Raw genomic sequence first — 50,118 nt, 5'->3', positions numbered from 1 at the left:
GCCGTGATGACCGCCAGCAGCGCCACCGGCGCGGCCGACCTGCTGCACAGCTCGCAGCCCACCGTCAGCCGCGAGCTGGCGCGGCTGGAGTCGCTGCTGGGCTATGCGCTGTTTGAACGTGTGCAAGGCCGCCTGCGCCCCAACGCCCGCGCGCTGGCGCTGTGGGACGAGGTGCAACGCTCCTGGCAGGGGCTGGAGCGCGTGGTGGACCGCGCGGTGGCGCTGGGCCGGTCGGACGCGGTGCAGTTGTCGGTGTTGTGCCTGCCCGCGCTGGCGCACGCGTTGTTGCCGGGTGCGGCCGCGCGGCTGATGCAGGCCAGCCCCCACGCGCGCCTGTCCGTCACGCCGCAGGAATCACCGCTGCTGGAAGAATGGATGAGCGCCCAGCGTTTTGACCTGGGCCTGTGCGAGCAGGCCACCGCGCCGCCGGGCACGCGCGCCGAGGTGCTGCTGACGCTGGACGAAGTGGCCGTGCTGCCCGCAGGCCACGCACTGGCGCACAAAACCGTGCTGGATCGGGTCGATTTTGCGGATGAATTTTTCATCAGCCTCTCGGCCGAAGACCCCTACCGCCGCCTGATCGACGCCCGGTTTGCCGAAGCGGGCGTGGCCCGCACCCTGCGGGTCGAAACCCACAGCGCCGCCGCCGTGTGCGCGATGGTGGAGCAGAGCCTCGGTGTGGCCATCGTCAACCCCGTGACGGCCCTGGCCGCCGCCAGCGACCGGCTCGTACTGCGGCGCCTGGCGTTTTCGATCCCGTTCAGCGTGACCGCGTTGTTGCCGCTGTACCGCCCGCCCCTGCCCGAGGTGGCACCCATGCTGAACGCGTTGCGCGAACAGGCCGCGCAGGTGAAGCAGCAGCTGGCAGCGGCAGGCGTGCACACGCTGCCGAATGAGCCGCAAGACCCGAAATAACTATCAATTTAATAGCTGCTAATGCTTTACCAATAATCGCTAGAGGCCAATTTGGCTCGCGGATTGCACCTTCAAAGATGCGCCAACGCATTTCGCCCTTGGTTGGTGACAGTGGAGATCGCAGACAGGCCGTGGCGCTTGTTGTTCACCCGCACCACCGGTGTCTGGCCCTTAGGGGCAAAGCCGCGACCGCGCACATCGTCACTGCGCAGGCCGCTTTCGTCTTCCCAATGGATCTCGGCACCTTCGGCCTTGGCCCGTGCCGCAATGATGGGGTAGTCCTCTTCGTGCCACTTCTTGACAGGGCCTTGGAATCAATATCCGGTCAGGAACTGGCCGAGACGGGGGTTTATGACTCTCGTGAAACTCCATCCTTTGCAACGCATAGGGTTGAGTAGTTCATGTGAACATCAACTCTGGAGAGTTGCCTGTCAAAAGCTCATATCGACACCAAGCGAGACCGTCCTGGGTGCGCCATTGACAAGTTGGCCAAAGTTGCTCGTCGAGAAATAGCGCTTGTCAAATAAGTTGGCAACACCGCCCCGAACGGTGATGGCCTTGGCTGCCAGCCCTGATCGATTCAGAGTGGTGCGATACCTAAAACCAAGGTTGACCACCTCAAAGGATGGCGCGAATTCAAATCTGTGCGCGTTGTCCAGCGGGCGATTACCGGTATAGGACCAGTTGGCATTAAACGCCCAGCCCGGTAGCTGGCTAGGCGAGTATTCGGCGGTCAGTGTGTAGCGCCGCTTTGGCACGCTAGTCGGGCGCTTGCCCTCGGTTGTGGCATCGCCGGTACGTTCGAGCGCAGCGTCCAGCAACAGCGCACTGCCGAGCAATGTCCATTCATTAGAAACCCTGCCGGCCAGTGATAACTCCACGCCACGATGAACGCGATTGCCCTCGCGCACGAAGGTCAAGGTGTTGTCGACGAAGTCCGAAGGTCGTTCGATCTGGAATACCGACAACTCGGCGTCCACGCGGGGGCTCAGTGGAGCCTTCACTCCAGCCTCCCACTGTTCGCTGACCAGTACCGGGCGGATGCTGCCCGCATTGGTCACCGGCTGGCTGTTGAAGGTCTGAGGTGCTACACCGCCATTCTCTACACCCTCCGCATAGCTCAGGTAGGTGGTCACATCCGGCATCGGTTTAAACACGATTGCCGCATTGGGCGAGAAGCGGCTCTTCTCGTATCGTGCCGACTCGGCTCCAGCGGCATTGATCGACCGTTGATCAATGTTGGCCTGGCGACCACCCACATGCAGCATCCACGCATCGCTGAACGAGATCACATCTTGCAAGAAAAACCCAGAATCCTTGACGGTAAAACCACTCTGCGAACGGGTGAGCGCCGTAGTTGGCTTTGGATACTGCACTGGGGCATATAAGTTGGTTGGCCCCAATTGCCCAGAGAAGCTGTCACCGTTGCGCGCAGAGGTACTTTGCAGCGCGTACCCAAAAACCAGCTCGTGTGTGAGCCCACCCGTGGCAAAACGACCCTGGACCATCGGCCTGAGGGTCTCAGCCTCACGCTTGGTACCGCTCGCTATGAATGCGGACACGGTGCCCGCACCGTTGTCCTGCAGGTTCACCACCGAAGCTTCGTTGAACGGGTGCAGGGTGCGGTTCCAGTTGCCTTCCACAATGCCAGTCCATGCGTCGTTGAAGCGATGCTCCAGCCTGCCACTGAGCGTGAGGTTGTCTGTGTCGTACACCGCCCAGGACTGGCCGATGAATCGGGTGGGGTCGACGTTTCGCGGAATGGTGCCACTGGCAGTCGGACGGAAGGACGGCTGCAGCACCTGCTTACGCGCTTGGTATTCGGCATCAAAGGTCAGCAAAGTGCGGTTGGTTAAACGCCAGTCGGCAGCCAAGCTTGCGAACTGGCGGTTGCCGGGGGTTTCGTCGATGTAGGAGCGCAGTGTCTCAGCCGCCGCGTTGATGCGCAGCCCTACTCTGCCATCGTCAAAGCGACGGCTGAGGTCGATGTGCGCAAGAGCGTCACCGTACTGGTCAAATGATAAGTTGAGGTCGGTTAGCGGCTCAACTGTCGGTCGTTTAGTGACGAAGTTGATGACCCCGCTTGGGGCTGCAAAGCCTGCTTCAAACGCCGACAATCCTTTGAGGACTTCTACGCGTTGCTTGTTTTCCAGCGGTGTCAGCTGCTGCCGAAGAAACAGCATGCCGTTGTAGCGGTAGTTCTGGCCGTCGGCTACGTCAAAGCCTCGAATTTCAGTGCGTGCATGAAAGCCAGGTTGCTTGTACGAGGCGGTGACGCTGGCGTCCAGCCGCCCAAGCGCATCCAGATCAGTTACCCGCTGATCTTTGATCAGGTCGGCCGAGATCACGCGAATCGAGCGCGGCGTGTCGCGGATCGAACGGTCCGTGAATCCAACCAGCGCGCTATCGTCCACCCGGTAGCCATCAGCGGCGCTGCCTTCACGTGTGGTTCCGACAACTTGCACCGTGGGCAGCGTTGCGCCTCCGCTCGGCTGGACAGGCGACTGGCGCACTACAACCGCAGACCCCTCCGTTGCCGCCATCAACCCGGTACCTGACAGCATTCGGTCAATCGCTTGCTGCGCCGTCAACTGCCCTGACACCGCCCGCGCTTGCTTGCCCGCGACCAGCGCCGCTGGAAACGTCATTTGCAGATTCGCTTGGCGTGCCAGCTCGTTCAGCGCCTGCCCCAGCGGCTGGGCTGGGATGTTGATGGTCATGGTGGCCGTTGCGGCAGCGCCGCTCTGGGCGTAGACCGACGGCACATGGCCAACGGCCAGTGCGATGGCCATAGCGGCGGTCAAGGCCAGGGGTGCCGTGGTGACGCGCTTTTGTAGCGGCATTGATCGCATGGGTGAAAACTCCTCGGACAGTCGGGGATATGCCGGGCCGACGCACCGCGCGTTGACCCTCCTCCCGATGGAGACGCAGCAACCCGAGGCAATCCTCAGTTCGCGAATGAGAATTCTTCAGATATTTTTCTGCGACCGGGTTCGCCTCACTGCGCCACCACTTCTGTGACCTCGCCCCGGCGCACCAAACGCACCGGCAGAACCTCGGGCAGGGTCTTGGCAAAACGCTGCCACTGATTCAGGCTGTAGCTCCCACCCACAGGCAGGGCACCCACGGCAGGGTCGCGCACCACTAGGCCAGTGCGGCCGTACCGCTCAAATTCGGCAATCACTTGGGTCAGCGGTGTCTGGTCAAAGCTCAGTCGCCCGTCGCGCCAGGGGGCGATGGCGTTGGTGGCCATCGTGGACACGGGGCCAATGTGGCCCTGTGCGTTGGCCGCCACGGTCTGGCCGGCGATCAGCTCCACGGCGGCTGGGGCTGGGTTTGCAGCTACCGTGGCAAGGGATTGCCGTGTTTCGTCAGTCCCCGACTTGATGCTCTCGATCCGCACGCGCCCCTCTTGTACCGCCACCACCGTCTGGCCAGCATCCAGTCCGGTGTCGGTGTGCCGTACGGAAAACTGTGTACCTACCACCGTGATTCGCAAGCCACCGGCAACCACGTGGAACGGGCGTTGTGGGTCGCCGTGCACTGAAAACAGCGCCTGGCCGCTGCGCAAATGCACCTCGCGGCGGTCGCGGTAGAGGCGCACATAGGCCTGGGTAGCGGTGTCTAGCTGCAAGATGCTGCCTCCGGTTGCGCCTTGCACGGCGTCATCAGGCAGTGTGGCGTTGAGCTTCTGGCCACGCAGGGTCACAAAGGTCTGCTCAAAGACGGGCTGCCGTTGCCAGTGACTCCACCCCATCCAGCTACCGCCCACCATGGCAAAAGCAATGGCGGCTGCTGCTGCCTGGGATGCCAGCGGACGCAGCACTCCCAGCAAGGCGGACACATCGAAGCCCAGGCCGACCGCTGCGTGCCGGTGTGGAGGCGAATGTCCGCTGCCGGACCGGGTTGTGTGTGCTGAGACATCTCGCTCGGGCAGTCCGGTCTTGAGCTGCGTCGCCTCATCCTGAGACAGTTGCTGCACATCACCAAAGGTGGCATCCATGTCTTCAAAGGCGTGGACATGGCGCGGGTCTGCGTCCAGCCAAGCCTGGAGTTCTACCTCGTCTTCGGCGCTCAACCCGCTTCGCCGGCGCGTGACCCAGGTGGCCGCAGCGATGTCCAATGGGTCTTGGTCTTGTGCAAACGCCTCGAACTCGCGTTCGTCCGCCTCCGGCTCGCCAGCGATGGTGGCCTCTGGCGCCCGATCCTGGCAGGGTGTGGGTCGCTGGTGGCGGCAGTTGGGTGGGGAGTGCGACATGGTGGGTAGTGATGAGTTGCCCTCAACAATGCAGACGCGCGAGTGGGGGTGAAACCTCAGCTTGTTGGTTTCAGTGCGACGCGTTATTCATCACGAAGGCGACGCTCACAGAGTTTGCAGGCCACCATGGCCCGCACGATGTGCTTTTCCACCGCGCTCACCGAGATGCTCATGCGCATCGCCACCTCGGCATGGCTGCATTCGCCAAAAATATGCAGCACAAAGGCTTCGCGGCAGCGCACGGGCAGACCCTCAATGGTTGCGATGTAGGCTCGAATCACCTGTTGCGAAGCAAGTGCTTCTTCGGGCTGCAGGTGTTCAGGGGCGGGCGGCTGCTGACCTTCAGGTATCGCATCGATATCCTCGTGCTGACGGTGGGCCGCCCTACGGTGCTGGTCAATAACAAGGTTACGCGCGGTACGGTAGAGCAGTGCGCGCATATCCAACACGGCTTGGCCTGAGGAAAGCGCGACGAGCACGCGCACAAAACTTTCCTGAGTCAGGTCTGCTGCGGTCTCGCGATCTCGCACCTGACGGTGGAGAAAATTAAGCAGTTCGCGGTGATAGCGCTCCAGCACAAGCAGACCCAGGAAAGATGGAAAATGCCGAGCTCCGTGCGTGGAGACTGGCGGCGGCTGGTCTGCGGAACGCGGCTTAATGTGAATGGTTCTTATTATCTACAAAATTGCAAAGTACCGGCAGCGGACTGGCTAAGGCTGCAGCGCCGACACCAGCTTGATGGTGGTGCAAGTGACCACTCCCGTCATCACTGACGGGCGAACCGCCTCTCCCACTAACTAATCAGGCAATTTTGCTTAAAAATGAAAACTCAAGGCGGCGAGAGACTGCGCACCTTGACGGCCAGCCGCTCTTGCACCGACGGCGACACAAACTTGGTGACCTCGCCGCCCAGCACCGCGATCTCGCGCACAAAGGTGCTGCTGATGAACTGGTACTTGTCGCTGGGGGTGAGGAACACGGTTTCCACCTGCGGCATCAGGCTGCGGTTCATGCCCGCCAGCTGAAACTCGTAGTCAAAGTCGGTCACGGCGCGCAGGCCGCGCACCATGGCCTTGCCGCCGCGCGACACCACAAAGTCCCGCAGCAGGCCCGCAAAACTTTCGACCTGCACCTGGGGGTAGTTCTTGACGGCCTCGCGGACCATGTCGATGCGCTCGTCCAGGCTGAACAGGGTCTTTTTGTGGTGGCCCGCCGCCACGGCCACAATCACGCGCTCGAACAACTGGGTGGCTCTGCGCACCACGTCTTCATGGCCCAGGGTGATGGGGTCAAAGGTTCCGGGGTAAACGGCGAGCACGTTCTGGGCCATGGCTGGTTGTCTCCTGTCTGGCGGAATGGTCGTTGGCCTGGGTTGTCAGAAGGTGCGGTTAACACACCCTGAAGGCCGCCCGGGCCGCGTGCGCGCATTATGCAGTGCACTGCAACATGGCAGGTTCAGTGCCATGGCCTGCAGATCGTATCGGCATCAAAACCACCGCCAGCGCTTACTAATAAAGCGCCGATAGCTATACAAACAATAGCAAATCAGCACCCATTCACAAAGTCGTAGGCTCAGCAGCCGCACCCAACCGCAGCAAATGGGCATGCACCGCACCCGCCTTCAGGTGGCGGTGCACCACCAGCCCCCAGGGGGCCAGTTGCTCGTCGGTCCACAGGGCAGGCGCTTCGAGGTAGATAAACCCACCGGCCGCCACGGCGCGGGCGGCGGACTGCAACGCCGGCTCGTACAGGCCCCCTTCAAAAGGCGGGTCCAGCAAGATCAGATCAAGGCTGGCAGGCGCCGCCTGCTTGAGGGCCGCGATACCGTCGCCGCGCTGCACCCGGACCGCGGTGGCCTTGAGTCGCTGCTGCAGGGTGTGCAACTGCACTACCAGCGCGGGGTCGCTTTCGACCAGTTGCACGGCGGCTGCGCCGCGCGATGCGGCTTCCAGACCCAGCGCGCCGGTGCCCGCAAACGCATCCAGGCAGCGCCAGCCGGTCAGGTCCTGGCCGAGCCAGTTGAACAGGGTTTCGCGCACGCGGTCGGGCGTGGGGCGCAGGCCCGGGCGTTGGGCGACTGGCAGGCGGGTGCGCTTCCATGCCCCGCCGATGATGCGGATTTCGCCCGAGCCTTTGGAGGCAGCGGGGCCCGCTGTTTTCTTGGCAGGCTTGGTGTCTGCCGCGGGTGTCGGCGCAGCCTTGGCAGCGCGGGCCAGACGCCCGCCGGGCAGGGATTCGGGGCGCAGGGTGGAGCGGCTCATGCGGTGACTTTCTTGTTCTGGGGGGTGGTTGTGGCGCCAGCGTAACTGATGCGGATACCGATGCAGCGGCAAGCCACGCTCACGGCTTGCCTCCCACCACCACGGTCACCATGCGCTCGGGCTGCAGCTTTTTGGCCATGGCGGTGCGCACGTCGGCCACGGTCAGCGCTTCGACCTTTTTGGACCATTGGTCCAGGTAGTCCAGCGGCAGGTCGTTCCAGGCGATGTTGGCCACGTTGCCCAGCAATTTCTTGTTGCTGTCGATGCGCAGTGCAAAACCGCCGATCAGGTTGTCCTTGGCGGCGCGCAGCTCGGCTTCGGTGGGGCCGTCGGCCACAAAACGGGCGATCACGTCGCGCGACACCTTCACGGCCTGGGCCGCCTGGTCGGGGCGCGTTTGCAGGCCGACGGTGAATGCGCCTGCGTGCAGACCCGACGCAAAGTAGCTGTAGACGCTGTAGGAGAGGCCGCGCTTTTCGCGCACCTCGTTGGTCAGGCGCGAGACAAATCCGCCGCCGCCCAGGATGTGGTTGCCCACCAGCAGCGCCAGAAAGTCCGGGTCGCGCCGTTGGAAACCAGGCTGACCGATGAGCACATGGGCCTGGGCCGATGCGAACGGAATGTTCTGCTCGGCAGGAGCGGCCAGCGTTGCAATCTCGCCCACGGGCGGCAGCGGTGCGCAGCCCGACGCCGCAGGCAGGCGTGCGAGCAACGTGGCCACCAGCGTCTGCGCCTGTGCGCGCGACACCGCGCCCACGATGCTGACCTTGGCACGGCAAGCGCCGATGTGTTGCGTGTGAAACGCCTGCATGTCGGCCAAGTTGATGCGCTCCAGCGTGTCTGCCGTGGTCTGCACGCCGTAGGGGTGGCTGCCATAGACGGCGGCTTCAAACGCGTGGTTGGCCAGCGTGGACGGGCGGGTGAGCGACTCTTTGATGCTGGCGCTCCAGCGGGCACGGTCGCGGGGCCACACGTCGGCAGGCCAGCTGGGCTCGCCGATCTGGCGGGCGGCCAGGCGGGCGGCTTTGTCGAGCAGCGGCGGGTCGGTCAAGGAACGCAGCGAGTAGTGCAGCGCGTCGTTGTCGGCGCCTGCCTCAAAGCTGGCGCCCAGGTCGGCCCAGGCTTCGCCCAGCGCGTTTTCGTCCAGCGCGGGCTCGTTGCCAATGGCCTTCACGCCTTTGCTGGCCATGGCGGCCACCGCACTGGCCAGGCCCGATTGGCCTGCTGGGTCGCGGCGGCTGCCGGCGTCAAAGTCGATCTGCACGTCCACCATGGGGATGACCGGGCTTTCGACCAAGTAGATCTTGGCGCCGCTGGGCTCTGTCCAGTGCTGGATGGGCAGCAGCGCCCAGGCAGAATTTGTATAAAAAACGGCTCCAGCGCTTATCAGCAAAGCACGAGCAGCTATAGTTTTGAGAGTATTCATGGTTTTATGCCCCGTGCGGCTTCAACGGATGGCGGTGCCCGGGGGCAGCGTGGGGCGGGCGCGTGGGGCGTCCAGGGGCTGGGGCAGCAAGGTGGCCACGGTGAGCTGGTCGTCGCCAAAGTATTTGGCTGCCACGGCCTGCACCTGGGCGGGTGTCACAGTGCGCAGCAGCTCCAGCAGGCGCTCGTTGGCGTCCAGCGGAAAACCCTGCACCCAGTTGCCGCCCAGCTCTTGCGCCTGGCTCATCACCGAGTCGCGCTCGTACACGGTGGAGGCGATCCACTGCGTCTTCACGCGGGTCAATTCGGCCTCGCTCACCCCCTCCTTGGCCACGCGGGTGACCTCGGCGCGCAGTGCGTCTTCGACCTGCTGGGCCGTTTTGCCCGCAGCGGGCACGCCGCTGAGCATGAACAGGCTGGGGCCACGGCCCGTGACCATGGCGCTGCTGCTGGCGCTGTCGGCCACGCGGTCTGCGCCTTGTGTCAGTGCGCGGTCCAGGCGGGCGCCGTCGTAGCCGCTGAACACGGCCGACAGCACCATGAGCGCCAAGGCATCGCGGTCGGTATCGGTCAGGGTGTCCACGCGGTCCAGGCTGGGGGTGCGGAACGCCAGCGCCACATAGGCTTGCTCGGCCGGGGCCTTGACGGCGATGCGGCGCAGGCCCTGTTGTGCGGGCTCGGTGCGGGGCTTGCGCGCGGGCAGGGCGTGGGTGGGCAGGCTGCCGTAATACTTTTCGGCCAGGGCGCGGACCTTGGCCACGTCCACATCACCCGCCACCACCACGGCGGCATTGGTGGGCGTGTACCACAGGCGGTAAAAATCCCGCGCGTCGTTGGGCGTCATGGCGTCCAGGTCGCTCATCCAGCCCACGATGGGGCGGCGGTAGGGCGACGCGGTGAAGGTGGCGGCAAACAGCTGCTCGGCCAGCATGGCGCGGGGCTGGTCTTCGGTGCGCAGGCGGCGTTCTTCCTTGACGACCTCCAGCTCCTTCTTGAATTCTTCGTCCGGCCAGTGGTTGTTGGCAAACCGGTCGGATTCGAGCTTCATCACGTCTTCGAGCCGGTTGGACGGGATCTGCTGGTAGTAGCCGGTGTAGTCGCGGCTGGTGAACGCGTTTTCTCGCCCGCCCAACGCGGCCACACGGCGCGAGAACTCGCCCGGCGGCAGCGTCTTGGTGCCCTTGAACAGCATGTGCTCCAGCACATGGGCGACGCCCGTGGTGCCGTCGACCTCGTCCATGGAACCCACCCGCACCCAGACCATGTGCACCGCGGTGGGCGCACGCCGGTCGGGCTGCACGATGAGCTGCATGCCATTTTTGAGCGTGAACTGCTGCGCGCCCGAGGCCGTGGTCGACGGCGTGGAGGCAGGAGGCGCAGCAGGGGGTTGAGAAGCGGGAGGCGTTGCCGAAAAGGCAGCCCCACACGAGAGGCAGGCCAGCAGGCCCAGTAGGGTGAAAGCACGTTTCATAGAATGGCTGATTCTAAGAACCCTCCAATGTTCAGTTTTTTGTAGAAAATGCCCACCCCCGCGCCCGCCCCTGCCGATGAGCCCCAACCGGCTCCGTCGATAGACACCTCAGCGCCCGCACCAGGGTTCTCGCCCGCGTCCCCACAGCCCGTGATCCCGCAGGAGGTGGCGCCACCGCCGCAGCACCCGCCTGTTCCCGCCCCGGCCCTGCCCGCGGCTGCAGAGCCCGCAGCCCCTACTCCTTCGCCATCGCCATCGCCTGCCCCTGCGCCCGCCGCGTTTGGCTGGCTGCGCAACCCGTTTGCGCCGAAGGCTCCCGAGGTGGTGGTACCGCCTGCGCCGGTGGCCGCGCCGGCGCCCGTCCCTGCAGCCCCTGTGGCAGCGCAGCCCGCGACCCCAGCACCGGCACCGGCTGCCGTGGCAACGCCAGTTGTGGTTCCTGCTGTTGTTGCACCGGTCGCGCCCGTCGCCACCGTGGCGGTCCCGGCGGCGGCTGCACCCGCTCCCGCAGCCGCCGAGCGCAAAGGCTGGCTCGACCGGCTCAAGAACGGTCTGCGCAAAACCGGAACCTCCATCACCACGGTCTTCACCGGCACGCAGATTGACGATGCGCTGTATGAAGAGCTGGAAGAAGCCCTGCTGATGGCCGACACCGGCGTCAAGGCCACCACGCACCTGCTGGCAGACCTCAAACGCCGGGTGAAGGAAAGCAAGACCACCGACCCCGCGGCCGTCAAGGGCCTGCTGGCCGATGCGCTGGCCGACCTGCTGCGCCCTCTCGAAAAAGCCCTGGTCATTGGCGAACACACGCCCACCGTGATCATGGTGGCGGGCGTCAACGGCGCGGGCAAGACCACGTCCATTGGCAAACTCACCAAACACCTGGCCGACGAAGGCGCCGCCGTGCTGCTGGCTGCGGCCGACACCTTTCGCGCAGCGGCGCGCGAGCAGTTGGGCGTTTGGGCCGACCGCAACACGGTCGAAATCGTGAGCCAGGAAGGCGGCGACCCCGCCGCCGTGAGCTTTGACGCCGTGACCGCTGGCAAGGCCCGCGGCAAGGATGTGGTGCTGGTGGACACCGCCGGGCGCCTGCCCACGCAACTGCACCTGATGGAAGAGCTGCGAAAGATCCGCCGCGTGGTGACCAAGGCCGACGCCACCGCCCCGCACGAGGTGCTGCTGGTGATTGACGGCAACACCGGCCAGAACGCGCTGGCGCAGGTGCGGTCGTTTGACGATGCGTTGCAGCTGACCGGGCTGATCGTGACCAAGCTGGATGGCACCGCCAAGGGCGGCGTGCTGGCCGCCATTGCGCAGGAGCGCCCGATTCCGGTGTATTTCATCGGCGTGGGCGAAAAGCTGGAAGACCTGGAAACCTTCAATGCGCGCGAGTTTGCCCAGGCCCTGCTGACCTGAGGCACGCGCCGATTGGCGCTGGCGTCCTTGGCCAGCGTCCCGTTCAAAGCCCCACACAATGGCCCTAGTCCGGGGCCATTTGCGCATTTACGAACTGCAACAATTCCCCCATGATGGGTCTTCCCCCTCCAAAAGGCACGGAAGATCCATGTTCATTGAGCTGGTCAAAGGTGTTGCGCTGTTGCTGGCGCTGTGTTTTTTGCACGGATTCAACATGCGTGCCTGGCGGCAGCGTCCCCTGGTGGGCCAGGCTTTTTCGGGGTTGATTTTTGGCGGCATTTGCCTGGTGGGCATGCTCACCCCGGTGGTGCTGATGCCGGGCGTGATCTTTGATGCGCGCTCGGTGGTGCTCAGCATGGCCGGCTTGTTTGGGGGGCCACTGGTGGCCTGCATTGCGGCGGCGATGGCGGTAGCGGGTCGGCTGTGGCTGGGCGGCGCAGGCGTTGAGGTCGGTCTGATGGTGATTGCGCTGTGTACCACGATGGGTCTGGTCTACCGCGAGGGCCGGGCGCGCGGGCGGCTGGGCGTGGAGCCAATCACGCTGGCGCTGTTCGGCCTGCTGCTGCACACCGCGGTCATCGCGTTGTTCCAGCTGCTGCCCGCCGCAGCGGTGATTCGCATCAACCAAACCTTGACCCTGCCGTTTTTGCTGACGTTCACCCCCGCCACGGTCGTGCTGGGCCTGCTGCTGCGCGATGTGGAAGCACGTCTGGCCACCGAACTGGCGCTCAAAGACACGGCCGCGCGGCTGCATGCCATCACCCGGGCCATCCCCGACGTGCTGCTGGTGCTGGACGCCAACGGCCGCTATGTGGAGGTGCTGTCGCTCAACGACGCCGCACTGGTGAGCAGTGCATCAGATTTGCTAGGCAAACGGCTGCATGACGTGTTGCCCGCCGCGCAGGCGGACCAGTTCATGGACTTGGTCCGCGACACCTTGTTGTCCGGCCAGACGCACACCATCGAGTATGAAATCCAGACCCGGTCGGGCCCGCGCCACTATGAGGGCCGCGCCCAGCCCCTGGGCGTGAAGGTGGGTGGCGAGGCGGCGGTGGTCTTTCTGGCCCGCGACACCACCCACCGCAAGCAGGCCGAGGGTGCGCTGCGCGAATCGGAGCTGCGCTTTCGGTCATTGCTGCGCAACATTCCGTCCATCTCGGTGCAGGGGTATCTGGCAGACGGCACAACCAGTTACTGGAACCAGGCGTCAGAACATCTGTATGGCTACACCGCTGAAGAGGCGCTGGGCAGCAACCTGCTGGACCTGATCATCCCGACCCCCATGCGCGACGCGGTGCGCGCCCATGTGAGCCACATGTTTGCCACGGGCGAGGTGATCCCGGCCGGAGAGCTGCAACTGCGGCGCAAGGACGGCACGCCGGTGGATGTGTTCTCCAGCCACGCCTACATCCAGGTGCCCGGCCACCCGCCGGAGATGTTTTGCATCGACATCGACATTTCGGGCCGCAAAGCGGCTGAGGACGAAGCGCGCTACCTGGCGTTTTATGACGCGCTCACCCAGCTGCCCAACCGCCGCCTGCTGGTAGACCGGCTGCAGCAGGTGCTTGCCAACAGCGCGCGGTCGGGCCTGACCACCGCCGTGTTGTTTGTGGACCTCGACAACTTCAAGACCCTGAACGACACCCGCGGCCACGAGGTGGGCGACCTGCTGCTCAAGGAAGTGGCCCAGCGCCTGCGCGGCTGCGTGCGCGAACAGGACACCGTGGCGCGCCTGGGCGGCGACGAGTTTGTGCTGGTGCTGCAGAACCTGAGCAGCGACGCGCCCGAGGCCGCCGCGCAGACCCGCACCCTGGGCGAACTGATCCTGGCCCAACTGCGCCAGCCCTATGACCTGGCCGGGCACGAGCATCATTTCTCGGCCAGCATCGGGGTCACGCTGCTGCGGGACCACAGCGACACGGTGGACGAAGTGCTCAAACAGGCGGACATGGCCATGTACCGCGCCAAGGACGCGGGACGCAACACCCTGCGCTTTTTTGACCCCGACATGCAGCAGGCCGTAAACCGCCGCGCGCTGCTGGAGGCCGAACTGCACAACGGGCTGCGCCAGTCGCAGTTTTTGCTGCTGTACCAGCCGCAGGTCAACGCCGAAGGGCACGTGACGGGTGCCGAGGCGCTGGTGCGCTGGTTGCACCCCGTGCATGGCATGGTGCCGCCGTCAGAATTCATCCCGCTGGCAGAGGAATCGGGCCTGATCTTGCCGCTGGGCCACTGGGTGATGGAAACCGCCCTGCGCCAGCAAGCCCTGTGGCGGCTGGACCCGGCGCTGGCCCACCTGAGCCTGGCGATCAACGTCAGTGCCCGCCAGTTTTTGCAAGATGACTTTGTGGCGCAGGTGCTGACGCTGCTGGAGCGCACCGGCGCCAACCCGACCCAGATCAAGCTGGAGCTGACCGAAAGCCTGCTGCTGGACAACGTCGACAACGTGATCACCACCATGCACGCGCTCAAACGCCATGGGCTGGGCTTCTCGCTGGACGACTTTGGCACCGGCTATTCGTCACTGAGCTACCTCAAGCGCCTGCCGCTGGACCAGATCAAGATCGACCAGGGTTTTGTGCGCGATGTGCTGCTGGACCCGAGCGACGCCGCCATTGCGCGATCGATCATCGCGCTGGCAGGAAGCCTGGGGCTGGACGTGATTGCCGAAGGGGTGGAAACCGGCGCGCACCTGCAGTTTTTGCTGGAGCATGGCTGCAAGGCCTTTCAGGGGTATCTGTTTGGGCGCCCCTTGCCGCTGCAGGACTTTGAGAAGAGGGCGTTGCAGGCCCCGCATGCGGTGCAGCCCGCCACCGTCTGACAGCCATTACTGCGTTGTCGAGACCTGGGCGCAATCAGTGCTCAAGGCACCACGCGGAGCTGCCGATAACGTGGGGTGGAAACCGGGGAGGTGTCCCATGCGCATTGAATCATCCGCCCTGCAGATGCAGGCACAGCACGCCGCCACGCGCGTGCACACCCAAACCAGCCGACTGGAAATGTGGGTGGGCGAGCGCCCCAACAACGCCGCGCCCCGACCGGGCCCGACAGCCCCAGCCGTGCAGATATCGAGCGCGGCGCGGCTGGCCCAGGCGGCGGCCCAATCCATAGAAGCGCCCCCCGAGCGGAGCCGTGACGAGGGGCTGACACCCCAGCTGGCGATGATTCGCGACCTGATCGAGCGCCTGACCGGCGTGTTGGTGCGCGTCTACACCGGCACCGAAGCCACGGCACCGCCCCCCACCGATCTGCCCCGCCAGCCCGCAGCGGCAAGCCAACCCGACCCATCGCCCCCGCGGGCGGGGTTTGGCCTCGTCTACGAACAGCGAGAGGTGATCGAAGAAACCGAGCGCACCCAGTTTGCTGCGGCAGGCACGGTGCGCACCGCGGACGGCCGCGAGATCGCGTTCACCTTGCAGCTGGACATGCAGCGCTACTACCGGCAAGAGTCATCGGTCAGCCTGCGGCTGGGGGACGCGGTGGCGGTGGACCCGCTGGTCATCAACTTTGACGGCACGGCCGCCCAGTTGCAGAACCTGCGCTTTGCCTTTGACCTGGACGGCGACGGCCAAACCGAAAACGTGCCCCTACTGGCAGGCAACCGGGGCTACCTGGCGCTGGACACCAACCAGAACAACCACATTGACAACGGACTGGAACTGTTTGGCCCGGGCACGGGCAACGGGTTTGCAGAACTGGCGCTCCATGACAGCGACCGCAACGGCTGGATTGATGAGGCAGATGCCGTCTACCAGCAACTGCGCGTGTGGACACCCAACGCGGATGGCACCGGCAGCCTCCAGACCCTGGCAGAACTGGGCGTTGGTGCCGTGCAGCTGTCGTCTGTGGCCACCCCGTTTGCACTGCGCACCGCAGACAACACCAGCCTGGGGGCCGTGCGCTCCACCAGCGTCTACCTGCGCGAGGACGGCGGTGTTGGCACCGTGCAGCAGATTGATCTGAGCGTTTAGGCCAATGCCAGCAGCGGGTGAGGAGGAGCCGCTACAGACAGCGCCTCAAACCAGCACCACGCCCGCATCGGCCATCTGCGCGTCCACCCAGGCGCAATATTCGACGGACGCCTGCGCGGTTTGCACCACCATTTGCGGCAGCGTGTAAGGGTGTTGGGCACGCAACAGTGCGAGCAGCGCAGGCACGGCACGCGGCATGGTCTTGCACACCACCCGCAGTTCACGGTCTTCCTGCAAAGCGCCTTGCCAGCGAAAGTAGGCCGTGATGGGCTCCACCTGCACACAGGCTGCCAGGCGCGCTTGCAAAACGGCCTGGGCCAACCGCCGGGCTTCGGGCTCGGTGGCCACCGTGGTGGTGACCAACTGGATATCGCGGAGGGCAATGGCGTCCGTCATGCGCGTCTCCCAAGGGCTGCGGGCACCGGAGTCTGCCATAGCCTTGGGCGCGGCGCCATCAGGAAACGACCGCCTATCACTACCAAATTGATAGCTACCTGCGCTTTATAGATAAGCGCTAGATGCCATTTTTATCTAAAATTCAGAAGTCCACAAAGTCCTACAACCCAACGGGAACTACGGCCTTAGCACTCGATCACAGAGAGTGCTAATATCATGGCTTAGAGGAAAGGATTCCCGGAATGAACATTCAATCTGGAACCGCGACGACGACTTTGGCACCCGCCAATCCCTGGGCGCTGGTGCCCCCCTTGGGCAACCTGGACGCCTACATTTCGGCCGTCAATCGCCTGCCCCTGCTCACGCACGAAGAAGAGCAGACCTACGCACGCCAGCTCAAAGACAACAACGATCTGGATTCTGCCGGTCGACTGGTGATGTCGCACCTGCGTCTGGTGGTGTCCATTGCACGCCAGTACCTCGGCTACGGTTTGCCCCATGGCGACCTGATCCAGGAAGGCAACGTCGGCCTGATGAAAGCCGTCAAGCGTTTTGACCCCGACCAGGGCGTGCGTCTGGTGAGCTACGCCATGCACTGGATCAAGGCCGAAATCCACGAATACATCCTGAAGAACTGGCGCATGGTCAAGGTGGCTACCACCAAGGCACAACGCAAGCTGTTCTTCAATCTGCGCTCCATGAAGCAGGGCTTCAAAGCCGATGCGGCCGCAGCCGACGCCGCCACGCACCGCGACACCTTGTCTGAGCGCGAGATCGACGCCGTGGCAGCGCAGCTCAATGTGAAGCGCGAAGAAGTCATCGAGATGGAAACCCGCATGTCCGGTGGCGATGTGCTGCTGGACCCCGCTCCATCGGACGATGGCGAGCAGGCCTTTGGCCCCATCGCCTATTTGGCGGACGCAGCCCACGAGCCCACCGCCATGATCGAGTCTCGCCAGCGCGATGCATTGGCCACGGATGGCATTGCCACCGCGCTCGACAGCCTGGACGACCGCAGCCGCCGCATCGTTGAAGAGCGCTGGCTCAAGGTCAATGATGACGGTTCGGGCGGCATGACGCTGCACGACCTGGCAGCCGTGTACGGCGTGAGCGCCGAACGCATCCGCCAGATCGAGGTGGCGGCCATGAAGAAGATGAAAAAGGCGCTGGCCGAGTTCGCCTGAGCTTGCGCGGGGGCGCGTTAATATCTCCCCTCTGCAGAAGTTGCCTCACAGGGCCCCAGTTCTGGGGCCCTGTGTCGTTATGGCCCTTGCATTTGCCCTTGCTGTAGGCCCGACTATTCCAAAGGAGACCTTCCCTCATGCCCCGCAACCTTTCGCGCCGCGCGTCCTTGCTGATCGCTTTGGCAGCCGCCTCCCCCTGGGCCCTGGCCCAGACCGCCAAGCCCGCCGCAGCCACCGCTGCCCCGCTGGCCTGGCCCACCAAGCCCATCAGGATCATCGTGGGGTTCCCGGCCGGAACCTCGCCCGACCTGACCGCACGCACGTTCTCGGAGCCGCTGTCCAAAGCCCTCGGACAGCCCGTGATCGTAGAAAACCGGGTGGGCGCTGGCGGCAATATCGGCGCTGATGTGGTGGCCAAGGCCCGCGATGACCACACCATCGGTTTGTTGATCAACGGCAACATGACCATTGCCAAGATGCTAAACCCGGCCGTGCCCTACGACCCGCTCAAGGACCTGGCCCCGCTGAGCCTGATCGGCACGTCGCCCCTGGTACTGACCGCCCCAATCAGCCAGCCTGGCGTACCCGCCAACGCCGATGCCCGCGAGTTCTTTGTGGCGGCGCGCAATGGGGGTGACAAGTGGAGCTATGGCACGCCTGGCGTGGGCACGGTGGGCCACATCGGCACCGAGCTGCTCAAGTCGCGCAGCAACATCAATCCCGTGCACATTCCCTATCCGGGCTACCCCGCCGTGGCCACCGCCATTTTGGGCGGCCAACTGCAGATGGCGCTGATGCCGCCCGCGCTGGCGCAAGCCCAAATCCGCGCAGGCAAACTGCGCGCCATTGGTGTCACATCCGCCGGGCGCAGCCCGCTGGCACCGGACATCCCGAGCCTGAGCGAAGCAGGGATTCGCGGATTCGACCTGGAGATCTGGAACGCATTTGCCGCACCATCCACCATGCCCAAACCCATCCAGGCCAAGCTGGCCGCGTTGATCAGTGAGATCGCTCGCAGCCAGGACGTGCGGGGCAAGCTGTTCCAGCAGGGCTGGCAAGTGGCGGGTACATCTCCCGAAGGTCTGGCCAACCGCATCAAGGCCGACACCGCCCTGCTGGGTGGCGTGATTGCCATGCGCGGCATCAAAGCCGAATAAGTGGGTGTCCCATCGCTTGCCCTGCGCTTTTGCAGTGGCGGGCGATGCTCCCACGGAGTTCGTGGGCTAGCGTTTCAGCAGGGCGAGCCCAGCGTTCAGGTTCAGCCCGCTTCGGCCAGCAAGGCCTTCACATCGGACGCCAAGGCCTGGACACCGCTGCCGTAGCGGTTGTACACACGCAGACGGCCCGCCGGGTCGTAAACGTAGCTACCGGCCGAATGGTCCATGGTGTAGCTGGTGGGCGTCTTGCCATCGACCTTCTTGTAGTAGATCTTGAAGTCCTTGGCGACGGCTGCCAGCTGTGCGGGCGTACCCGACAAGGCCAGAAAGCTGGGATCAAAGTTGGCCATGTAGGCCTTTAGCACTTCGGGCGTGTCGCGTTCGGGGTCGACGGTCACAAAGATGCCCTGTAGACGGTCGCCATCCTTGCCCAGCATCTTCTTCACTTCCGCCAGCTCTTGCATCGACGTGGGGCAAACGTCCGGGCACTGCGTAAAGCCAAAGAACACCACCACCACCTTGCCGACAAAGTCCTTGATGTGCCGTTCTTGGCCGTTTTGATCGGTCAGGGGGAGGTCGCGCGCGTACTCGGCACCGGTGATGTCCACACCCCGAAACTCTGCCTTTTTCTCAGAGCATGCAGTAAAAAGGCCTGCAGCGCTTATGGATAAAGCGCTGACAGCTATTATTTTAAGAGCATTTCTTTTGAGCATGTTTTTACAGCACGTAGTGGTCTACCAAAAGAGCGGCGAACAGCACGCTCAGATGGATGAGAGAGAAACGAAAGGTCTTGCGCGCCAGCGCGTCAGAGTAGTTACGCCACAGCGCAAAGCCATAGCCACAAAAGCCTGCACTCAGCGCCACGGCGGCGGCCAGATAGATCCACGAACTCATGCCGTACACAAACGGCATCAGGCAGCCAGCAAAGAGGATGAGCGTGTACAAGAAAACCTGCAAACGGGTGAACTCGTTGCCGTGGGTGACCGGCAGCATGGGCAGGCCAGACTTGCGGTAATCCTCCACCCGATACAGCGCCAGCGCCCAGAAGTGAGGCGGCGTCCACAAAAAGATGATGAGGAACAGGATCAACGCCTCGGGGCCTACGTCGTTGGTCATCGCGGCCCAACCCAGTACGGGCGGCATGGCGCCCGATGCACCGCCGATCACGATGTTCTGCGGCGTGAGCGGCTTGAGGATGACGGTGTACACCACGGCATACCCCACAAACGTGGCAAATGTGAGCCACATCGTGAGCGGGTTGACCCAGAAGTACAACAAGACCGAGCCCGCCACGCCCAGCACGGCCGAGAACAGCAGCGTTTGCACGTTGGACAGCTCGCCCTTGGCGGTGGGGCGCCAGGCGGTGCGCTTCATCTTGGCGTCAATGCCCTGCTCCACGATGCAGTTGAAGGCGGCAGCGGCTCCGGCTACCAGCCACACGCCGACACAGGCCAAGGCCATGAGGCCCAGTTGCGGCCCCGAAGGCAGCCCGGGCACCGCCAGCACCATGCCGATCAGTGCGCAAAAAACAATGAGCTGCACCACACGCGGCTTGGTCAGCGCATAAAACTGCAGCACGCGCGACGGCGGCGAAACGAGGGAGGGGGCAACACTCATGCAGACACTCTCGAAGCGCGCGGGGGCGCAGAAAACTCTTGGGGCGCGGTCGCCGCGCGGCTGGACACCAGGGCCCAGGTCAACACCACCACCAGGGCCGCTGCGCCGCCGGTGTGCAGCACGGCGGCCACCAAAGGCCAGTCCAGCACCACGTTAGACAAACCTGTGACCAATTGCGCCAGCGTCAGCACCAGCAACCAGCGCGCCGGAACCGGCAGCACCGCGGCCTTGCGCAGCCGCCACACCAGCGCCAGCAGCGCCGCGAGCACAACGTACGCCATCAGCCGGTGCACGTAGTGAATGGCAGTGAGGCCTGCAAAACTAATGTGGCTGCCGTCCTGCAACATGCCCAGCTTTCGCCACACCTGGAAACCTTGGGCAAAGTCCATGGCAGGCCACCAACTGCCTTGGCAGGTGGGGAAGGTCGTGCAGGCCAACACGGCATAGTTGGTACTGACCCACCCCCCCAGCACCACCTGCAGCGCAACCAGAATACCCGTCCAGATCAAGCCACTGCGCAGCGCAGGCGAAAGGCGTACCGGCAACTTGCCCTGCGCCCAGTGCGTGTGGCGCACGGCCGGCACACACAGCAGCGCCAGCAAGACCAGCCCACCGATCAGGTGCAGGGTGACGATGGCGGGAAAGAGCTTCATGGTCACCGTAAGGGCACCAAACGCTCCTTGCAGGCACACCCAGAACAAAGTGAACGTTGCCCACCACGGGCTGATCGGCGGCGCCTCGGCCAAACCACGGCGTGCACGCCGGTGCTGCAGCCACGAGGTCACCGTCAGAACAATGATGAGCACGCCGACACCCGTGGCAAGGTAGCGGTGGATCATCTCCACCCAGGCTTTGCCGTGGGTCACTGGGCCTGTCGGCATGGCCTCTTGGGCAGCAGAAATTTCGGCACGTGCGCCCACAGGGCTGGCGTTACCGTAACAACCTGGCCAATCGGGGCACCCGAGACCCGAGTCGGTCAGGCGGGTGAAGGCGCCGAACAGCACCAGGTCAAAGGTGAGAAACAGCGTCAGCACGGTCAGCGCCTGCAGCCGCCGCATGGGTGAGCTGCGCCGGTTGCGCAGCCAGACCCAGGCCAGCGGGCCCAGCGCAATCACCACGCCAAGCAGCATGAGTCGGGCCAGCGGTGCCAGGTCGTACAAAGGCTGTGCGTCCATCATGGTTTGCCGGGCCGCCCAGCATCGTCCCAGGATGAGGACGCGCGCAGCAGACGCTCCAGGTCACGTTTGGCCTTGGCGGCGCCTGCCGTGTCCATCGCGGCAGGAAACCGCATCATCCAGTTGCCCATCGGGTCGACCACATACAGGTGCTCGGCCAGCTGGCGACCCGCTTCGGGCGCCAGCCAGGCATTCAACGCAGTGGCATCGGCCCGCAGCACGGTGGCTTTTTGCAGGGCGGTGGCCAGCTCAGGCGGCGGGGTGGCAGCGTCGCTCACCAACCACACCCAGTCGATGCGGTCCTTTTCTTTGCCCAGACTTTCACGCAACTGGCGCTGCAGGTACAAGTGCTTCTGGCAGGCGGCATCGCAGTCGCCACCGGCCACACTCACCAACAGCCACTGCCCTTTGAGCGAAGCCAAAGGGACGGCGGTGCCGTCTAGAGCCGTCGCAGTGAGGTCGGGCAGGGAGCGCTGCGGCTGGATCAGTTCGCCATAGTTGCGTCGGCCATCAGGGCGCACCACGTAATACGTGAAGTACGAAGCAATCACGGGCGCTGCGCAGATGAGTAGCACGCCCAGCATCTTCCAGCGGCCATGCCGCGCACGCTGCGCTGTGGCGACAGCCTCTCCAGCCGCAGGCAGCGTATGCACGGTCAGGCCGAGCGGATGCTCTCCGCCGGACTCAGGCGGCAGGCTGGCTGCGTGGGCGAATGAACCGTCGGACGATTTGGAACCAGACATAGAGAAGTGCAATCAGGCCGCTAAGCCCGAACCATTGAAATGCGTAACCATAGTGTTTGTCGACACCTGCGCCCACCACAGGCCAGTCGCGTTGCAGGCCTTCGCCCGCGGTGTCGTCGCGGCCTGTTTGCAGCACCGTGAGATGGGCAAGCGCTAAACCGGTCTCGGTGCGAAATGCAGCCAAGTCGAGATTTTGCCGGATGCGGGAAGACCCCTGGGCGCTATCGCCCCCTCCCTCGAACTCGTAGAGCCGCGATGGTGCTGGGGCCACGCGGCCTTCTACCCGCACCATCCTCTCGGGTGTCTGCACCGGAGGAAGCTGCGTGCGGTCTTGAAAATTGCGAGGTGCCCAGCCCCGCTGCACGAGCACAACGCCCTCCTGGCCACTTAATTGCAAAGGCGTGAGGACAAAAAAACCAGGGCGGCCCTGCATCTGGCGGTTGTCCAGGTAAACGGTGTGGGCTGGAAGCCACCGGCCTTGCAACACCACAGTGCGGTGCACCAGGGCATGGGGCGTTTTGTCGGTAGACGTTTTGGCGCCGAGCAGCTCCGTGTCGCTGATGGCGGGCATGGCGGCCCGCGCGTCCAGCGTGGCTTGCAGCGATTCTTTTTCGGCTGCGCGCGACAGCTGCCACCGCCCCAGCGAGGCGGTGATGAGCACTCCCGCCACGGCAGCGACCGCAATCAACCAAAACCGCAACCCTGCCGCACCTTGAAAGCTTGTCACGGGATAATGTGCTCCATGAAATACCTCGTTGTGATGGCGTTCATTGCCATTCTGGCCAGCCTGGCTTCGGCCTTGTTCTTCATGATGCGCAACGGCAAGAACGACAAGGCCAAGGGCAACCACATGGCCAAAGCGCTTGCTGTTCGCGTTGGGTTGTCCGTGGTGCTGTTTGTGTGCATCTTGATTGCCTGGCAACTTGGCTACATCCAGCCCACTGGATTGCCTGCCAGTCGGTAATTCCGTCCGCCCACGCCGGGGCGCAATTGAAGCGCCATCCGAGGACCGCTTACAAAACGGCAAACCCTGCAAACCCCAACAAAAAAAGCGCCGCGAGGCGCTTTTTCTTTGGGCGCACTGCTGCGGCTTACATCCAGTAAACCAGCACGTACAGGCCGAGCCAGACCACGTCCACGAAGTGCCAGTACCAGGCGGCACCTTCAAAACCGAAGTGCTTGTCGGCTGTGAAGTGGCCTTTTTGTAGACGCAGAGTGATGACGAGCAACATCAACATGCCGAGGAACACGTGGAAGCCGTGAAACCCGGTCAGCATGAAGAAGGTAGAGCCGAACACGCCCGAGTTGAGCTTGAGGTTTAGGTCGGTGTACAGGTGGTAGTACTCGTAGCCCTGCACCAGCAAGAAGACGAAGCCCAGCAGAACAGTGGCCCACATGAAGGCAATCGTCTTGCCACGGTGGTTTTCACGCAGTGCATGGTGGGCAATGGTCAACGTCACGCCCGACGTCAGGAGCAGCGCGGTATTGATGGTAGGCAGCCAGAAGGGGCCGACCGTCTGGAAGGGCTCGACGATGCCTGCAGGCGAGGCAGTGACACCGGCTGCCAAACTAGGCCACACGGCCTTGAAGTCAGGCCACAGCAAGGCGTTTTCGAGGCTGCCAAGCGCGGGGACCGAGTGCGACCGCGCCCACCACAACGCAGTGAAGAACGCACCGAAGAACATTACTTCCGAGAAGATGAACCAGCTCATGCTCCAGCGGTACGACAGGTCGATCTTGTGACCATACAGGCCGCCTTCGCTCTCGCGGACCGCGTCGCCGAACCATTGGTATAGCGTGAAGAGCCACCACACCATTCCCAGGGCCAGCGAATACTTGCCCCAGTCGTGGCCATTGATCCATTGGCCTGCGCCCAGAATCACAAAGAACAGACCGGCCGCCGCCATCACCGGGTGACGCGACTCCGCCGGCACGTAGTAGTAGGGGGTTCCGCCGTGGGTTGATGCACTCATTTCAGCTCCTGACTCTCAAAATCTTTTGTTTTCAGCTTTGTCATGACTTACGCAAAACAGACCCAGGCAAGTCGCCTGCCACACGGCACATGCCGTTGAGGATCACTATTTGCGTAAGTCCTACTAATTCGGTACGTGTACCAACAACAACCAACTCACACTATCCAGTTGACCAGCCCGATAAGGCCAATCACCAGCAAAAATACCGCGATCAATCCCACCACGATGATGTGCAGCGGGTTGAGCTTTTCGACATCTTGCTGATATTCGCTGCCCTTGCGCAAGCCAATCAGCGACCATGCCACCGCACGCACCGTGCGCAGCAACGAGCCATTGCGCTCGTGCGGCTTAGGTAAGGGTTGTCCAGAGGGCGTATTCATCATGAACCCGCCTTTTGCACCGGAACCAAAGGCAATGTCAGATCCACCGCAGCAGTGGATTCGGGGGCGGGAGGCGTCTTGCCACCCACTTCGAAAAATGTGTACGACAGCGTGATGGTGGTCACGTCCTTGGACAGTCGCGGGTCGATCACGAACGCCACCGGCCATTCCTTCTTTTCACCGGGCTCCAGCACATACTGGTTGAAGCAAAAACACTCCAGCTTGTTGAAGTGCGCTGCGGCCTGACGCGGTGCATAGCTTGGAATCGCCTGGGCAGCCATGCGGCGGTTCTGTATGTTCTGAAACTCGTACATCACCGTCGTCAGCTCACCCGGGTGCACCTGAACCGACCGTTGTGCGGGCTTGAAGTCCCACGGTCCGCGCGCGTTCGCATCGAACTCCACGGTGATCGTGCGTGACCTGTCCACCTGCGTGTTCGCAGGCACTTTCACATCCTTGCCCGCCACGCCGTTGCCGGGCACCTGCCGCTCGGAGAGCGACAGGATGTTGATGCCTGTCATTTCACAGATGTGCTTGTAGATAGGAATCAGCACATAGCCAAAGGCGAACATGCCAGCCGCAATCACGACCAGCTTGCCGACCATCTTGGCGTTTTCGCGGTGCAGGCTCATGGCAGGCGTGGCTCAGCGGGACAGCATCAGCACCTTGACCATGAACCCGACAAAGAACACCACTGCGACGGACGCCAGTATCAGCGCCATCCGCAGGTTGCTCTTTTTTTGTTCGGGTGTCATCGCCATGGTGTTCAACCAATCACGCGGGTGGCCGTAGCGTCCAGCTTGGGTGGGTTTTCAAAGGTGTGGAACGGTGCTGGGGACGGGACTTCCCACTCCAGACCCTCGGCGCCATCCCAGGGCTTGGCAGCAGCCTTTTCGCCCTTGCCACGCATGGCAGGAATGATCACCGCGACAAAGAAGTACACCTGCGCCAGGCCAAAACCAAACGCGCCCACCGAAGCGATGGCGTTGAAATCAGCAAACTGCATGGGGTAGTCGGCGTAGCGACGGGGCATGCCGGCCAGACCCAGGAAGTGCATCGGGAAGAAGGTGATGTTGAAGAAGATCAGCGACGACCAGAAGTGAATCTGGCCACGCGTTTCAGAGTACATCACGCCCGTCCACTTGGGCAGCCAGTAGTACACGCCAGCGAACATCGAGAACAGCGAGCCGGCCACCAGCACGTAGTGGAAGTGGGCCACCACGTAGTAGGTGTCCTGCAGCTGGATGTCGATAGGCGCCATGGCCAGAATCAGGCCCGTGAAACCACCCATTGTGAACACGAAGATGAAGCCCACAGCAAACAGCATGGGGGTTTCAAACGTCATGGAGCCGCGCCACATGGTGGCAATCCAGTTGAAGATCTTCACGGCCGTGGGCACGGAGATCAGCATGGTGGCGTACATGAAGAACAGCTGACCGGTCACGGGCATGCCGGTCGTGAACATGTGGTGGGCCCACACGATGAACGACAAGATAGCGATGGACGAGGTGGCATACACCATGGAGGCGTAGCCGAACAGCTTCTTGCGGGCAAACGCAGGCACGATCTGGCTCACGATGCCGAAGGCCGGCAAGATCATGATGTACACCTCGGGGTGGCCGAAGAACCAGAAGATGTGCTGGTACATCACCGGGTCACCGCCGCCAGCGGGGTTGAAGAAGCTGGTGCCGAAGTGGCGGTCCGTCAGCGTCATGGTGATGGCGCCAGCCAACACAGGCATCACGGCGATCAGCAGGTAGGCGGTGATGAGCCAGGTCCAGGCAAACATGGGCATCTTCATCAGCGTCATGCCGGGGGCGCGCATATTGAGGATGGTCACGATGATGTTGATCGAGCCCATGATGGACGAAGCGCCCAGGATGTGCATGGCGAAGATGCCGGCATCCATGGAGGGGCCCATCTGCAGCGTCAGCGGTGCGTACAGCGTCCAGCCGGCGGCGGGTGCGCCACCAGGCATAAAGAACGAGCCCACCAGCATCGCTGCGGCAGGAATCATCAGCCAGAAGCTGAAGTTGTTCATGCGTGCGAAAGCCATGTCGGATGCGCCGATCTGCAGTGGGATCATCCAGTTCGCAAAGCCCACGAAGGCCGGCATGATGGCGCCAAACACCATGATCAGACCGTGCATGGTGGTCAGCTGGTTGAACAGCTCAGGGTTCACCAATTGAAGGCCAGGCTGGAACAGCTCGGCACGGATCAGCAGCGCCAGGACGCCCCCAACCATCAGCATGGTGAAAGCGAACAGCAGGTACAGGGTACCGATGTCCTTGTGGTTGGTGGCATACACCCAGCGGCGCCAGCCGGTGGGACCATGGTGGCCATGGTCGTCGTGTGCGTGGTCGCCACCGTGCCCGTGATTGTCGAGAACTGCGCTCATTGTGAATTCCTCAATACGATGGGGCGGTGATTACTTGCCACGCTGGGCGACGACTTCAGCTGGCTGTACCAGCTGACCGGTCTTGTTGGACCACGAATTCTTGGTGTAGGTTGCCACCGCCGCGATGTCGGTATCGCTCAGTTGGGCCCAAGCGGGCATCGCGCCATTGGCCGCACCCTTGAGCAAGATCTGAATCTGCTTGGCATGGTCGGCATCCAGCACCACGGCCGAGGCGTCCAGCGGTTTGATCGGCCCCGCGCCCTTGCCATTGGCCTGGTGACATGCTGCGCAATTGGCTGCATAGACCTTTTCGCCACGCTGCACCAGGTCGCCCAGTGCCCACACCTTGCTGGGATCATCCAGCTTGGCAGCAGCGATTTTTTTCTGTTCAGCCACCCAGGTGGTGTAGTCCTCGCCAGACACAACCTTCACATGGATAGGCATGTAGGCGTGCTCCTTGCCGCACAGCTCGGCGCACTGACCGTAGTAGTCACCAATCTTCTCGGCGCGGAACCACGTGTCGCGCACAAAACCAGGAATCGCATCCTGCTTGATACCGAAGGCAGGCACCATGAAGGCATGGATCACGTCATTGGCGGTGGTGATGATGCGAATCTTCTTGCCTACCGGCACCACCATGGGGTTATCTACCTTCAGCAGGTAGTTGGCAGGCGCATCCTTGACGTTGCCGCTGTCGGACATGACACGGTGGCTACTGTCCAAAGTGGAGATAAAGCCGATGCCTTCGCCTTCACCGGTGATGTAGTCGTAACCCCACTTCCACTGGTAGCCGGTGGTTTTGATGGTCACATCCGCATTGGTGGTGTCCTTCTGGGCCACCAGCACCTTGGTGGCGGGCAGTGCCATCAGGATCACGATGACGAAGGGAACAATGGTCCACACCACTTCCACGGTCACAGACTCATGGAAGTTGGCTGACTTGGCACCCTTGGCGCGGCGATGTTTCCAGATGGAATAGAACATCACGGAGAACACTGCAACAAAGATCACCGTGCAGATGACCAGCATCATCCAGTGCAGAAAATGCTGTTCTTCGGCGATTTTGGTCACCGGAGGATGCAGGTTCAGCTGGTTGACTGCGGGGCCTCCAGGCAGGTCCTGAACGGCATGGGCTGCGGAGCCCACCCATGCACCGGCAGTCAGCAGCAGAGAAGCCAGCTTGTTGGAAATGCTCTTCATAGTTCTCACTTACTTCTAAGCCTCAATTTAACCAATCCCTTTCGCGCGTCTGCGTGGGGTCAGACTGCGCGCAAGGCCATGCGGATCTCCGATGCCAGGGCCGGTCGAAGTTCGGGGCGCACGTAGCGCCCCACTTCTACCGAGCGGCCCTGCGCAGACAGCGTGATCAGCGAACGGTCTCCGGTCTTGGGTTCGACTCGAACCCGGCTCCGGTCAAACTCGGCGCGCTCCAGTTTGCCTGCTGTCTCCAGTTCCACCACAAGGCGTGAACCCTGCAATGAAATCCTTTCGCCATCCGCCGCATGGCGACCGTACATGGCGAATGCAATTCCTACCGCCACAATTTCCAGGCACGCAAATGGCATGACCAGACGGGCACCGAGCATCCAGAAGAATGTCGCGATACCTAACGAGACCACACACAGCGACAAATACATCCACCCCAATTGCGTCGGAGTGACCGAACAATTGCGGATGAGACGCCAGTCAATGCGTTGACCCGACACCGTGGCAAAACGAAAAACCAAGCCCGTCACCAGAAGTGCTCACAAGACTGCTGGCTGCACTGTGTGTCATGCGCTTGGCGTGACAGGCGCAGCCTACAAAGTTGCGCGGGAAGATGCCCGAAATCTCAATAACCTTGAATTGTAGCGTGCCTTGTTCCATGTCATTGACACGCCGTTACAGCCTAGCGCTCCTTGCCACCCTGGCGCAACAGAGCGCGCATGTCCTGCAGCGACACTGCACTGCTCGAACTTACCCGCACCCGCGGCGCAGGCTTGAAGGCGTGACCATAAATGATCTCGAAAGTCAGTGCCAACTGACCTGCGTTTTCAGGGTCCGCCAGTCGATCCGATAACGCTTGATAGAGCGTCTCGCGCCAGCGCCGACCGCGCAATGCGGGAAAGCGATCAGGGTGCAGATTGCAGCCCAGCTCGCGCAGCTCCTGCACCAGCCGCTCGGGCGTCGCAAAAGTCAGCGTAATGCGCTCCATGTCCATCACCGGCTCGGCAAAACCGGCATGCACCAGCATGTCGCCCCAGTCATGCATGTCGGTAAAGGAATGCCCTGCCGGGGGCCAGCCCAGGGCCGCGTACACCCCATGCAACTCCCGCAGGGTGTCTGGACCCAGGCACGAAAACATCAGGTACCCGTCCACCCCCAGCGCCCGGTGCCACTGCGTGATCAGAGCCTGCGGGTCAGCCGCGGTGTGCAGCGCCATGTTGGCCCACAACATCTGCACACTGGCATCCGCAGGCAAACCAAACTGTGGGCTGGCAGCGCTCCAACGGACGGGGCTCCACCAGGGCTTGGCCAGCGCCTGTTGTGCAACGGCCTCGCAATGGGCGGCGGATTCGTAGATTTGGCTGCGCGCCTTGGGGTAGCGAGCGCTTACCAGCGCATGGCCTTGCAGTCCACCACGCACCATGTCCCAGTCGCCCCAGGCCTGTGGGGCCTCGCGAATCCACTGCAGGCGTTCTTCCATGCGGCGGGCCACCTCTTCGTGCAGCCAGGGAGAAAGCGCAGGAGCGCCAGCGTGCCAGCGCGCGGCCGCAACGGGATCGATGGTGGGGGGACGCTCGGAAGACATGGCAATCAGGAATGAGGCGCGAGTATATTGACTCATGCTCTTCAAGGCTTTGCCAAGGATTTCGCACTCGTTCCACGCCCTGGTGTCGCGGGTGCCCAGCCAGTGCGACGTGTGCCATGCTTGGCCCGCGCAGCGGGTGTGCAATGCCTGCGTGGCGCGGTTTGCGCAGCCCGCCACCCGGTGCGAGCGATGCGCTTTGCGCGTGCCCGCGGGGGTTGCCGTGTGTGGCGCCTGCCTGCGCAACCCACCCGCACTGGACGCATGCCTGGCCGCGGTGGACTATGCCTACCCCTGGGCCGACGCGCTGGCCCAGTTCAAATTTCGGGGTGACCCGGGCTGGACCGACACTCTGGCCACGCTGCTGCGCTGCACCCCGTGGGTAGAGCCCGCCCTCGAAGCCGCGGACATCGTGTTGCCCGTGCCCCTTTCCAACGAGCGCCTGCGTGCACGCGGGTTTAACCAGTCTGCGCTGCTCGCGCAAAGGCTTTCGGCCTCCAAGACCCATACGCGCATCTTGCTGCGCCTGCACGCCACCGAAGCCCAAAGTGCCCTGCCCCGTGCGCAGCGCCTGCGCAATCTGCGCGGCGCGTTTGCGGTGGAGCCCCTGCACGCGGCTGCGCTGCACGGCCAGCGGGTGGTACTGGTAGACGACGTGATGACCACGGGCGCAACGCTGGAGGCGGCAGCACTGCCGCTGCGGCAAGCCGGTGTCGCCCACATCACAGCCATCCTGCTGGCGCGCACTGGGCTCGACTAGCCCCTGCAAGCCACTGTGCGGCGTTTGTAGCGCCGTTCTTGCCCGTCTGAGCGGGATACTTTTGTTTACGAGCGGTTGCTTATCTCACAGTTCAGGAGATGACAATAGCGCCATGTTCCATATCGTCCTCGTCGAACCCGAGATCCCACCGAACACGGGCAATGTGATTCGCCTGGCGGCCAACACGGGTTGTACCTTGCACCTCATCGAGCCCCTGGGGTTCTCAATGGAAGATCGGCAAATGCGCCGTGCGGGGCTTGACTACCATGAGTACGCCCAGGTTCAGCGCCACTCCGGCTGGACCGCCTTTTTGCGGGACGCCCAACCCGACCCCGCCCGCATGTTTGCCATGACCACCCACGGCTCGCAGCCCGTGCACTCCACCTGCTTTCTGCCGGGTGACTGGATGGTGTTTGGCGCCGAGACACGCGGGCTGCCGCCCGAGCTGCGGGACAGCTTCCCGCCTGCACAGCGCCTGCGACTGCCCATGGTGGCGGGTCAGCGCAGTCTGAACTTGTCCAACGCCGTGGCGGTGACCGTGTTCGAGGCGTGGCGCCAGAACAGTTTTGCCATGCCCGACGGCGAAGTGATGGTCGAACCCGAAGGCACCATCATCAGCGGGTTCGCGCAGCTCAACTGACCTGCGGCCGCTGCTCCGCCATCGCCAGCGGAACCTGCTCTGTCAAGAAATCCAGAAACACCTTGGTGCGCGCTGGCAGCATGCGCCCTGAAGGCAAAGCGGCATAAATCGTGTAACGAGAAAATATCCAGCTGGGCAAAATATGCACCAGCTCACCCCGTGCCAAATGGTCTTCGGCCAACAGGCGCGAGGTGACCACCACCCCCATCCCATCGACCGCCGCACGCATGAGCAACTCGGTACTGACCGACTGCAGCACCGGAGACACGTCGATATCCTCATCAGGCACCAAGGGCAGCAGCGACTGCAAGCGCAGCTTGCGGCCCGGCACCATGGCGCGAACGGGCGCACTCGAATCACGCAAGTGGTCGTGTTTTGCAAGATCCTGCGGCTCACGCGGAATGCCCCGGCGCTCCAGATAGCCGGGCGCTGCCACCACGATGGCCTCTCCCTGCAACAAGGGGCGGGCCACGATGTTCGCGTCATAGTCTTCGCCCGCCACCATGATGGTGACGTCGAACTCATCCACGCGGCTTGATGCGAACGAATCCACACACACATCCAGCATCACCTTGGGGTGGCGGGCGTGCCAGATGGACACCATGGGCGCCAGAAAATTGGTGGCCAGCACCGGTGCCGCCACGATGCGGATCGTGCCGCGCAGGTCGCGCGTGCTGGCCGCAGCGGCCGCTTCGGCATCATCAATCTCATGCAGGATGGCCCGCACGCGCTGCAGATAGGCATCGCCCGCGTCCGTCAACGCCAGTTTGCGGGTGGTGCGTTGCAGTAGGCGCGTGCCCAGGTGCTGCTCCAGCTCGGCCACCATGCGGGTGACCACGGGGGGCGACATGTCCATGGCGCGGGCGGCTGCGGCAAAGCCGCCCTCTTCCACCACGCGCTCGAAAATTTTCATGGCTTGCAGGCGGTCCATGGTCAGTTCCCCCGCCCAGCCATGCTCACAGCAGGCGGCAACCACCGCCCCTCTCCCCTCGCGGGAGAGAGGCCGGGGGAGAGGGGGCTGCAACTCACGCTCAGTGCCTGTACAACCCCTCTCCCCGACCCTCTCCCGCAAGGGGAGAGGGAGTGAGACAGCGCTTTTACGCAGGAGCGCCGAAATTTCGTGACAACGATTCCGCCACGCACGCCGGCTTGTCGCTGCCCTCGCGCTCCACCGTCACCAGCCAGGTCATCTGCATGCCATCGGGCGCGATCGGCTCGGCGGCCTGCAGCGTCAGGCGTGCGCGCAAGCGGCTGCCCACCGGCACGGGGGAGGTAAAACGCACGCGGTTCAGGCCGTAGTTCACGCCCATGCGCGCGCCCTCGATGGTCAGGCCCGTCTCGAAAAACTGCGGAATCAGCGACAGCGTGAGAAACCCATGCGCAATCGGCGCGCCAAACGGCCCGGCCTTGGCCCGTTCGGGATCCACATGGATCCACTGGTGGTCGCCCGTGGCCTGGGCAAACAGGTTGACCTGTTCCTGCGTGATGGTGATCCAGTCGGTCACAGCGACCTCTTGACCCACGCAGGCGCTGACTTCGGAATAAGAGCGGAAGATTTTCATCGTCGCAATGTAGCCCCGCAACTTTGCGCGCCTTGTCTGCCGGGTGACAGGTGTTTTCCCTTGGGTTCTGCTGCGTCACGGTGTCCTTCACATCATCCTTTTTGTTCGTCACGCATTCAGCCACGTACCAATCTCTTGCCACTGCTCCAGGTCCCGCGCCACGCGGCCAGGCGCCACGTCAAACAACGTGAGGCCATGCGCCGCCAGGTGGATGTAGTTCTGCGTATCGCGCACGTAGCCCAGCACCGGAAACCCCAGGCTGTCCACAAAGTGGTGCAGTTGCTCGGCCGCCTTGGTGCGCGCGTCCACGCGCATGCCCACGATGCCGATCTGCACCCCTTCAGCGCGGCGGTGCTCGGCCAGCTGGTCCAGAAAACTGCGCGTGGCAAAGATGTCGAACACGCTGGGCTGCAGCGGCACGATGATCTTGTCGGCCAGCTTCAGCACGTCGTTCAGGCGCCAGCCGTGCAGCCCGGCGGGCGTGTCCAGCACCGCGTGCGTGGTGCCCTTGGGCGGGCGGCTGATCACGTCCGAGCTGATGCCATCCCAGGCGCCAATGGGGCGCGCAGCGGGAGGGCGCAGGCCCAGCCAGAGCCGGGCGGACTCCTGCCGGTCGGTGTCGCCCAGGATCACGGGGTGCCCCTGGCTGGCGTAGTAGCCCGCAATGTTGGTGGACAGCGTGGACTTGCCCACGCCGCCTTTGGGATTGGCGACAACAACGACTGGCATGACAACCTCCTTGGAATCTACGAACCCATGAAAATACAAGCCAAATTGGCCTCTAGCGCTTATGTATCAAGCGCTAGCAGCTATCAAATTAAAAGCAACATCCAACTACGAGCGCATCAAGCGTGCTGCCCGCCGCGCTTGACGAAAAACAGCCCCGCGCCCACCGCCATCAGCAAACCGCCAAACACGCGATTCTGCGCACGCACCGCACGCGCACTGCGCATCAGGCGGCGCAGCGCGCTGGCCCCCGCAGCGTAGCCGTGCATCACCACCACGTCCACCGCCACCGTAGTGGCGGCCATCACCAGCAGTTGTGTCCACAGCGGGCGCGTGTCGGTCATGAACTGGGGCAACACGGCCACCATGAAAATGATGCCCTTGGGGTTGGTGGCGTTGGTCAAAAAGCCCGTGAGGCAGCGCTTTTGCCACGTGCCCGCCGGTGCCGCTTCGTCACCTTGAACGGGCGATGCATCGCCCGCGCGCCACTGGTTGAAACCCACATAAATCAGATAACAAGCGCCCAGCACCTTGACGACGCTGAAAGCCAGCTCGGACGCCAGCAGCAGCGAACCCACGCCCGCCCCGGCAATCAACAAGATCAGCAGCAGGCCCAGTTGCAGGCCCAAGATAGTGGCCCCGGTCTTGCGCACGCCAAACGACAGCCCATGGCTCATCGACAACACCGCCCCCGAGCCCGGCGACACCGCAATCAGGCACGACGCCGCGAAAAAAGCCAGCCAAGTCTGCAAGTCCATGAAACACCGTGCCTGTGAGCGGGAAGAGGGGGACGCATCTTAGCAATGGCGGTGGGGTCGCGACGAATTTCAAGCCAAATTGGGCTCTAGCGCTTGTTAGCAAAGCGCCAGAAGCTATCAAATTTGCAGCATTCCTGCTGCAGCCTGTATGGATGCCACGTTGGAGTTTGGGGAGTGGGAGAGGAACTGTCGGGGTGGGACTGCGTAACGCGCTTCATAAATTGGAAAGTACCCCAAAAGCGGCTTCGGAAAGAAGCACTCGCCGGCGCGCTTGAGGCACAAAGTTATTGCTGCGCAGCGGGCATGGCTTACCTCGGCGGCAGCGCTTCCGAGCTGGCAGGTGCTATGCCGGCGCGGCCCCAGAACTCAACATATCGCCGCAAGCGTTTCGGCCTCTTCCTGCGTCAACCCGAGTCCTGCAGCCATTAGATGCTCAACTGATACGTCATTGATCATCGGCTGAATTTTCCTCAGCTTCTTTATTGCATCGGCATCAAGCTTCAGCAGGGCTAACACGCTCTTGAAAGCCATGAAGTACCTTGGGGCGTGCTCTGCCATGCTCCTGAGCACAAATTCAGCAGCTTCGTCACCATAGTCCGCTGAAACGACCATCACCGAAAAATAAGTCGAGACGCCCTCGTTGAGCACAGTTGTCTGCGGCGTAGCAGGATCGTCAGGATCAACTGACGGATACAAGAGATGACAGACCTCATGAGACAGCTGAAAATCTCGTTGCACATTATCGTCAAGAGCCCGCATGCTCAATGCGATCTGGACCGAGTTTGTCTCGGGCGCGTAGTAGAGATGCGGAGGATGATCGCGGAATATGACCCCCGCATACTTCCATTACGACGTCATTGGCCCAAACATCTGTTCAGCGCATTTAAGTAGTTGAGCTGCTCTCTCGCTCGCAGCGACTAATTTTTCTTGCATTTGGAAGCGCAGCTCCAACGGTTAAGCGAAACAAAGCGGAATGTTTTGGACACAATTTCCCTTGTTCAAAGCTGGCGTACATGTCGTGAAAAAGTGCATGAAGCACTTGCATCCACGGCACTTGCCACCCAAGAGATACCCAACTATAGCGGCCACAAGACAGACTACGCAGGTGCACCGGCGTCTGCACAAAGAGTACAAAACACTCTCAAAACACAGAATCAAACAAGAACCATTCGCATTACAATTCGTTTTCTCTGCCAGCCAGCGTCCCGACAAGTCACGCGAGCCAGCGCTTTCAGCGTTTGTCCGCCTTTCTCTTCATCGGGACTTCCATGTCTTCTCAGCCCTCGCGCGCGGCGTTTCTGTCTTCGCCACGCTCCGCACTCGCTCGCCTTCGTTCGTCCTCACGCCCGTCGACCCGCAAGGCAAGCCTGTTCGCACTGACACCGCTGGCCCTGTGCCTTGCGCAGGCCGCCATGGCACAACAAACCGATGCGATGCCCGCTGCCGACCCAGCCACCACAGCCGCCACGGTCACCGCCCCCCAGCTCCAAGAAGTCCGCATCAACGCCAGCTCCGAAAAAGACATGGGCTTTGCCCCCGTCGAAGCCCAAACCGCCAGCAAGGCGCCCATGCGGCGGCTGGAAACCCCGCAGTCCGTCAGCGTGGTCACGCGCGAGCAGATGGAGTCGCGGCAGATCGTGAACGTGCAGCAGGCGCTGCAGACCGTGGCAGGCGTCAGTCCCGTCAATTTCGGGCGCCGGGGGTTTGACGACATCAACATCCGGGGTTTCCGCTCTACGGAGTCCATCCTGGTCGATGGCCTGGTGCAAAGCCCGGGCATGTGGGCCAAGCTGCAGCCCTACGGCTACGAGCGCTTTGAAGTGCTCAAGGGCTCGGCCTCGGTGCTGTATGGGCAGGTGCAGCCCGGCGGCATCGTCAATGCAGTGAGCAAACGGCCCAAGAAGGATGCGATCAACGAAGTGGGTGTGGAAGTGGGCAGCTTCGGCCAGCGCACGCTGCAGGCCGACATGAACCGGCCGCTGTCCGAATCGGGCAAGACGGCGCTGCGCATCAATGCGCAGGTGTCCGACTCTGACGACCCGACGCAGTTCGTCTACCGCAAGGACCGCTGGTTTGCGCCGTCGCTGTCCATCGACCTGGGTGCGCAGACGGACCTGGTGCTGTTTGCCACGTACAGCCGCAGCGAGTGGATGCGCCAGCAAGGCATCACGCCGTACGGCACGCTGCTGCCCAACCGCAATGGCACGCTGTCCCGCACGATGTTCACGGGCGACCCGAGCTTTGGTGTGTACGACGTGGAGAGCACCACGGTGGGCTATGCGCTGGAGCACAAGGTGTCAGACGCCATGACCTTCCGCCAGAACGTGCGCTATGAGACCGAGAAGGGCACGGGCAACTTCGTCTCCAACCAGGCACTGCAGGCCAACCAGCGGCTGCAAAACCGCCAGGCCTCGCGCCAGTACATGGACTACGACCTGCTGGCCACCGACACCTCGCTGCTGTCGCGCTTCGAAGCCCTGGGCGTGAAGCACCAGTTGGTGACGGGGCTCGATGTGCGCAGCGGCGAGAGCCTGTTGGCCAGCCGCACCTGCCGCATCGGCGCGCTGGATTTGTTTGCGCCCGTGTACGGCATGCAGGCCACCTGCCCCACGGCACTGACCAGCGACGCGCCCGCCAAGCTGACGGTGGCAGGCCTGTATGCGCAAGACCAGATCAAGTTTGGCCAGGGCTGGACGGCCCTGGTGGGCCTGCGCCGCGACTGGTCTACCAACGACACGAACAACCGCGTGGCCAATACGCAGACGCGCCAGAAGGACAGCGCCACCACACTGTCCGCGGGGCTGGTGTATGAGTTCAAGCCCGGCTGGGCAGCGTATGGCAGCTACGGAGAGTCGTTCTTGCCCACCTCGGGCCTGGACTTTGCGGGCGCGCCTTTTGTGCCCGAGACCGGTAAGCAGTGGGAGGCTGGCGTGAAGTACGAGGCGCCGGGTGGCCAGATCACCGGAGCACTGGCCGTGTTTGACCTGGTGCGCCAGAACGTGACCACCGCCGACCTGGTGAACACGGGCTTCAGCGTGCAAACCGGCGAGCAGCGTGCACGCGGGCTGGAGCTGGAACTGGGCGCCGACCTGAAAAACGGCTGGAAGCTGACCAGCGCCTACACCTACACGCAGACCAAGGTCACGCGCGACAACAACGCCGCCATCGTGGGGCTGCCGCTCAACCTCACGCCCCGCCACACGCTCACGGCCTGGGCCACCTACAAGCTGCCGCAATACCAGCGCGTGACGCTGGGACTGGGCGGGCGGTACGTCAGCGAGCAGATCGGTTCGTACCCCTTCACTCTGCCGTCGTACTTTGTGGCCGATGCATCCGTCAGCTATGTGGGTGAGAACTATCGTGTGACGGCGGGTGTGAAGAACGTGTTCAACAAGGCGTATTACGACGGCGCGATCAACGCCAACGTGGTCTCGCCTGCGTTGCCGCGCAGCTTCAATCTGGGCGTGACTTACTTCTTCTGACGCAACGCCGTCAAGCCGCCACCGCGAGCCGACAATGACCAGCCAGCGCATCTTGAACCGCCTCTTTACCTTGCACTCCTGGGCGGGCATCGTCACGGGATTGCTGCTGTTCATCGTGTGTTTCTCTGGCGCCGTGGTGGTGTTCAAGAACGAGATCGACCTGTGGGCCAACCCGTCGCTGGCCCAACTGCCCCGGTCCGACAAGCCGGCATCGCTGGATGCGGTGATGGTGCAACTGCACACCCGCTACCCCGGCGCCACGGTGGAGACCATCGCGCTGCCCGATGCGGTCAACCCGAGCTACTTCGCCTTCGTACGCGAGCGCGGCGCACCCGCCAGCACGCGCACCAAGGTCGCCATGCGCTCGGACACGGGCACGGTCGTGGGCCCGGTGGACAGCCAGCTGGGCCAGACCCTGCGCATGCTGCACGTGTTTTTGTTCTTTGGGCCGCGCTGGATCGTGGGCTTCCTCGGCGCGGCGATGCTGGTGCTGATCGCCACCGGCATCGTCATCCACCGCAAGATCCTGGCGGAGCTGTTCACCCAGCGCTGGGGCCGCAGCTTTCGGGTGGTGATGTCGGACCTGCACAAGTCCGCAGGCATCTGGGGGCTGGGATTTCACATCCTGATTGCGGCCACGGGCGCCTGGATGGGCTTGGCGCCGCTGTTTGAACAGGGCTACAAGTACGTGACGACCAGCGCTGCCGCCGCAGCCCCAAAGCCAGCGCGCAAGGCCGCCAATGAGGCCGCAGAGCCGGTGCCCATGCAATCGCTGGATGCGCTCTACGCCACCGCGCAGCAGGCCGTGCCGGGCCTGGAGGCGCGTTATGTGTCGCTGCGCCGCTGGGGCACGAGCACGGCCGAGGCGGGTTTTACGGGCAGCCTCAGCGGCCACCTGGCCAGCACAGCGCGCGTGGACATCAACGCGACCAACGGCGTGCCCAAAAAGGTGCACGACCCGCGCACGGCGGGCTTCTGGTCGCTGGTCAACGGCCTCATGGAGCCGCTGCACTTTGGCGACTTTGGCGGCCTGGCACTGAAGTGGCTGTATTTCTTCCTGGGCATGACACCTGCGTTTTTGTCGATCTCGGGCACCTTGATCTGGCTGGACGCGCGCCAGCAACGGCGGCGTGAGGCAGAGGCCGCGCAGGGCGCTTCGGCCAGCGGCGTTGCAACGGTGGCTTAAACCCCGCTTCGCGCCCGACTTTTCTTCTCTGCCTTCCCGTTTTCCATCGGCCTCCCACCATGCAACGCTTCTTTCTGGCCCTGCACGCCACCACGCCCGCCGCGCTCATCGTGGCGGTGTTCGTGCACCTGTGGGGCCCGGTGGGCCTGCCATCGCTGGCACAGCGCCCGGTGTGGGCCGTGTGGGCGCTGATTGGCGTGTGGCTGCTGATGTCGGCCCTGGCCGCGTGGGCGCTGCGCACGCTGGCACTGTGGCGCGTGTCTCTGGGTGGTGCGGGCGCGCTGCTGGCCGTGGCGGGTGTCGTTGGCCTGGTGCTGGGCGCCGCGCAAGCACCCGCCATGCTGATCAGCCTGGCCGCCCTGGGGCTGGCCTGTGCGGGCATTGCGGCCTTCATCGGGCCACAGCGGGTGCAGGCGGCCCGGCGCAAAGCGCCGCGGCATGAAGCCGTGCCTATACCGGGGCAAACAGAGCACCCCCTAACTGCACTCCGCCGGTGGCAGCCGCACGGCTGGGGCCAGGTCATCGGGGCGGCGCACCTGCCCTTCTGGCTGACCGGCCTGCTGGCGGTCGAATCGTTTCGCCTTGCCCACATCGTGGCCAACGAGCCTGCGCGCTCGTCCGGCATGCTGGGCCTGTTGCTCGCGTTTTTTGTGGCACTGCCCGCCGCCACGCTGCGCGCCTGGGCGCCCCGTACGGCGGTGCTGCTGTGGGTGTTGGCGGCGCTGGCCTTTGGCGGCCTGGCCGCCAAGGCGGGCCTGCTGCAGTGGGTGGCGGCCGCCGCACTGTGCACCCTGGTAGCCTGGAGCGGCCCTGTGTTTCACCGCGTGCGGTGCAGGCTGCGGCGCGCGCCGCGGTCGGCCATGTCCACACCAGCACCGACATCGTCCGCCCACTCCAACCGCCAGCGGGAGGCCGCATGAACGACCTGCTGTGCGCCGCCTCCGCACTGTCGTCCTTGCTGGCACTGACCTACTGGGCGCGGGCCGTGCCCACCCGCGCCTGGGGCGATGCAAGCGCTCCCGGCGCGGCATCACCGCAGCGCGTGGGGGGCGTGGTGCTGGGCACGTTGCTGCTGCAGACAACCGCCGCCGTCGTGGCGGCAGGGTGGGCAGCGGGGTTTTCCTTGGTGCTGACCGCGTGGATGGGGCTGGGCTGGCTGCTGGTGCTGGCGATGAACCACTGGCCCCAGCCCACCCTGCGCTGGGCACCGCGCCTGGGGTGGGTGGGGGGCGGCATCTGCGCGCTGGTGCTGGGGGTGCAGGGGCTGCAACTGGGCGGCACGCATTGACAGGGCACTCTGCCCATAATTTATAGTCAAAAAAAGCCTCTAGCGCTTATCCACCAAGCACTATTAGCTATTATTTTTATAGCACTCACTCCTTTACAACCCTTGCGCCGCGCCACGGCACAATCGCGCGCATGGACTCGCTCGCCAACGCCCCCTGGATTCACACCCTGCGCTTCACCCTGGAGGTGGCCGCCACCATTGCGTTTGCGCTCTCGGGCGTGATCGCGGCGGCGCGCAAGCGGCTGGATGCGGTCGGCGTGTGCGTGGTGGCGTTTGTGGCGGCGCTGGGTGGCGGCACGCTGCGTGACCTGCTGCTGGACCAGCGCCCTTTTTTCTGGATCCGCCACACCGAATTCGTCTGGGGCATTCTGGCCCTGTGCATTGCCGCCATGCTGTTCATGCGCCAGCGGCACTTTCAGCCCACCGAGCGCGCCATGCTGCTGCCCGACGCGATTGGCTTGGGCCTGTTTGCCGCGGTGGGCGTCGACATCTCCACCGCGATTGGCATGCCGCCGATCATCAGCGTGATGATGGGCGTGACCACCGGCGTGTTCGGCGGCGTGCTGCGCGACGTGTTGTGCAACGAGGTGCCCCAGGCCTTCAGCGACCACCGGCCCTATGCGCTGTGCGCGTTTGCCGGTGGCTGGGCCGACGTGGGGCTGCGCCAGCTGCAGGCGCCCGACTGGGCGCCGCTGGTGGCTTGCGTGCTGCTGACGGCCGGGCTGCGCGGGCTGGCGCTGTGGCGCAACTGGGAGCTGCCTGCGTGGCGGGTGTGACCCTGGCGTGCGGCCGGTGCGCTGCAACGCTGGCGCACCTGTGACAGCATCGTGTGCCTGGCGCCTGCACACTGGCCCGACACCTGACCGCAGGAGACACACCCCATGACAGCAGATCCAACCCACCCTGCCACCCTGACCCCCACCGCGCTCATCGACAGCGACGCGGCCAACGTGCGCGCCTTCGCCGCCGAACACGCGCGCGGAACCACCGACCGCGAGCGCGCCGTGGCCCTGTACCTGGCCGTGCGCGACGGCTTTCGCTACGACCCGTACCGCATCGACCTCTCGCCCCACGGCATGACGGCCAGCACCGTGCTGGCCCACGGCTACGGCTGGTGCGTGCCCAAGGCCGCGCTGCTGACGGCCGCATGCCGCGCGGCGGGCATTCCGGCGCGCATGGGGTTTGCGGATGTGAAGAACCACCTCAGCACCGAACGCATGCGCGAGACGATGAAGACCGACCTTTTCATCTGGCACGGCTACACCGAGCTTTGGATCGACGGCGCCTGGCGAAAGGCCACGCCCGCCTTCAACATCGGTCTGTGTGACAAGTTTGGCCTGCTGCCGCTGGCGTTCGACCAAGCGACTCCATCTACCACCCGTTCGACAAATCGGGCGCGCGTCACATGGAGTACGTGCACCAGCGCGGCACGTTCGACGACCTGCCGCTGGCACAGATCGTGGCCGACTTTCGCACGGTATACAGCGGCTGGCTGGAGGGCGACACCACCCGCAGCAGCCTGCAGGACGCCAGTTTTGCCAACGACATTGAAAAGGAAGCCCGCTGATGCATACCGCCGCCAACAACGCCACCACCGACATCCCCGCAGGCTTTGTGCCGCTGGAGGCGGGCGGCCCCTACATCCAGCACAACGGCCCGTTGTATGTGCTGCACCAGGGCGATGTGGTGAAGTTCGGCTTTCGCGTGGAGCGGCGGCACACCAACCCCATGGGCAACCTGCACGGCGGCATGATGGCCACGTTCTGCGACATGCTGATGCCCCTGTCGGTGCACCGCAAAAGCGACCAGGTGGCCGACCGGTTTCTGCCCACCATCAGCCTGCAGATCGATTACCTGGCCCCTGCCGCCCTGGGCGCCTGGGTGGAGGGCGAGGCCAACCCGCTGCGCATCAGCCGGTCGCTGGTGTTTGCGCAAGGGCTGGTGACGGCCGACGGCGTGCCGTGTGCGCGGGTCAGCGGGGTGTTCAAGATCGGGCCGGTGGCACCACAAGACGCGGTGGAATGAACACATACCACAGCCATAGCCAAAGCCACCCATGACCACCGCCCACCGATCCCTCGGACTGGTTGCGCTGGTCGTGCGCGAATTCGACGAGGCGCTGGACTTCTTCGTCGGCAAGCTGGGGTTCAGCGTGGTGGAAGACACCTACATCCCCGAACAGGACAAACGCTGGGTGGTGGTGCGCCCCGCCGCCGCAGGCGCATCGGCAGGCGCCCACCTGCTGCTGGCCCGCGCCAGCACGCCTGAACAGGCGGCACACATTGGCGACCAGACCGGTGGACGCGTGTTTCTGTTTCTCTTCACCGACAACCTGGCGCGGGACTACCAGCAGTTCAAGGCGCAGGGCGTCGTGTTTGTGCGCGAACCGCAGGTGCAGCCGCACGGCATGGTGGCGGTGTTTCAGGATTTGTATGGCAACGCCTGGGACCTGATCGAGCCCAACGGTGCCAACCGCAGCTGGCCGTAGGCGCCTGCACCTCGGGCGCTCCAGGTGTTGAATGCCGTCAGAGAAAAACACCGCGGCTCAGGGATAATGATTTTGGGCCGCAAGAGTGCTGATTCAGCCTTTGAAGCCCGCCACCCAGTGAACACCGGCCCACGCTCCGTTTTGCCGGTACCGCCCCCGAATAGACGCCGAAAGTTCTTATGCTCTGTGCCGTTGTTGTGTGTATTGCAGCCGTGGCTGGCGGCCAGCAGGCGGCGCCCGACGCCTGGTTCACGCTGACGGGCGACCGGCTGGACACCAGCAAGAACCTGATCGAAATTCTGCCCGAGCCCATTGGCATCGACCAGCGTGTGCTGCTGGACCTGCGGGTGTCGCGCGACCAGCAACGCACTTCGTTCCGTGGACAAAAATACCGCTCGTACTATGCCAAGGTCGTGGTGGACTGCCCGGCCCGGCGGGCGTGGTACCTGCATCTTTCCTACTACGCGCAGCCCATCTGGGCGGGCGACGTGATCGCCAAGGAGCAGTACAAGGAAGGCGAGGCCGAAGTGCTGTTCAAGGACATGCCCAGCCAATGGGCGCAGCGCTTGGTGACGGCGGCGTGCAAGGTGCGCAAGCTCTCGGGCTAGCAGCACGATGCAGCAGGCCGGAGCTGCACCTGTTTCAAGCAAGAATGTTTGACTAGCTACCTGCCTCCGATTTGCCCCAAACCGTTCGGGCTGCGCTTGTCGAAGCCAGGGCGCTTTTTGCGAACAGCCCTTCGACAGGCTCAGGGCGAACGGTCTATCCGAGGCAGGTAAAGAATTAAGTAAAAATAGCCGCTAGCGCTTATCCATAAAGCGCCAGCAGCTATTATTTTTGCAGTATCAACGCTGCCTGCATCTGTCAGTCCAGGCTGGCACCCGACTCCTTCACCACCTTGCCCCACTTCACGCTTTCGGCCTGGATGAAGGCGGCGAACTGCGCGGGTGTCTCGCTCATGGCTTCAGCGCCCTGGTCGTTGATCTTCTTCTTCACATCGGCCTGGTTCAGCACCTTGACCAGCGCGGTGTTCAGCTTGGCCAGCACCGGCGCGGGCGTGGCCGCGGGGGCGAACATGCCGAACCACGATGTGGCTTCGTAGCCCGCCACACCGGCTTCCGCGATGGTCGGCACGTTGGGCAGCTCGGGCGAGCGTTTGGCGGTGGTCACGGCAATGGGCACCAGCTTGCCGCTGCGCACATGCTGGATGGCCGAGGGCATGTTGTCGAACATGATGCCGATCTGGTTGCCCAGCAGGTCGGTGACGGCGGGTGCGCTGCCCTTGTAGGGCACGTGCACCATGTCCACCTTGGCCAGGCTCTTGAACAGCTCGCCCGACAGGTGGATGGAGCTGCCGCTGCCCGACGAACCAAAGTTGAGCTTGCCGGGGTTGGCCTTGGCGTAGGCGATCAGCTCGGGCACCGTCTTGAACGGCTGGGCGGGGTTGGCCACCAGCAGGTTGGGCACATTGGCGACGCGGGTCAGCGGGGCAAAGTCCTTGACCGGGTCAAACGGCATCTTCTTATAAAGGCTGGCGTTGATGGCGTGGGTGCCCACTGTGCCCATGAACAGCGTGTAGCCGTCCGCCGGGGCCTTGGCCGCCAGCGAGCCCCCGATGTTGCCGCCCGCGCCTGCGCGGTTGTCGACGATGACCGGTTGGCCCAGCTCGGTGGTCAACGCCTGGCCGATGATGCGCGCCAGGATGTCGGTGGTGCCACCGGCTGCGAAGGGCACGACGATGGTGACGGGCTTGGTGGGGAAGGCCTGCGCCATGGCAGCGGGGCTGGCGACGAGGCCTGCGCCCAGCACGGCGGCGGACGCGATGGCGCCGAGGGTGAAGCGGCGGCGTGCAAGGGTGTTGATCGGGTTCATAAGGCTTGTCTCCTTCAGGATGGTGGTGAAAAAATCGCGGGGGCGCGCCAGAAGCGGGAAGCTTGGCCGTGCCATGGCCTCAACCGGGCGCGGGCGCCTGGGCGAGAACATCGGTGGGTGCCCCCTGGTCAAGGGGCGGTGAAAGAAGTCTCTAAATCAGGGGCTAGACAGGCGCCACTCCCAGCGTGGTGCCTCCGCACACGTACAAAATCTGGCCGGTTACAAAACCGTTGTCAGGCGAGAGGAAAAACAGCGCGGCACGGGCCACGTCTTCGGCGGTGCCCATGCGGCCTACGGCAATGCTTTGGAGGATGCGCTCGGTCTGCGGCGCGCCATCAGGGTTGCTCTGGCGAAACAGCTCGGTGGCAATCGGCCCGGGGCCGATCGCGTTGACGGTGATGCCGTCGCGCCCCAGCTCCATGGCCAGCGTGCGCGTCATGCCGATCATTCCGGCCTTGGTGGCCGAATACACGATCCGGTCGGCCTTGCCCAGTGCGGCGCGCGACGACATGTTGACGATTCGGCCCTGGCCGCTGGCGCGCAGCGTGGGCAAAAAGGCCTGCACCAGCAGCATGGGCGCGCGCAGGTGCAGCCCCACCACGTCATCCAGCTGCGCGGTGGTGGCCGTGTCGATGGTGCCGGGGCGCGTGGCGCCCGCATTGTTCACCAGGGCCGTCACGTTGTGGTTGGCGGCAATCTCGGCGGCCAGCGTGCGCGTGGACTCTTCATTCGTCAGGTCGGCTTGGTACGACGTGAGTTGAAGATGGCTCCAGTTAGGCAGCACGTAGTCGAGGTTGACCACGGCGCGGCCCTGGGTCAGCACGGCTTCGGCGATGGCTTTGCCAATGCCGTTGCTGGCGCCGGTGACGACCGTGACAGGAGTGCTTTGATCCATCGCGGTCACACGCGCTCCAGGATGATGGCAATGCCCTGGCCCACGCCGATGCACATGGTGCACAGCGCGTACTGGCCGGCGTGTTCGTGCAGGCGGTTGACGGCGGTGGTCACCAGGCGCGCGCCGCTGGCACCCAGTGGGTGGCCCAGCGCAATGGCTCCGCCCCAGGCGTTCACACGCGCATCGTCGTCCTTCAACCCCAGTGCGCGCAGCACGGCCAGGCCTTGTGCGGCAAAAGCTTCGTTGAGTTCGATCACGTCCATGTGGTCGATGGTCAGGCCGGTCTGTGCCAGCACCTTGAGCGTGGCGGGCGTGGGGCCAAAGCCCATGATGCGCGGCGCCACACCGGCCACGGCCATGCCCACCACGCGGGCGCGGGGCTTGAGGCCATATTTGGCGGCATTGGCTTCGTCGGCCAGCAGCAGCGCACAGGCGCCGTCGTTCACGCCGCTGGCGTTGCCCGCCGTCACCGTGCCATCGGGCCGCACCACACCCTTGAGCTTGGCCAGCGCTTCGATGCTGGTCTCACGCGGGTGCTCGTCCTGGCTCACGATGATGGCGTCGCCCTTCTTTTGCGGGATGTGCACCGGCACGATCTCGCGCGCCAGATGGCCAGCCTTGATGGCGGCCACGGCGTTGAGCTGGCTGCGCAGGGCCAGGCGGTCTTGTGCTTCGCGCTCGATGTTGAAGTCGGTGGCCACGTTCTCGGCGGTTTCGGGCATCGAATCGACGCCGTACTTTTCCTTCATCAGCTTGTTGATGAAGCGCCAGCCGATGGTGGTGTCGTACACCGCGTTGTTGCGGCTGAAGGCCGACTCGGCCTTGGGCATCACAAAGGGCGCGCGGCTCATGCTCTCCACGCCGCCCGCAATCATCAGCCCGGCCTCGCCTGCCTTGATGGCACGCGCTGCGGTGCCCACGGCGTCGAGGCCCGAACCGCACAGGCGGTTGATGGTGGCGCCCGCCACGTCGATGGGCAGGCCCGCCAGCAGGCTGCTCATGTGGGCCACGTTGCGGTTGTCTTCACCGGCCTGGTTGGCGCAGCCGTAGAGCACGTCGGTCACTGCCGCCCAGTCCACGCCGGGGTTGCGGTCCATCAGCGCCTTGATGGGGATGGCACCCAGGTCGTCGGTGCGCACGCTGGACAGGGCACCGCCGTAGCGGCCGAAGGGGGTGCGGATGGCGTCGCAGATGAAGGCTTGGCGTTGTGGTTGGCTCATGGTTTTGTCTCCTCGTTTCTTGGGGGGTTGGATTCGGTCAGGCGGCTGTACGGATGGGCAGGCCCACCAGCTGCTCCAGCTCGGCGTGGGTCAGGCCGGGCACCACATCGATGAGCTGCAGCCCCGTGGGCGTGCAGGCCAGTGTGCACAGATCGGTGTAGATGCGCTTCACGCAGGCGACACCGGTGAGCGGGTAGGTGCACTGCGTGACGATCTTGCTGGCGCCCTGCTTGGTCAGCAGGTCCATCATCACCCAGGTCTGCTTGGCGCCGATGGCCAGGTCCATGGCGCCGCCCACGGCGGGAATCGCGCCGGGCTCGCCCGTGCTCCAGTTGGCCAGGTCGCCCGTGGCGCTGACCTGGAAGGCGCCCAGCACGCAGATATCCAGGTGCCCGCCGCGCATCATCGCGAAGCTGTCGGAGTGATGGAAATACGCGCCGCCAGGCAGCAGCGTCACGGGCTGCTTGCCGGCGTTGATGAGGTCGTAGTCTTCCAGCCCAGCCGCAGGCGCAGGGCCCATGCCCAGAATGCCGTTCTCGCTTTGCAGGATGACTTCACGCCCTTCCGGGATGTGGTTGGCCACCAGGGTGGGCTGGCCGATGCCCAGGTTGACGTAGGCGCCGTCGTGGATGTCTTGCGCCACGCGTTGTGCCAACTCGTCTTTACTTCGTTTTTGATAGCTGCTCACGCTTATTCCTTGTGCGCCAAATAGCATTTTCATTACCCATTCCGCTGCATACCGTCCGCAGCCATTGCAACTGGAGCGGCCCACCAACCAGTGCCACCGTGGAACTGGCTTTGCCAGGCCACGGGTGGCGTCCCCCTCCCGCAGGAGAAGGGGGAAGACGCGAAGCGGCTCAGGGGGTGCCTCATGCTCTTTTCTTGAATCCACCGGCCAACGTGGCGGTGCGGTCGATCTGGACCACGTGGGTCACGTAGATGCCGGGGGTGACGATGGATTCAGGGTCCAGCGCGCCGAGCGTGACGACCTCGTGCACGGTGGCAATCGTGGTCTTGGCGGCGGTGGCCATCACGGGGCCAAAGTTGCGGGCGGACATGCGGTAGGTGAGGTTGCCCCAGCGGTCGCCCTTCTCGGCCTTGATCAGCGCCACGTCGCCGTGGATGGGAAATTCCAGCACGTAGTGTTTGCCGTTGATCTCGCGTGTTTCTTTGCCTGCAGCCAGCTCGGTGCCATGGGCCGTGGGGCAGAAAAACGCGCCAATGCCCGCACCGGCAGCGCGCAGGCGCTCGGCGAGGTTGCCCTGGGGAACCAGTTCCAGTTCGAGCTTGCCGCTGCGGTACAGCTCGTCGAACACATAGCTGTCGACCTGGCGCGGAAAGCTGCAGATGATCTTGCGCACGCGGCCCGCCTTGAGCAGCGCGGCCAGGCCCTGGTCGGCGTTGCCTGCGTTGTTGTTCACCACCGTGAGGTCCTTGGCGCCCTGGGCGATGAGCCCATCGATCAGCTCACCGGGGATGCCCGCCGTGCCAAATCCGCCTATCAACACCGTGGCACCATCCTTCACCCCTTGCAGGGCGTGGGCCACCGAGTCCGCCAGTTTGTTGATCATTGCAACGCTTTCTTGGTTTGACTGGTTGTAGTTGTCTCTTCGAAATTTGTTCGAATATAGAACAAATGTTCGCTGAAAGAATTATAATTCGCATACGTATGAATTCACAAACCGCAGAAACCAAAGACCCCAAACCCAGTGACAGCTATGTGCAGTCGTTCGCGCGCGGGCTGGAGGTGATCCGCTCTTTCAGCGCGGCCACGCCGCAGCAGACCTTGAGCGAAGTGGCCGCGCAGACGGGCCTGACCCGTGCGGGTGCGCGGCGCATCCTGCTCACGCTGCAAACGCTGGGCTATGTGGAGACCGACGGCAAGCTGTTTCGGCTGAGCCCGCGCATCCTGGATCTGGGGTTTGCGTACCTCTCGTCGCTACCCATCTGGAACCTGGCCGAGCCGGTGATGGAAGACCTGGTGGAAGAAGTGCGCGAGTCGTCATCAGCCGCCGTGCTGGACGGCCTCGACATCGTCTACGTGCTGCGTGTGCCCACGCACAAGATCATGCGCACCAATCTGGGCGTGGGTTCGCGTTTGCCTGCGTGCTGGACGTCGATGGGGCGGATGTTGCTGGCGGGCTTGCCCGATGCCGAATTGGAGGCCAGGCTGCAGGCCCATTCGATGGAGCGTTTTACCGAACACACCACCACCGACGTGGACGCCTTGCTCGACCGCATCCGTGAAGCGCGTGAACAGGGCTGGTGCCTGGTGAACCAGGAGCTGGAAGAAGGGTTGATCTCAATCGCTGCGCCGCTGACCAACCGCGCGGGGCAAACGGTGGCAGCGCTCAACATCAGCGGGCAGGCCAACCGCACGAGTGCGGCAGTGATGCAGGAGACGCTGCTGCCCGCGCTGCTGCGCGCCGCGCGCACCATCTCACGCATGATGGGCGCACCGCGGGCTTGAAGAAAGCGCCCCTGCCGCGCGGCGCCACGGCAGTGAGGGCAACGCCACCCTGCGGTCGCGTCGCCCATCGAAGGATGTGATTTATGGGCCGGAGTGAACATCCGGCAAAAAGAACCAGGGGCGGAACCAGGGGAGTTTGCGGCCGGTATGCCGACCTGGAAAACCAGAGAATCACCCACCGCGCCGAACGACCGGTGCTGAAGCTCCAGCCCCTGCCTTGCGTGGATCGGGCGGGGGCCACAGCTGCAACCGCGTCCGCTCACCACGATGGGTGATCCAAATGGGTGAACCGCCGGAGCGCGGGTGGTCAGTTCTTGCGAAAGCCCAGCACCAGCACCACGCCGCCCAGCACCATGGCACCCAGGCTCATCCACTGCGGGATGTTGACCGATTCTTTTTCTTTGACCGTCAGCTCCAGCGGGCCCAGCTTGGCTTGCGTGGTGTCCTTGGTAAAGCTGAAACCGCCGGTCAGAAACCCGGCCAGACCCACCACCAACAACAGCACACCGACGATTCGCATTGCATTCATGACACTTCTCCCATAACCGGGTATTTGAGGACTTGGCAAAGCGGACCCGGCTCCTTGTCTCTGCGCAACGCAAATGTAGGTTCGCGGCACGCGCACCCGCGTAGGACGCCGCCGCGGGCACGCGTCGCAACGGCGCCTGAACTGGTTGAGACTACTGACCTTGCGCGCACGTTGCCCACAGGGTGCGTGCTACGCTCTCGCCCCATGTTCAGCCCCTCCCAAGCCGACGTGCGCCGCTTTCTTTGCGGGGTGCACGCCAAGACCCAAAGCGGCGCCCCCATGGAAGCCATCGAGACCCTGGCCAGCCTGTGGATCGCCGAGCACCCCGAGTACCTGGCCGACCTGTCAGACGCCGATGCCGCCGTGGCACGCAACTACGACGAAACCCCGGCGCAGACCAACCCCTTCTTGCACCTGTCGATGCACCTGTCCATCAGCGAGCAGTGCAGCATCGACCAGCCCCGCGGCATCCGCCAGGCGGTGGAATTGTTGACCGCGCGGCTCGACTCGCTGCACGACGCCCACCACGCGGCCATGGACTGCCTGGGCGAGATGTTGTGGGAAAGCCAGCGCGCAGGCCGCCCACCCGATGGGGATGCGTACATCGCCTGCGTGCAGCGGCGCGCCACCAGGGATTAGCTATTATTTTGATAGCTATTACCGCTTGATGGATAAGCGCTAGAGCCATTTTTGACTAAAACTTTCTCCACCAAC

The 50,118-nt window shown here is 63.8% G+C and carries 51 protein-coding genes and 2 pseudogenes; 20 read left to right on the top strand and 33 right to left on the bottom strand.

Annotated elements, in window-relative coordinates; genetic code table 11:
• On the top strand, positions 1-915 hold a 915-nt coding region (locus ACK41V_RS02470), incomplete at its 5' end, for a LysR family transcriptional regulator (RefSeq protein WP_409777326.1).
• A 61-nt stretch (positions 916-976) separates the two neighbouring features.
• Here the strand turns inward: ACK41V_RS02470 and ACK41V_RS02465 are convergent.
• From ACK41V_RS02465 to ACK41V_RS02430, 8 genes and pseudogenes are all read right to left on the bottom strand, one after another.
• Positions 977-1,217 (bottom strand): annotated as a pseudogene (locus ACK41V_RS02465) (transposase); the annotation flags it as partial.
• A 129-nt stretch (positions 1,218-1,346) separates the two neighbouring features.
• Positions 1,347-3,707: a TonB-dependent siderophore receptor gene (locus ACK41V_RS02460; RefSeq protein ID WP_409777323.1), complete on the bottom strand. Its 2,361-nt coding sequence runs from the start codon at positions 3,705-3,707 to the stop codon at positions 1,347-1,349.
• Positions 3,708-3,913: 206 nt separating this feature from the next.
• A complete protein-coding gene (locus ACK41V_RS02455) occupies positions 3,914-5,173 on the bottom strand; it encodes a FecR family protein (protein WP_409777321.1) in 1,260 nt (419 codons plus the stop codon).
• 83 nt (positions 5,174-5,256) lie between these two features.
• Positions 5,257-5,751: an RNA polymerase sigma factor gene (locus tag ACK41V_RS02450; protein ID WP_409777318.1), complete on the bottom strand. Its 495-nt coding sequence runs from the start codon at positions 5,749-5,751 to the stop codon at positions 5,257-5,259.
• A gap of 251 nt (positions 5,752-6,002) precedes the next feature.
• Positions 6,003-6,503, bottom strand: a complete 501-nt coding sequence (gene coaD / locus ACK41V_RS02445) for a pantetheine-phosphate adenylyltransferase (RefSeq protein ID WP_409777315.1) — start codon at positions 6,501-6,503, stop codon at positions 6,003-6,005.
• Between the two features lie 226 nt (positions 6,504-6,729).
• A complete protein-coding gene (gene rsmD, locus ACK41V_RS02440; RefSeq protein ID WP_409777312.1) occupies positions 6,730-7,434 on the bottom strand; it encodes a 16S rRNA (guanine(966)-N(2))-methyltransferase RsmD in 705 nt (234 codons plus the stop codon).
• Positions 7,435-7,513: 79 nt separating this feature from the next.
• On the bottom strand, positions 7,514-8,860 hold the full coding sequence (locus ACK41V_RS02435; RefSeq protein ID WP_409777309.1) for a M16 family metallopeptidase: 1,347 nt from the start codon (positions 8,858-8,860) through the stop codon (positions 7,514-7,516).
• A 21-nt stretch (positions 8,861-8,881) separates the two neighbouring features.
• Entirely contained in the window at positions 8,882-10,330 is a 1,449-nt protein-coding gene (locus ACK41V_RS02430; RefSeq protein ID WP_409777306.1) for a M16 family metallopeptidase, read from the bottom strand.
• Between the two features lie 48 nt (positions 10,331-10,378).
• On the opposite strand from ACK41V_RS02430, the gene ftsY reads away from it, so the two are divergent.
• The 3 genes from ftsY to ACK41V_RS02415 all read left to right on the top strand — a co-directional run bounded on the left by ftsY (position 10,379) and on the right by ACK41V_RS02415 (position 15,717).
• Positions 10,379-11,746: a signal recognition particle-docking protein FtsY gene (gene ftsY / locus ACK41V_RS02425; protein ID WP_409777303.1), complete on the top strand. Its 1,368-nt coding sequence runs from the start codon at positions 10,379-10,381 to the stop codon at positions 11,744-11,746.
• A gap of 148 nt (positions 11,747-11,894) precedes the next feature.
• Positions 11,895-14,567, top strand: a complete 2,673-nt coding sequence (locus ACK41V_RS02420) for an EAL domain-containing protein (protein WP_409777300.1) — start codon at positions 11,895-11,897, stop codon at positions 14,565-14,567.
• A 97-nt stretch (positions 14,568-14,664) separates the two neighbouring features.
• Entirely contained in the window at positions 14,665-15,717 is a 1,053-nt protein-coding gene (locus ACK41V_RS02415) for a hypothetical protein (protein ID WP_409777297.1), read from the top strand.
• A 45-nt stretch (positions 15,718-15,762) separates the two neighbouring features.
• Here ACK41V_RS02415 and cutA read toward each other — a convergent pair whose 3' ends face one another.
• Entirely contained in the window at positions 15,763-16,113 is a 351-nt protein-coding gene (gene cutA / locus ACK41V_RS02410; protein WP_409777294.1) for a divalent-cation tolerance protein CutA, read from the bottom strand.
• A 242-nt stretch (positions 16,114-16,355) separates the two neighbouring features.
• Between cutA and rpoH the strand changes: the two genes are divergently transcribed.
• Both rpoH and ACK41V_RS02400 read left to right on the top strand, forming a co-directional pair.
• Complete coding sequence (gene rpoH, locus ACK41V_RS02405) at positions 16,356-17,297, top strand: RNA polymerase sigma factor RpoH (protein WP_409777291.1); 942 nt, start codon at positions 16,356-16,358, stop codon at positions 17,295-17,297.
• Between the two features lie 137 nt (positions 17,298-17,434).
• Entirely contained in the window at positions 17,435-18,454 is a 1,020-nt protein-coding gene (locus ACK41V_RS02400) for a Bug family tripartite tricarboxylate transporter substrate binding protein (RefSeq protein WP_409777288.1), read from the top strand.
• Between the two features lie 101 nt (positions 18,455-18,555).
• Here ACK41V_RS02400 and ACK41V_RS02395 read toward each other — a convergent pair whose 3' ends face one another.
• Genes ACK41V_RS02395 through ACK41V_RS02375 form a run of 5 tightly spaced genes read right to left on the bottom strand, consistent with a single transcriptional unit; the run spans position 18,556 to position 22,716 of the window.
• A complete protein-coding gene (locus tag ACK41V_RS02395) occupies positions 18,556-19,167 on the bottom strand; it encodes an SCO family protein (RefSeq protein WP_409777285.1) in 612 nt (203 codons plus the stop codon).
• A gap of 4 nt (positions 19,168-19,171) precedes the next feature.
• Positions 19,172-20,071 carry a heme o synthase gene (gene cyoE / locus ACK41V_RS02390; protein WP_409777282.1) on the bottom strand — a complete coding sequence of 300 codons (900 nt, stop codon included), beginning with the start codon at positions 20,069-20,071 and terminating at the stop codon, positions 19,172-19,174.
• Positions 20,068-21,249 (bottom strand): COX15/CtaA family protein, encoded by a 1,182-nt coding sequence (locus ACK41V_RS02385; protein WP_409777279.1) that lies wholly within the window; start codon positions 21,247-21,249, stop codon positions 20,068-20,070. Before ACK41V_RS02385 ends, cyoE begins: the two co-directional genes overlap by 4 nt.
• Entirely contained in the window at positions 21,246-21,989 is a 744-nt protein-coding gene (locus ACK41V_RS02380; protein WP_409777276.1) for an SCO family protein, read from the bottom strand. The genes ACK41V_RS02385 and ACK41V_RS02380 overlap by 4 nt, the downstream gene beginning before the upstream one ends.
• On the bottom strand, positions 21,931-22,716 hold the full coding sequence (locus tag ACK41V_RS02375; protein ID WP_409777273.1) for an SURF1 family protein: 786 nt from the start codon (positions 22,714-22,716) through the stop codon (positions 21,931-21,933). Before ACK41V_RS02375 ends, ACK41V_RS02380 begins: the two co-directional genes overlap by 59 nt.
• A gap of 15 nt (positions 22,717-22,731) precedes the next feature.
• Between ACK41V_RS02375 and ACK41V_RS02370 the strand changes: the two genes are divergently transcribed.
• A complete protein-coding gene (locus ACK41V_RS02370; RefSeq protein ID WP_409777270.1) occupies positions 22,732-22,953 on the top strand; it encodes a twin transmembrane helix small protein in 222 nt (73 codons plus the stop codon).
• A gap of 127 nt (positions 22,954-23,080) precedes the next feature.
• On the opposite strand, the gene ACK41V_RS02365 is transcribed toward ACK41V_RS02370, so the two are convergent.
• The 8 genes from ACK41V_RS02365 to ACK41V_RS02330 form a co-directional block, all read right to left on the bottom strand.
• Positions 23,081-23,962, bottom strand: coding sequence for a cytochrome c oxidase subunit 3 (locus tag ACK41V_RS02365; protein ID WP_409777267.1), 882 nt, complete (start codon positions 23,960-23,962; stop codon positions 23,081-23,083).
• A gap of 155 nt (positions 23,963-24,117) precedes the next feature.
• Positions 24,118-24,342 (bottom strand): DUF2970 domain-containing protein, encoded by a 225-nt coding sequence (locus ACK41V_RS02360; RefSeq protein ID WP_409777264.1) that lies wholly within the window; start codon positions 24,340-24,342, stop codon positions 24,118-24,120.
• Complete coding sequence (locus tag ACK41V_RS02355) at positions 24,342-24,974, bottom strand: cytochrome c oxidase assembly protein (protein WP_409777261.1); 633 nt, start codon at positions 24,972-24,974, stop codon at positions 24,342-24,344. The genes ACK41V_RS02360 and ACK41V_RS02355 overlap by 1 nt, the downstream gene beginning before the upstream one ends.
• 12 nt (positions 24,975-24,986) lie before the next feature.
• A complete protein-coding gene (locus ACK41V_RS02350) occupies positions 24,987-25,097 on the bottom strand; it encodes a cytochrome oxidase small assembly protein (protein WP_409777332.1) in 111 nt (36 codons plus the stop codon).
• 11 nt (positions 25,098-25,108) lie between these two features.
• The gene (ctaD, locus tag ACK41V_RS02345; protein ID WP_409777258.1) at positions 25,109-26,740 is read right to left on the bottom strand and encodes a cytochrome c oxidase subunit I; all 1,632 of its coding nucleotides are present in this window, start codon (positions 26,738-26,740) and stop codon (positions 25,109-25,111) included.
• Between the two features lie 30 nt (positions 26,741-26,770).
• On the bottom strand, positions 26,771-27,940 hold the full coding sequence (coxB, locus tag ACK41V_RS02340) for a cytochrome c oxidase subunit II (protein WP_409777256.1): 1,170 nt from the start codon (positions 27,938-27,940) through the stop codon (positions 26,771-26,773).
• A gap of 59 nt (positions 27,941-27,999) precedes the next feature.
• Positions 28,000-28,476 (bottom strand): DUF2244 domain-containing protein, encoded by a 477-nt coding sequence (locus tag ACK41V_RS02335; protein WP_409777253.1) that lies wholly within the window; start codon positions 28,474-28,476, stop codon positions 28,000-28,002.
• A gap of 152 nt (positions 28,477-28,628) precedes the next feature.
• A complete protein-coding gene (locus ACK41V_RS02330) occupies positions 28,629-29,531 on the bottom strand; it encodes a biotin synthase (RefSeq protein ID WP_409777250.1) in 903 nt (300 codons plus the stop codon).
• A gap of 34 nt (positions 29,532-29,565) precedes the next feature.
• Between ACK41V_RS02330 and ACK41V_RS02325 the strand changes: the two genes are divergently transcribed.
• Positions 29,566-30,288, top strand: coding sequence for a ComF family protein (locus tag ACK41V_RS02325; RefSeq protein WP_409777247.1), 723 nt, complete (start codon positions 29,566-29,568; stop codon positions 30,286-30,288).
• A 112-nt stretch (positions 30,289-30,400) separates the two neighbouring features.
• On the top strand, positions 30,401-30,928 hold the full coding sequence (locus ACK41V_RS02320; RefSeq protein WP_409777244.1) for a tRNA (cytidine(34)-2'-O)-methyltransferase: 528 nt from the start codon (positions 30,401-30,403) through the stop codon (positions 30,926-30,928).
• Here ACK41V_RS02320 and ACK41V_RS02315 read toward each other — a convergent pair.
• The 5 genes from ACK41V_RS02315 to ACK41V_RS02295 form a co-directional block, all read right to left on the bottom strand.
• Positions 30,921-31,859 (bottom strand): LysR family transcriptional regulator, encoded by a 939-nt coding sequence (locus tag ACK41V_RS02315; RefSeq protein ID WP_409777241.1) that lies wholly within the window; start codon positions 31,857-31,859, stop codon positions 30,921-30,923. The genes ACK41V_RS02320 and ACK41V_RS02315 overlap by 8 nt on opposite strands.
• A 166-nt stretch (positions 31,860-32,025) precedes the next feature.
• Entirely contained in the window at positions 32,026-32,490 is a 465-nt protein-coding gene (locus tag ACK41V_RS02310) for a MaoC family dehydratase (RefSeq protein WP_409777238.1), read from the bottom strand.
• A gap of 108 nt (positions 32,491-32,598) precedes the next feature.
• Positions 32,599-33,219: an AAA family ATPase gene (locus ACK41V_RS02305; protein ID WP_409777235.1), complete on the bottom strand. Its 621-nt coding sequence runs from the start codon at positions 33,217-33,219 to the stop codon at positions 32,599-32,601.
• A gap of 116 nt (positions 33,220-33,335) precedes the next feature.
• Positions 33,336-33,974, bottom strand: a complete 639-nt coding sequence (locus tag ACK41V_RS02300) for a LysE family translocator (protein WP_409777232.1) — start codon at positions 33,972-33,974, stop codon at positions 33,336-33,338.
• Between the two features lie 366 nt (positions 33,975-34,340).
• Positions 34,341-34,733 carry a hypothetical protein gene (locus ACK41V_RS02295; protein WP_409777229.1) on the bottom strand — a complete coding sequence of 131 codons (393 nt, stop codon included), beginning with the start codon at positions 34,731-34,733 and terminating at the stop codon, positions 34,341-34,343.
• Positions 34,734-35,242: 509 nt separating this feature from the next.
• Here ACK41V_RS02295 and ACK41V_RS02290 point away from each other — a divergent pair.
• The 9 genes and pseudogenes from ACK41V_RS02290 to ACK41V_RS02250 all read left to right on the top strand — a co-directional run bounded on the left by ACK41V_RS02290 (position 35,243) and on the right by ACK41V_RS02250 (position 43,026).
• A complete protein-coding gene (locus ACK41V_RS02290; RefSeq protein ID WP_409777226.1) occupies positions 35,243-37,456 on the top strand; it encodes a TonB-dependent siderophore receptor in 2,214 nt (737 codons plus the stop codon).
• 34 nt (positions 37,457-37,490) lie between these two features.
• On the top strand, positions 37,491-38,642 hold the full coding sequence (locus tag ACK41V_RS02285) for a PepSY-associated TM helix domain-containing protein (RefSeq protein ID WP_409777223.1): 1,152 nt from the start codon (positions 37,491-37,493) through the stop codon (positions 38,640-38,642).
• Between the two features lie 59 nt (positions 38,643-38,701).
• Positions 38,702-39,562 (top strand): hypothetical protein, encoded by an 861-nt coding sequence (locus ACK41V_RS02280; RefSeq protein WP_409777220.1) that lies wholly within the window; start codon positions 38,702-38,704, stop codon positions 39,560-39,562.
• Positions 39,559-39,930, top strand: a complete 372-nt coding sequence (locus ACK41V_RS02275; protein ID WP_409777217.1) for a hypothetical protein — start codon at positions 39,559-39,561, stop codon at positions 39,928-39,930. Before ACK41V_RS02280 ends, ACK41V_RS02275 begins: the two co-directional genes overlap by 4 nt.
• A 131-nt stretch (positions 39,931-40,061) precedes the next feature.
• Positions 40,062-40,706: a trimeric intracellular cation channel family protein gene (locus ACK41V_RS02270; RefSeq protein ID WP_409777214.1), complete on the top strand. Its 645-nt coding sequence runs from the start codon at positions 40,062-40,064 to the stop codon at positions 40,704-40,706.
• Between the two features lie 105 nt (positions 40,707-40,811).
• Positions 40,812-41,497, top strand: a pseudogene (locus tag ACK41V_RS02265) (transglutaminase-like domain-containing protein).
• Complete coding sequence (locus ACK41V_RS02260) at positions 41,497-41,955, top strand: PaaI family thioesterase (RefSeq protein ID WP_409777212.1); 459 nt, start codon at positions 41,497-41,499, stop codon at positions 41,953-41,955. The pseudogene ACK41V_RS02265 and the gene ACK41V_RS02260 overlap by 1 nt, the downstream one beginning before the upstream one ends.
• Before the next feature lie 31 nt (positions 41,956-41,986).
• Complete coding sequence (locus ACK41V_RS02255; RefSeq protein WP_409777209.1) at positions 41,987-42,418, top strand: VOC family protein; 432 nt, start codon at positions 41,987-41,989, stop codon at positions 42,416-42,418.
• 179 nt (positions 42,419-42,597) lie between these two features.
• Positions 42,598-43,026 (top strand): surface-adhesin E family protein, encoded by a 429-nt coding sequence (locus ACK41V_RS02250; protein ID WP_409777206.1) that lies wholly within the window; start codon positions 42,598-42,600, stop codon positions 43,024-43,026.
• 256 nt (positions 43,027-43,282) lie between these two features.
• On the opposite strand, the gene ACK41V_RS02245 is transcribed toward ACK41V_RS02250, so the two are convergent.
• The 5 genes from ACK41V_RS02245 to ACK41V_RS02225 form a co-directional block, all read right to left on the bottom strand.
• Entirely contained in the window at positions 43,283-44,290 is a 1,008-nt protein-coding gene (locus ACK41V_RS02245; RefSeq protein WP_409777203.1) for a Bug family tripartite tricarboxylate transporter substrate binding protein, read from the bottom strand.
• A gap of 163 nt (positions 44,291-44,453) precedes the next feature.
• Positions 44,454-45,185, bottom strand: a complete 732-nt coding sequence (locus ACK41V_RS02240; RefSeq protein WP_409777200.1) for an SDR family NAD(P)-dependent oxidoreductase — start codon at positions 45,183-45,185, stop codon at positions 44,454-44,456.
• A 5-nt stretch (positions 45,186-45,190) separates the two neighbouring features.
• Positions 45,191-46,405: a 3-oxoadipyl-CoA thiolase gene (gene pcaF / locus ACK41V_RS02235; protein WP_409777197.1), complete on the bottom strand. Its 1,215-nt coding sequence runs from the start codon at positions 46,403-46,405 to the stop codon at positions 45,191-45,193.
• Positions 46,406-46,442: 37 nt separating this feature from the next.
• The gene (locus tag ACK41V_RS02230; RefSeq protein WP_409777329.1) at positions 46,443-47,093 is read right to left on the bottom strand and encodes a 3-oxoacid CoA-transferase subunit B; all 651 of its coding nucleotides are present in this window, start codon (positions 47,091-47,093) and stop codon (positions 46,443-46,445) included.
• Between the two features lie 181 nt (positions 47,094-47,274).
• Positions 47,275-47,976, bottom strand: a complete 702-nt coding sequence (locus tag ACK41V_RS02225) for a 3-oxoacid CoA-transferase subunit A (RefSeq protein ID WP_409777194.1) — start codon at positions 47,974-47,976, stop codon at positions 47,275-47,277.
• A 98-nt stretch (positions 47,977-48,074) separates the two neighbouring features.
• Between ACK41V_RS02225 and ACK41V_RS02220 the strand changes: the two genes are divergently transcribed.
• Positions 48,075-48,875 carry an IclR family transcriptional regulator C-terminal domain-containing protein gene (locus ACK41V_RS02220; RefSeq protein WP_409777191.1) on the top strand — a complete coding sequence of 267 codons (801 nt, stop codon included), beginning with the start codon at positions 48,075-48,077 and terminating at the stop codon, positions 48,873-48,875.
• Between the two features lie 307 nt (positions 48,876-49,182).
• On the opposite strand, the gene ACK41V_RS02215 is transcribed toward ACK41V_RS02220, so the two are convergent.
• On the bottom strand, positions 49,183-49,404 hold the full coding sequence (locus ACK41V_RS02215) for a hypothetical protein (protein WP_176886849.1): 222 nt from the start codon (positions 49,402-49,404) through the stop codon (positions 49,183-49,185).
• 204 nt (positions 49,405-49,608) lie between these two features.
• Between ACK41V_RS02215 and ACK41V_RS02210 the strand changes: the two genes are divergently transcribed.
• Positions 49,609-50,043 carry a DUF1841 family protein gene (locus ACK41V_RS02210; RefSeq protein WP_409777188.1) on the top strand — a complete coding sequence of 145 codons (435 nt, stop codon included), beginning with the start codon at positions 49,609-49,611 and terminating at the stop codon, positions 50,041-50,043.
• Positions 50,044-50,118: the final 75 nt, after the last annotated feature.

This window comes from Acidovorax sp. (assembly GCF_046291265.1).
In the GTDB taxonomy this organism is placed as follows: Bacteria; Pseudomonadota; Gammaproteobacteria; order Burkholderiales; family Burkholderiaceae_C; genus Acidovorax.
Note: the sequence above shows the minus strand (reverse complement) of the source record. Positions and strands in the feature narration are given on the sequence as shown.

Excerpts from the sequence above, each read along its gene's own strand:
- ACK41V_RS02355 (WP_409777261.1), bottom strand. The coding sequence starts at position 24,974 with ATGAGCCTGCACCGCGAAAACGCCAAGATGGTCGGCAAGCTGGTCGTG.
- ftsY (WP_409777303.1), top strand. The coding sequence starts at position 10,379 with ATGCCCACCCCCGCGCCCGCCCCTGCCGATGAGCCCCAACCGGCTCCG.
- ACK41V_RS02430 (WP_409777306.1), bottom strand. The coding sequence starts at position 10,330 with ATGAAACGTGCTTTCACCCTACTGGGCCTGCTGGCCTGCCTCTCGTGT.
- ACK41V_RS02215 (WP_176886849.1), bottom strand. The coding sequence starts at position 49,404 with ATGAATGCAATGCGAATCGTCGGTGTGCTGTTGTTGGTGGTGGGTCTG.
- rsmD (WP_409777312.1), bottom strand. The coding sequence starts at position 7,434 with ATGAGCCGCTCCACCCTGCGCCCCGAATCCCTGCCCGGCGGGCGTCTG.
- ACK41V_RS02455 (WP_409777321.1), bottom strand. The coding sequence starts at position 5,173 with ATGTCGCACTCCCCACCCAACTGCCGCCACCAGCGACCCACACCCTGC.
- ACK41V_RS02365 (WP_409777267.1), bottom strand. The coding sequence starts at position 23,962 with ATGAGTGCATCAACCCACGGCGGAACCCCCTACTACTACGTGCCGGCG.
- rpoH (WP_409777291.1), top strand. The coding sequence starts at position 16,356 with ATGAACATTCAATCTGGAACCGCGACGACGACTTTGGCACCCGCCAAT.
- ACK41V_RS02295 (WP_409777229.1), bottom strand. The coding sequence starts at position 34,733 with ATGCGGGCTCTTGACGATAATGTGCAACGAGATTTTCAGCTGTCTCAT.
- cutA (WP_409777294.1), bottom strand. The coding sequence starts at position 16,113 with ATGACGGACGCCATTGCCCTCCGCGATATCCAGTTGGTCACCACCACG.
- ACK41V_RS02360 (WP_409777264.1), bottom strand. The coding sequence starts at position 24,342 with ATGAATACGCCCTCTGGACAACCCTTACCTAAGCCGCACGAGCGCAAT.
- ACK41V_RS02285 (WP_409777223.1), top strand. The coding sequence starts at position 37,491 with ATGACCAGCCAGCGCATCTTGAACCGCCTCTTTACCTTGCACTCCTGG.
- ACK41V_RS02300 (WP_409777232.1), bottom strand. The coding sequence starts at position 33,974 with ATGGACTTGCAGACTTGGCTGGCTTTTTTCGCGGCGTCGTGCCTGATT.
- ACK41V_RS02395 (WP_409777285.1), bottom strand. The coding sequence starts at position 19,167 with ATGCTCAAAAGAAATGCTCTTAAAATAATAGCTGTCAGCGCTTTATCC.
- ACK41V_RS02415 (WP_409777297.1), top strand. The coding sequence starts at position 14,665 with ATGCGCATTGAATCATCCGCCCTGCAGATGCAGGCACAGCACGCCGCC.
- ACK41V_RS02325 (WP_409777247.1), top strand. The coding sequence starts at position 29,566 with ATGCTCTTCAAGGCTTTGCCAAGGATTTCGCACTCGTTCCACGCCCTG.
- ctaD (WP_409777258.1), bottom strand. The coding sequence starts at position 26,740 with ATGAGCGCAGTTCTCGACAATCACGGGCACGGTGGCGACCACGCACAC.
- ACK41V_RS02250 (WP_409777206.1), top strand. The coding sequence starts at position 42,598 with ATGCTCTGTGCCGTTGTTGTGTGTATTGCAGCCGTGGCTGGCGGCCAG.
- ACK41V_RS02385 (WP_409777279.1), bottom strand. The coding sequence starts at position 21,249 with ATGATGGACGCACAGCCTTTGTACGACCTGGCACCGCTGGCCCGACTC.
- ACK41V_RS02315 (WP_409777241.1), bottom strand. The coding sequence starts at position 31,859 with ATGGACCGCCTGCAAGCCATGAAAATTTTCGAGCGCGTGGTGGAAGAG.
- ACK41V_RS02210 (WP_409777188.1), top strand. The coding sequence starts at position 49,609 with ATGTTCAGCCCCTCCCAAGCCGACGTGCGCCGCTTTCTTTGCGGGGTG.
- ACK41V_RS02280 (WP_409777220.1), top strand. The coding sequence starts at position 38,702 with ATGCAACGCTTCTTTCTGGCCCTGCACGCCACCACGCCCGCCGCGCTC.
- ACK41V_RS02260 (WP_409777212.1), top strand. The coding sequence starts at position 41,497 with ATGCATACCGCCGCCAACAACGCCACCACCGACATCCCCGCAGGCTTT.
- ACK41V_RS02245 (WP_409777203.1), bottom strand. The coding sequence starts at position 44,290 with ATGAACCCGATCAACACCCTTGCACGCCGCCGCTTCACCCTCGGCGCC.
- ACK41V_RS02270 (WP_409777214.1), top strand. The coding sequence starts at position 40,062 with ATGGACTCGCTCGCCAACGCCCCCTGGATTCACACCCTGCGCTTCACC.
- ACK41V_RS02400 (WP_409777288.1), top strand. The coding sequence starts at position 17,435 with ATGCCCCGCAACCTTTCGCGCCGCGCGTCCTTGCTGATCGCTTTGGCA.
- ACK41V_RS02380 (WP_409777276.1), bottom strand. The coding sequence starts at position 21,989 with ATGTCTGGTTCCAAATCGTCCGACGGTTCATTCGCCCACGCAGCCAGC.
- cyoE (WP_409777282.1), bottom strand. The coding sequence starts at position 20,071 with ATGAGTGTTGCCCCCTCCCTCGTTTCGCCGCCGTCGCGCGTGCTGCAG.
- ACK41V_RS02255 (WP_409777209.1), top strand. The coding sequence starts at position 41,987 with ATGACCACCGCCCACCGATCCCTCGGACTGGTTGCGCTGGTCGTGCGC.
- ACK41V_RS02290 (WP_409777226.1), top strand. The coding sequence starts at position 35,243 with ATGTCTTCTCAGCCCTCGCGCGCGGCGTTTCTGTCTTCGCCACGCTCC.
- ACK41V_RS02330 (WP_409777250.1), bottom strand. The coding sequence starts at position 29,531 with ATGTCTTCCGAGCGTCCCCCCACCATCGATCCCGTTGCGGCCGCGCGC.
- ACK41V_RS02460 (WP_409777323.1), bottom strand. The coding sequence starts at position 3,707 with ATGGCCATCGCACTGGCCGTTGGCCATGTGCCGTCGGTCTACGCCCAG.
- ACK41V_RS02240 (WP_409777200.1), bottom strand. The coding sequence starts at position 45,185 with ATGGATCAAAGCACTCCTGTCACGGTCGTCACCGGCGCCAGCAACGGC.
- pcaF (WP_409777197.1), bottom strand. The coding sequence starts at position 46,405 with ATGAGCCAACCACAACGCCAAGCCTTCATCTGCGACGCCATCCGCACC.
- coaD (WP_409777315.1), bottom strand. The coding sequence starts at position 6,503 with ATGGCCCAGAACGTGCTCGCCGTTTACCCCGGAACCTTTGACCCCATC.
- ACK41V_RS02420 (WP_409777300.1), top strand. The coding sequence starts at position 11,895 with ATGTTCATTGAGCTGGTCAAAGGTGTTGCGCTGTTGCTGGCGCTGTGT.
- ACK41V_RS02370 (WP_409777270.1), top strand. The coding sequence starts at position 22,732 with ATGAAATACCTCGTTGTGATGGCGTTCATTGCCATTCTGGCCAGCCTG.
- ACK41V_RS02320 (WP_409777244.1), top strand. The coding sequence starts at position 30,401 with ATGTTCCATATCGTCCTCGTCGAACCCGAGATCCCACCGAACACGGGC.
- ACK41V_RS02310 (WP_409777238.1), bottom strand. The coding sequence starts at position 32,490 with ATGAAAATCTTCCGCTCTTATTCCGAAGTCAGCGCCTGCGTGGGTCAA.
- ACK41V_RS02275 (WP_409777217.1), top strand. The coding sequence starts at position 39,559 with ATGAACGACCTGCTGTGCGCCGCCTCCGCACTGTCGTCCTTGCTGGCA.
- ACK41V_RS02435 (WP_409777309.1), bottom strand. The coding sequence starts at position 8,860 with ATGAATACTCTCAAAACTATAGCTGCTCGTGCTTTGCTGATAAGCGCT.
- ACK41V_RS02350 (WP_409777332.1), bottom strand. The coding sequence starts at position 25,097 with ATGACACCCGAACAAAAAAAGAGCAACCTGCGGATGGCGCTGATACTG.
- ACK41V_RS02305 (WP_409777235.1), bottom strand. The coding sequence starts at position 33,219 with ATGCCAGTCGTTGTTGTCGCCAATCCCAAAGGCGGCGTGGGCAAGTCC.
- coxB (WP_409777256.1), bottom strand. The coding sequence starts at position 27,940 with ATGAAGAGCATTTCCAACAAGCTGGCTTCTCTGCTGCTGACTGCCGGT.
- ACK41V_RS02225 (WP_409777194.1), bottom strand. The coding sequence starts at position 47,976 with ATGATCAACAAACTGGCGGACTCGGTGGCCCACGCCCTGCAAGGGGTG.
- ACK41V_RS02220 (WP_409777191.1), top strand. The coding sequence starts at position 48,075 with ATGAATTCACAAACCGCAGAAACCAAAGACCCCAAACCCAGTGACAGC.